Raw genomic sequence first — 57,671 nt, 5'->3', positions numbered from 1 at the left:
TGAGTGTACGTTCCATGGTTGACATCCTTCCGCTTATGGCGGGATTAGGTAGTGGTTTAACTGATGCCAATGATCCTCTCGTTTGGCTAGTCCCTGTAGATACAGTTCACCTGTATTGTGAGGTACCAGTTAACTGTTAATGGGTGGTGTACTGGTCGAAATTGAGGCAACTGTACTTGTCGGCACTAACATGGTGCGTTTTAGATGATTTCGCCGAAAAAGGTAGGCCATTTCGGTAGGAAATGACCGGTACAGCAGTACAGTTTTAAGCACATTTCTACTTGGCAACAGCAGGCTGACGAAACTGTGTTTGCGTCAGCCGCCATCTGTATCAATTACACCGTCAGCATTCGCCCGGTTTCTTCAAGGTTGATGTGCCAGCTCAGGGCATCACGCAGAATATGCGGCGTGTGTCCGCCGAGTGCACAAGCAGCTGTGAAGTAGTCATCCAGGGCTTGGCGATAGTCCGGGTGCACGCAGTTATCGATGATGACTCGCGCGCGCTCTCGCGGCGCCAGGCCACGCAAGTCCGCCAGACCGATCTCCGTGACAAGGATGTCAACGTCATGCTCGGTGTGATCGACGTGGCTGACCATCGGTACCACGCTGGAAATCGCGCCACCCTTGGCGATCGACTTGGTCACGAAGATCGCCAAATGCGCGTTGCGCGCAAAGTCGCCCGAACCGCCGATGCCGTTCATCATCCGCGTGCCGCAGACGTGGGTGGAGTTGACGTTGCCATACAGGTCGAATTCAAGCGCCGTGTTGATGCCGATGATGCCGAGCCGACGCACCACTTCCGGGTGGTTGGAAATTTCTTGCGGGCGCAGGACCAGTTTGTCCTTGTAGCGCTCAAGGTTGCCGAAAACATCGGTATTGCGACGGCTCGACAAGGTGATCGAACTGCCGGAAGCAAAACTCAGCTTGCCGGCGTCAATCAGATCGAACGTCGAATCCTGCAACACTTCGGAATACATGGTGAGGTCTTCGAACGGCGAGTCGATCAGGCCACACATCACCGAGTTGGCGATGTTGCCGATACCGGCTTGCAGCGGGCCGAGCTTGTTGGTCATGCGCCCGGCAGCCACTTCCTGCTTGAAGAAGTCGATAAGGTGGTCGGCAATGGCTTGGGTATCAACGTCAGGCGGCAGCACAGTGGACGGCGAGTCGGGCTGATTGGTGATCACGATAGCAACGATCTTTTCCGGCGGAATCGGGATGGCCGTGCTGCCAATGCGATCATCGACCTTGACCAGCGGAATCGGTGTGCGGGTCGGCCGATAGGTCGGGATATAGATGTCGTGCAGGCCTTCGAGATTCGGGTTGTGCGCCAGGTTGATCTCGACGATCACGTGCTTGGCGAAAATCGCGAAGCTGGCCGAGTTACCCACCGAAGTGGTCGGCACGATATGGCCTTGCTCGGTAATCGCCACGGCCTCAATCACCGCGATGTCCGGCAGTTTGAGCTGCTGGTTGCGCAGTTGCTCGACGGTTTCCGAGAGGTGCTGGTCAATGAACATCACTTCGCCGGCGTTAATGGCCTTGCGCAGCGTGCTGTCGACCTGGAACGGCATGCGTCGTGACAATACGCCGGCTTCGGTAAGCTGTTTATCGAGGTCGTTGCCCAGGCTGGCGCCGGTCATCAACGTGATTTTCAGAGGGGTGATTTTGGCGCGTTCGGCCAGTGCGTGGGGCACGGCTTTGGCTTCGCCGGCGCGAGTGAAACCACTCATGCCGACGGTCATGCCGTCTTGAATCAAAGCGGCAGCGTCAGCGGCGCTCATCACCTTATCCAACAACGAAGGCAAGCGGATACGATCACGGTACATGGATTGTTATCTCGGGCAACGGAAGCAAGAAGCGCAGTCTAGTGATTTCAAAAAAATTCGTCCCGCGACCATGGTCGAATGCCGACCCCTGATTTAGAGCCTTTGGTCGGGTTCGCTGGTAATTTCACGGGCAATAAAAAACCCCAGCCTACTAAAGGCTGAGGTTTTGGGTATTGCTGCTTCCGCAGGTTTTACTCGACGGCTTTAACCATGTCTTCGATGACTTTCTTGGCGTCGCCGAAGACCATCATGGTTTTGTCCAGGTAGAACAGTTCGTTGTCCAGGCCGGCATATCCGCTGGCCATCGAGCGCTTGTTGACGATCACGGTCTTGGCTTTATAGGCCTCGAGAATCGGCATACCGGCAATTGGCGATTTCGGATCGTTCTTCGCGGCCGGGTTGACCACGTCGTTGGCGCCGAGCACCAGCACCACGTCGGTCTGACCGAACTCGGAGTTAATGTCATCCATCTCGAACACTTGCTCGTAAGGCACTTCGGCCTCGGCCAGCAGGACGTTCATGTGCCCTGGCATCCGACCCGCCACCGGGTGGATCGCAAACTTCACGGTCACGCCGCGATGAGTCAGCTTCTCCGCCAGTTCCATCAGTGAGTGTTGGGCGCGCGCCACCGCCAGGCCATAACCCGGAACGATGATCACGGTATCGGCGTTGGTCAGCAGGAAGGTCGCATCGTCAGCCGAACCGGATTTCACCGGACGGGCCTCTTTCGAACCTGCCGGGCCAGCTGCATCTGCCGTGTTGCCGAAACCGCCGAGTAATACGTTGAAGAAAGAACGGTTCATCGCCTTGCACATGATGTACGAGAGGATCGCACCGGATGAACCCACCAGGGAGCCGGCAATGATCAGCATCGAGTTGTTCAGCGAGAAGCCGATACCTGCCGCTGCCCAACCGGAGTAGCTGTTGAGCATCGACACCACCACCGGCATATCGGCGCCGCCGATCGGGATGATGATCAGCACACCCATCACGAAGGCCAGGGCCAGCATGAGGGCGAAAGCACCGAGGTTGCCAGTCATCATGAAGGTGATGCCCAGGCCGAGCGTGGCCAAGCCCAACATCAGGTTCAACTTGTGCTGTCCGCCGAACTGTACCGGTGCGCCCTGGAACAGGCGGAACTTGTACTTGCCCGACAGCTTGCCGAACGCGATCACCGAACCGGAGAAGGTAATGGCACCAATGGCCGCACCCAGGAACAGCTCCAGGCGGTTACCGGCCGGAATCGAATCACCCAATTGCTTGACGATACCCAGCGATTGTGGCTCGACGACAGCAGCGATGGCGATGAACACGGCAGCCATACCGATCATGCTGTGCATGAAGGCGACCAGTTCCGGCATCTTGGTCATTTCAACGCGCTTGGCCATGATCGAGCCGGCGGTGCCGCCGACCAGCAGGCCGACGATGACGTAGCCGATGCCAGCGGTGGCCGGCTCAGCACCCAGTTTATAGATGAGGCCGACGGTGGTGAGGATCGCCAACGCCATGCCGAGCATGCCGTACACATTGCCGCGCCGCGAGGTGGTCGGGTGCGACAGGCCTTTCAGGGCCTGGATGAAGCAGATCGACGCGATCAAGTAGAGCGTCGTGACGAGATTCATGCTCATTACTTGGACGCCTCTTCTTTTACCGCTTTCGGGGCTTTTTTCTTGAACATCTCAAGCATCCTGCGGGTAACCAGGAAGCCACCAAACACGTTCACCGCCGCCAGCGCCACCGCCAGGGTGCCCATGGTCTTGCCCAGTGGTGTCACGGTTAATGCCGCCGCCAGCATGGCGCCGACGATTACGATCGCCGAGATTGCGTTGGTTACAGCCATCAAAGGCGTGTGCAGTGCAGGTGTAACGTTCCAGACCACGTGATAACCGACATAAATCGCCAGCACGAAGATGATCAGGTTGTAGATACCGGGGGAAATAAGCTCTTCCATCGTCTGAATCCCTGCTTAGGCGTTTTTGCGGATGACTTGGCCGTCGCGGCACATCAGGCACGCGGCGACGATGTCGTCTTCGAGGTTGATCTCGAACTGGCCTTCTTTGTTGAAGACCAGCTTCAGGAAGTCCAGCAGGTTGCGCGCGTACAGTGCCGAAGCGTCTGCCGCGACTGCGCCGGCCAGGTTGGTCGGGCCGCAAATGATTACGCCATTCTCGATGACGACCTGGTCAGCCACGGTCAGCGGGCAGTTACCACCCTGGGCTGCCGCGAGGTCGATGACCACCGAACCCGGCTTCATCTGCGCCACGGTCTCCGCGCTCAACAACGTTGGCGCCTTGCGGCCCGGGATCAGTGCGGTGGTGATGACAATGTCGGCCTGCTTGGCGCGTTCATGCACGGCCAGGGCCTGGCGTTGCATCCAGCTGGTGGGCATTGGTCGCGCGTAACCGCCGACACCGACGGCGCATTCGCGCTCTTCATCAGTCTCGTAAGGTACGTCGACGAACTTGGCGCCGAGGGATTCGATCTGCTCTTTTACCGCAGGACGCACGTCGGAGGCTTCGATCACTGCACCCAGACGTTTCGCTGTAGCGATCGCCTGCAAACCGGCCACCCCTGCGCCGAGAATCAGCACGCGCGCCGCTTTCACGGTGCCCGCAGCGGTCATCAGCATCGGCATGAAGCGTGGATAGTGGTGAGCGGCCAGCAACACGGCTTTATAGCCGGCGATGTTGGCTTGGGAGGACAGCACATCCAGGCTCTGAGCTCGGGAGGTGCGCGGTGCGGCCTCCAGTGCGAAAGCGGTAATGCCGCACTCAGCCAGCTTGGCAATGGTTTCATTGCTGAACGGATTGAGCATGCCCACCACAACGGTGCCGCTTTTTATCAGCGTCAGTTCGCTGTCGCTGGGGGCGACCACCTTGAGAATCAGCTCGGCACCAAACGCATCGTTGGCGCTGCCAATAATTGCGCCTGCCGCTTCATAGGCACTGTCGACAACGCTGGCGTTAATGCCGGCGCCGCTTTGTACAGTGACCTTATGACCCTGGCCGATCAGCTTCTTGATGGTTTCCGGGGTTGCAGCAACCCGTGTTTCACCTGTCTGGGTTTCGAGAGGAACACCAATGTGCACGTCAAATCTCCTGCGTGATCTTATTGAGTAAACCCAGGCACTTCGGATGGTGCGGCTGGGGCGGCCGATCAGCACGATCCCGCCAAATCAGGGCGGGGCGCGTCATTTTGCAGGCGAACTTAGTGCCCTTCAAGGGGTTATGGCGCGTGACGGAAAATTAACTACAAGTCACCCCGTGACCGAATGTCGCAACTAACTGGTTCAATCCCTTGTATACCGTGCCTTGTAAGGATTCTTGTAAAAATTGAAGAGTTTTCGCATCGGTCAGGTGAATGAGTCGTTATTGCTTCCCAATAGAGGCTCAAGGCCACGTACTCAGGCACTTTTAGGACGTTTGTACTGCTTGTCGGTACAGTCTTCGAATATGCGACAAATACTTATATCTGTAGTGCTTTTGTTTTACTGACTACGGGGTCAGCTAATAAGGCTAAGCCTTTATCCTTCTAGGCTGTAGCTCTGTGCCTGATTGACCAGCCAATCTCGAAATGCCCGTAAAGAGGCCGATTCTACCTTTCGCTCTGGAATCATCAGGTAGTAGGCCTTGATGCTCGACAGCGCTTGGGCGTTGGCTACCACCAGGCGCTTCTCTGCCAGTTCGCGTTGAATCAGAAATGGTGGAATCAGCGCGATCCCCATGTCATGCATCGCCGCTTGGGCAAGCATGGAGAATAGCTCGTAGCGCGGTCCTGTCATGTCGCGCGGCACATTAAGGTGCTGGGAGTTGAACCACTGTCGCCAGGCATAAGGGCGGGTGGTCTGCTGCAGCAGGGGCAATTCGGCGATTTCACCGGGAGACAGGTGTGTCCTTTTCCCCAATAGGTTGGGGCTACACACCGGCATCGGATTTTCGCCCATCAACCTGTGGGATTCGGTACCCGACCAGTCCGCATCGCCAAAATAGATTGCGGCATCGAAGTCGGTGTCGGCAAACAGGAAGGGGCGTGTTCGGTTGGTGAGGTTGACCGTCACTTCCGGGTGCTTTTGCTGGAAGTCCTTGAGTCGTGGCAGCAACCATTGAGTGCCGAAGGTCGGAACCACCGCCAGTTCGATCACGTTGGCGCCTTGCTGGCCCATCACTGACAAGGTGTCCCGCTCAACCGCATCCAGTTGAGTGGCTACCCGTCGGCTGTAGGAAAGGCCGGCCTCCGTCAGCTTGACCCCGCGTCGCGAGCGTCGGAACAGTTCTACGCTGAGGAACTCCTCAAGACTGGCGATCTGTCGGCAAATTGCGCCCTGAGTGAGCGAAAGCTCCTGGGCTGCCTTGGTAAAGCTTTCGTGGCGAGCTGCCGCTTCAAAGCTGATCAGGGCAGTTGTGCTGGGGATTTTCCTGCGCATGTACGTCAACCTCACTAATACATCGCATAAAAGCTATTTTGCGATGTTACGGAGTGAGAAATTAGCACAACAGTATGCAAAATCCTCGTTTGCCGTGACGCCGAACCCGGCCTAGGATCAGTCCACGTTATTTGACCCGATTCGAGAGGACACACTCATGGGCGGTAAAGCTAGCTTCAACTGGATCGATCCCCTGCTGTTGGATCAACAGCTCACCGAAGAAGAGCGCATGATCCGCGACACCGCTGAGCAATTCGCTCAGCAGAAGCTCGCGCCGCGTGTTCTCGAAGCTTTCCGCCATGAAAAGACCGACCCGGCGATCTTCCGCGAGATGGGTGAAGTTGGCCTGCTGGGCGCGACCATCCCCGAGCAGTATGGTGGCAGTGGCCTGAACTACGTCAGCTACGGCCTGATCGCCCGTGAAGTCGAACGTGTCGACTCCGGCTATCGCTCGATGATGAGTGTGCAGTCTTCGCTGGTCATGGTGCCGATCAATGAATTCGGTACCGAAGCCCAGAAACAGAAGTATCTGCCGAAACTGGCTTCAGGCGAATGGATTGGCTGCTTCGGTCTGACCGAGCCTGACCACGGTTCCGACCCGGGCGCGATGATTACTCGTGCACGCAAAGTGGAAGGCGGCTACAGCCTGACCGGCAACAAGATGTGGATCACCAACAGCCCGATTGCCGATGTGTTCGTGGTCTGGGGCAAAGACGACGCTGGCGACATCCGTGGATTCGTTCTGGAGAAGGGCTGGAAAGGCCTGAGTGCTCCTGCGATTCATGGCAAGGTTGGTCTGCGTGCATCCATCACCGGCGAGATCGTCATGGACAACGTGTTTGTCCCTGAAGAGAACATCTTCCCGGATGTCCGTGGTTTGAAAGGTCCTTTTACGTGCCTCAACTCGGCGCGTTATGGTATTTCCTGGGGTGCGCTGGGTGCTGCCGAGTTCTGCTGGCACACCGCTCGCCAGTACACCCTGGATCGTCAGCAGTTCGGGCGCCCACTGGCCGCCACTCAGCTGATCCAGAAGAAGCTGGCCGACATGCAAACCGAGATCACCATGGCGTTGCAAGGCTGCCTGCGTCTGGGTCGTATGAAAGATGAAGGTACTGCGGCGGTCGAAATCACTTCGATGATGAAGCGCAACTCCTGCGGCAAGTCCCTGGACATTGCTCGCATGGCGCGCGACATGCTGGGTGGTAACGGTATTTCCGATGAGTTCGGTGTTGCTCGCCATTTGGTCAACCTGGAAGTAGTGAATACCTATGAAGGTACGCATGACGTCCACGCACTGATCCTCGGTCGTGCGCAGACTGGCATCCAGGCGTTCTATTAATAGGAGAACGGCCATGGGCGCGCTTTCGCATCTACGGGTACTGGATTTATCGCGGGTGCTGGCCGGGCCCTGGGCTGGACAGATTCTTGCTGATCTCGGCGCCGAGGTGATCAAGGTCGAGCGGCCGGGCAATGGCGATGACACGCGCGCCTGGGGGCCTCCCTTCCTTAAAGACGCCTATGGCGAGAACACTAGCGAAGCCGCTTATTACTTGTCGGCCAATCGTAACAAGCAATCGGTCACCATCGACTTCACACGCCCGGAGGGGCAAAAGCTGGTGCGTGAGTTGGCGGCCAAGTCGGACATCCTCATCGAGAACTTTAAGGTGGGTGGTCTGGCGGCTTATGGGCTGGACTATAAGTCGCTAAAGGCGATCAATCCGAATCTGATTTATTGCTCAATTACCGGGTTTGGCCAGACGGGCCCTTACGCCAAGCGCGCGGGTTATGACTTCATGATCCAGGGGCTTGGCGGTCTGATGAGCCTGACTGGGCGTCCCGAAGGTGACGAAGGTGCTGGCCCGGTAAAAGTCGGCGTGGCGCTGACGGACATCTTGACCGGTCTCTACTCGACGGTGGCTATCCTGGCGGCACTGGCTCATCGCGATCATGACGGCGGCGGTCAGCATATTGATATGGCGCTGTTGGATGTTCAGGTGGCTTGTCTGGCTAACCAGGCAATGAATTACCTGACTACAGGTAATGCTCCGAAGCGCCTGGGTAATGCTCATCCGAATATTGTGCCTTATCAGGACTTTCCTACGGCGGATGGAGACTTCATCCTCACCGTGGGTAATGACGGGCAGTTTCGCAAGTTTGCTGAAGTGGCTGGTCAGCCGCAGTGGGCGGATGATCCACGCTTTGCGACCAACAAGTTGCGGGTGGCGAATCGTGCGGTGTTGATTCCGCTCATACGCCAGGCGACGGTGTTCAAGACTACTGCTGAGTGGGTACTGCAGCTTGAGCAGGCAGGCGTGCCGTGCGGCCCGATCAATGATCTGGCTCAGGTGTTTGCCGATCCTCAGGTTAAGGCGCGTGGGTTGGCGATTGAGTTGCCTCATGTGCTGGCAGGGATGGTGCCGCAGGTGGCGAGTCCGATTCGTCTGTCCGAAACGCCTGTGGAGTACCGCAATGCGCCTCCTTTATTGGGTGAGCACACATTGGAGGTTCTGCAGCGAGTGTTGGGTCTGGATGCTGGCGCCGTGGCGGCTTTCAAAGAGGCTGGGGTACTCTGAGAATCCCTTCTATATAGAGGGAGTGGTTTTGCCCTCCTATATAGAGGGAAATGGGCTGGTTTCCAGCTTTCTACAAGTGATTGATAGAAAAGCGCAATTAAGGGTTGACGGCAGATTCTGGAAGTCTATAATTCGCCCCACTTCCGGCGCAGTCGAAACGGAAAACTCCTTGGTAAACAATGAGTTACGCAGTTTTCGACAGCGGTTACGCTTCAGGTCATCGAAGCCAGAAGGAGTCGGTCAGGCAGTGTGTTTTCGCCTAATTGACGATTCGATCTTCTCGGTCGAAAGCGGTGTAAAAGAGGTGTTGACAGCAGCGAGTAACGCTGTAGAATTCGCCTCCCGCTAACGAGAGATCGAAAGCGCAAGTGGTTGAAGTTACAAAGGAAACTTTGAAAACTTCTGAAAATAACCGCTTGACAGCAACAGAGGCTGCTGTAGAATGCGCGCCTCGGTTGAGACGAAAGCTCTTAACCAACCGCTCTTTAACAACTGAATCAAGCAATTCGTGTGGGTGCTTGTGGGGTCAGACTGATAGTCAACAAGATTATCAGCATCACAAGTTACTCCGCGAGAAATCAAAGATGTAACCAACGATTGCTGAGCCAAGTTTAGGGTTTCTTAAAAACCCAAAGATGTTTGAACTGAAGAGTTTGATCATGGCTCAGATTGAACGCTGGCGGCAGGCCTAACACATGCAAGTCGAGCGGCAGCACGGGTACTTGTACCTGGTGGCGAGCGGCGGACGGGTGAGTAATGCCTAGGAATCTGCCTGGTAGTGGGGGATAACGCTCGGAAACGGACGCTAATACCGCATACGTCCTACGGGAGAAAGCAGGGGACCTTCGGGCCTTGCGCTATCAGATGAGCCTAGGTCGGATTAGCTAGTTGGTGAGGTAATGGCTCACCAAGGCGACGATCCGTAACTGGTCTGAGAGGATGATCAGTCACACTGGAACTGAGACACGGTCCAGACTCCTACGGGAGGCAGCAGTGGGGAATATTGGACAATGGGCGAAAGCCTGATCCAGCCATGCCGCGTGTGTGAAGAAGGTCTTCGGATTGTAAAGCACTTTAAGTTGGGAGGAAGGGCATTTACCTAATACGTAAGTGTTTTGACGTTACCGACAGAATAAGCACCGGCTAACTCTGTGCCAGCAGCCGCGGTAATACAGAGGGTGCAAGCGTTAATCGGAATTACTGGGCGTAAAGCGCGCGTAGGTGGTTCGTTAAGTTGGATGTGAAATCCCCGGGCTCAACCTGGGAACTGCATTCAAAACTGTCGAGCTAGAGTATGGTAGAGGGTGGTGGAATTTCCTGTGTAGCGGTGAAATGCGTAGATATAGGAAGGAACACCAGTGGCGAAGGCGACCACCTGGACTGATACTGACACTGAGGTGCGAAAGCGTGGGGAGCAAACAGGATTAGATACCCTGGTAGTCCACGCCGTAAACGATGTCAACTAGCCGTTGGGAGCCTTGAGCTCTTAGTGGCGCAGCTAACGCATTAAGTTGACCGCCTGGGGAGTACGGCCGCAAGGTTAAAACTCAAATGAATTGACGGGGGCCCGCACAAGCGGTGGAGCATGTGGTTTAATTCGAAGCAACGCGAAGAACCTTACCAGGCCTTGACATCCAATGAACTTTCCAGAGATGGATCGGTGCCTTCGGGAACATTGAGACAGGTGCTGCATGGCTGTCGTCAGCTCGTGTCGTGAGATGTTGGGTTAAGTCCCGTAACGAGCGCAACCCTTGTCCTTAGTTACCAGCACGTCATGGTGGGCACTCTAAGGAGACTGCCGGTGACAAACCGGAGGAAGGTGGGGATGACGTCAAGTCATCATGGCCCTTACGGCCTGGGCTACACACGTGCTACAATGGTCGGTACAGAGGGTTGCCAAGCCGCGAGGTGGAGCTAATCCCAGAAAACCGATCGTAGTCCGGATCGCAGTCTGCAACTCGACTGCGTGAAGTCGGAATCGCTAGTAATCGCGAATCAGAATGTCGCGGTGAATACGTTCCCGGGCCTTGTACACACCGCCCGTCACACCATGGGAGTGGGTTGCACCAGAAGTAGCTAGTCTAACCTTCGGGGGGACGGTTACCACGGTGTGATTCATGACTGGGGTGAAGTCGTAACAAGGTAGCCGTAGGGGAACCTGCGGCTGGATCACCTCCTTAATCGACGACATCAGCTGCTCCATAAGTTCCCACACGAATTGCTTGATTCATTGAAGAAGACGATAAGAAGCAGCCCGAAATTGGGTCTGTAGCTCAGTTGGTTAGAGCGCACCCCTGATAAGGGTGAGGTCGGCAGTTCGAATCTGCCCAGACCCACCAATTTTTGTGTGGGAACCTGTAGCAATACGGGGCCATAGCTCAGCTGGGAGAGCGCCTGCCTTGCACGCAGGAGGTCAACGGTTCGATCCCGTTTGGCTCCACCACTACTGCTTCTGTTGTTGAAAGCTTAGAAATGAGCATTCCATCGTGATGATGGTGAATGTTGATTTCTAGTCTTTGGCTAGATCGTTCTTTAAAAATTTGGGTATGTGATAGAAAGATAGACTGAACGTTACTTTCACTGGTAACGGATCAGGCTAAGGTAAAATTTGTGAGTTAAATTGCGAATTTTCGGCGAATGTCGTCTTCACAGTATAACCAGATTGCTTGGGGTTATATGGTCAAGTGAAGAAGCGCATACGGTGGATGCCTTGGCAGTCAGAGGCGATGAAAGACGTGGTAGCCTGCGAAAAGCTTCGGGGAGTCGGCAAACAGACTGTGATCCGGAGATGTCTGAATGGGGGAACCCAGCCATCATAAGATGGTTATCTTAAGCTGAATACATAGGCTTAAGAGGCGAACCAGGGGAACTGAAACATCTAAGTACCCTGAGGAAAAGAAATCAACCGAGATTCCCTTAGTAGTGGCGAGCGAACGGGGACTAGCCCTTAAGTGGCTTTGAGATTAGCGGAACGCTCTGGAAAGTGCGGCCATAGTGGGTGATAGCCCTGTACGCGAAAATCTCTTGGCCATGAAATCGAGTAGGACGGAGCACGAGAAACTTTGTCTGAATATGGGGGGACCATCCTCCAAGGCTAAATACTACTGACTGACCGATAGTGAACTAGTACCGTGAGGGAAAGGCGAAAAGAACCCCGGAGAGGGGAGTGAAATAGATCCTGAAACCGTATGCGTACAAGCAGTGGGAGCCCACTTTGTTGGGTGACTGCGTACCTTTTGTATAATGGGTCAGCGACTTATTTTCAGTGGCGAGCTTAACCGAATAGGGGAGGCGTAGCGAAAGCGAGTCTTAATAGGGCGTCTAGTCGCTGGGAATAGACCCGAAACCGGGCGATCTATCCATGGGCAGGTTGAAGGTTGGGTAACACTAACTGGAGGACCGAACCGACTACCGTTGAAAAGTTAGCGGATGACCTGTGGATCGGAGTGAAAGGCTAATCAAGCTCGGAGATAGCTGGTTCTCCTCGAAAGCTATTTAGGTAGCGCCTCATGTATCACTGTAGGGGGTAGAGCACTGTTTCGGCTAGGGGGTCATCCCGACTTACCAAACCGATGCAAACTCCGAATACCTACAAGTGCCGAGCATGGGAGACACACGGCGGGTGCTAACGTCCGTCGTGAAAAGGGAAACAACCCAGACCGTCAGCTAAGGTCCCAAAGTTATGGTTAAGTGGGAAACGATGTGGGAAGGCTTAGACAGCTAGGAGGTTGGCTTAGAAGCAGCCACCCTTTAAAGAAAGCGTAATAGCTCACTAGTCGAGTCGGCCTGCGCGGAAGATGTAACGGGGCTCAAACCATACACCGAAGCTACGGGTATCACTTAGGTGATGCGGTAGAGGAGCGTTCTGTAAGCCTGTGAAGGTGAGTTGAGAAGCTTGCTGGAGGTATCAGAAGTGCGAATGCTGACATGAGTAACGACAATGGGTGTGAAAAACACCCACGCCGAAAGACCAAGGTTTCCTGCGCAACGTTAATCGACGCAGGGTTAGTCGGTCCCTAAGGCGAGGCTGAAAAGCGTAGTCGATGGAAAACAGGTTAATATTCCTGTACTTCTGGTTATTGCGATGGAGGGACGGAGAAGGCTAGGCCAGCTTGGCGTTGGTTGTCCAAGTTTAAGGTGGTAGGCTGGAATCTTAGGTAAATCCGGGATTCCAAGGCCGAGAGCTGATGACGAGTTACCCTTTGGGTGACGAAGTGGTTGATGCCATGCTTCCAAGAAAAGCTTCTAAGCTTCAGGTAACCAGGAACCGTACCCCAAACCGACACAGGTGGTTGGGTAGAGAATACCAAGGCGCTTGAGAGAACTCGGGTGAAGGAACTAGGCAAAATGGCACCGTAACTTCGGGAGAAGGTGCGCCGGTGAGGGTGAAGCATTTACTGCGTAAGCCCATGCCGGTCGAAGATACCAGGCCGCTGCGACTGTTTATTAAAAACACAGCACTCTGCAAACACGAAAGTGGACGTATAGGGTGTGACGCCTGCCCGGTGCCGGAAGGTTAATTGATGGGGTTAGCTAACGCGAAGCTCTTGATCGAAGCCCCGGTAAACGGCGGCCGTAACTATAACGGTCCTAAGGTAGCGAAATTCCTTGTCGGGTAAGTTCCGACCTGCACGAATGGCGTAACGATGGCGGCGCTGTCTCCACCCGAGACTCAGTGAAATTGAAATCGCTGTGAAGATGCAGTGTATCCGCGGCTAGACGGAAAGACCCCGTGAACCTTTACTATAGCTTTGCACTGGACTTTGAATTTGCTTGTGTAGGATAGGTGGGAGGCTTTGAAGCGTGGACGCCAGTTCGCGTGGAGCCAACCTTGAAATACCACCCTGGCAACTTTGAGGTTCTAACTCAGGTCCGTTATCCGGATCGAGGACAGTGTATGGTGGGTAGTTTGACTGGGGCGGTCTCCTCCTAAAGAGTAACGGAGGAGTACGAAGGTGCGCTCAGACCGGTCGGAAATCGGTCGTAGAGTATAAAGGCAAAAGCGCGCTTGACTGCGAGACAGACACGTCGAGCAGGTACGAAAGTAGGTCTTAGTGATCCGGTGGTTCTGTATGGAAGGGCCATCGCTCAACGGATAAAAGGTACTCCGGGGATAACAGGCTGATACCGCCCAAGAGTTCATATCGACGGCGGTGTTTGGCACCTCGATGTCGGCTCATCACATCCTGGGGCTGAAGCCGGTCCCAAGGGTATGGCTGTTCGCCATTTAAAGTGGTACGCGAGCTGGGTTTAGAACGTCGTGAGACAGTTCGGTCCCTATCTGCCGTGGACGTTTGAGATTTGAGAGGGGCTGCTCCTAGTACGAGAGGACCGGAGTGGACGAACCTCTGGTGTTCCGGTTGTCACGCCAGTGGCATTGCCGGGTAGCTATGTTCGGAATAGATAACCGCTGAAAGCATCTAAGCGGGAAACTAGCCTCAAGATGAGATCTCACTGGGACCTTGAGTCCCCTGAAGGGCCGTCGAAGACTACGACGTTGATAGGTTGGGTGTGTAAGCGCTGTGAGGCGTTGAGCTAACCAATACTAATTGCCCGTGAGGCTTGACCATATAACACCCAAGCAATTTGCGTCGAAAGGCCAGATTGCGGTGTGTGAAGACGACACAAGTCGAAAATTCGCAACGCAACCCACAAATCTATCACTTGCCCATTCGCTGGAGCGTGAACCTGCAACGGCCCACGACCTGGCTACCGAATTTCTTGACGACCATAGAGCATTGGAACCACCTGATCCCATCCCGAACTCAGCAGTGAAACGATGCATCGCCGATGGTAGTGTGGGGTTTCCCCATGTGAGAGTAGGTCATCGTCAAGATTAAATTCCGAAACCCCTATCTGCGTATGCAGGTAGGGGTTTTGTTTTAGTAGAAGTCACCAATTTTTCTGGCACGTTACGCTGTAACGGGCTGGTCACAGAATTTCTTGACGACCATAGAGCATTGGAACCACCTGATCCCATCCCGAACTCAGCAGTGAAACGATGCATCGCCGATGGTAGTGTGGGGTTTCCCCATGTGAGAGTAGGTCATCGTCAAGATTGAATTTCAAAACCCCTGTCTGCTAACGCAGACAGGGGTTTTGTCGTTATGGGCTCGCTAAACGCTCAGTGACGCCATAGCCAAACCAGTGGATGTTCCCGCCTCGACATATCGCACGCCACCACCCAATCGCAGATCATCGAGTGCCGCGCTGTTGAACGTGTAGTCAGCCCAGATCGAGGCCATGTGCCGTGGCGCCTGGGTCGGCGAGTTGCCCTTGTTCTCGATCACGTTGGTGGCCGTACTCAAGGTGCTGATCATCGACTTCGTACTCGATGTCGGTGAAGGTGTAGCTGCCGAGTACTTTAAGGTTGTCGGTCAGCTGCATGTGCGCTTCCAGTTCCAGGCCCTGGGCGTCATTGAAACGGTGCTCAAACTGATAACCGAAGGACTGCTGATCACGCTGGAAGCCAACAATGTCCGGCTCCCCCTCGAAGAAGTGCGGGGAGATCCGATTACCATTGCGCTGATGGATTGTGCCGTCGGCCGGCACGCCGCCGTGATAACCGCTATCTGGATCGTGTTGCAAATAGGCTTGCAGGGTCCGCGAAGTATCTTCGGTGAAATCGATGCTCACCGTAGGCGCGAGACGAAACGCTTTTCCTTGTTGCGATCGAACTGTGTGTCGGACTGATCCGCCAGCCCTGTCAGGCGATAGTCTATGCGTTTGTCATTATCCACCGGGCCGCTGAAGTCGAAACCCATTCCGCGCTGACCCTGGGTGCCCACTGTGGCATGAACCTGGTGATAGGAGGCCTCATACAGCGCATCGGCGAAATCGACGGTATGAACCAGTCGGTGGCCGCGGCGACCGAAGAGCAGACGGCAGTAGTGGAAACCCTAAACGTCGACGTTAACCAGATCAACCTGCTGAACCAGCAGAGCGTGGCCAACCTCAATGAAACGTTGAAGGATTGCGATGCTTTGTCCCAGCAGGCGAACCGGCTGAAGCAGTTGGTCGACAGCTTCAAAATCTGATCGAGCGATGTAAAAAAGAGCCCGCTGTGGAGTGATCCGCAGCGGGCTTTCTTATGCCCTACGCAAACAGTTTCAGCACATTGTTCATCGCATCATCGGCAAAGCCCTGAACGAAATCCTTGAACCCCGGAAACGCCTCGGCACCGCCCTGTGCGGGTTCGGCGATGATGGTCCAGGTCGCCCGCGACTTACCCGCATCCAGCGGTTCAACACTCATCGCCGCCCACAAGTTGGCCACGCCCAGCGTGTTGTAGATCGTGGTCCACGTCATGTTCAGCGCCTGATCGTCTCGGGAGTTAAGTTGCTCGACCACCAGGTTGCCGTCCTTGAAGAATTTCTTGCGCAGGGACGACACGCCTTCGCCGGTCATTTCGATGTGCGACAGCGCCGGAATGAATTGATCGAAGCCGGCAAAGTTACCGACCACTGCCCAGACTTTCTCGGCATCGGCCGGCACTTCCACCGAGGACACCACGTGGCAGCCTTGAGGATTTTTGATCAGGGTATCGGGTTGCAGAGTGCTCATGGTCTTGCTCCATTCTTGGGGTTGGGTTGAATCAGATGAAATTGATTTCTTTGAGGTAGTCGCAGCCGCGACGCAGCAGTGCCGGGGACTTTTCCGGGTAGTGCGCGCCCATCTGCCGGACGCCGGCCTGGGCGTTGTCGTGGCCGATCATCGAAATGTCGCCGATGTCTTCCTCGAAGCCGTTGAGGTAGAAACCGAGTACGCCGAACAACGCGTTGTCGCTGTCGACCCGGCCCAATTGCTGCTGCCAGTCGGCGACGCTGACCATGGAAAACTCGCGACCCGCCTCACGAAATGATGCGACGTAGGCATCCCAGCTCAGGGGTTCGGGGTTGTGCAGGTTGAACACCGCTTTTTCGGATGAGTAACGGCTGGCATGGAAGGCGATGAACCGGGCCAGAAAGTCCACCGGCATCAGGTCGAAATTCAGTGCGAACTCCGGCACCTGGCCGAGCTGGATCGAACCTTTGAGCATCAGCATCAAGCGATTCTTGTGGGGCTGGCAGACACCCGTGAGGCTGTTGAAACTGATGTTGCCGGGGCGATAAAGATTGACCCGTACGCCACGCTCGCGAGCCCGTTCGAGGATTCGCTCACCGACCCATTTGGACAGGTTGTAGCCGTTCTTGATGTAGATCGGCGGCGTCTGTGCGGCGGGCATTTCCAGCACCCGGCCATCGGCGGCAATCGTGCTGGAGGCCGAGAGCGTGGAGACAAAATTGAAGATCTTTTTGCTGCGCCCTTCACACAACCGAAGGCACTCGAAAATCGGCTCGACGTTATCCCGCGCCAGCGACTCGTAGTCGAGTACGTGATTGACGTTGGCGGCGTTGTGCACCAATGCGCCGAACTGCCGATCCAGTCGCTCGTAAACATCCGCTTCGAGCCCCAATGACGGACGAGTAATGTCCGCCGCGTAAACCCGCACTCGGCTCAGGTCCAGATGGTCCAGACGATTTTCCCGCAACGCGTGAGCGAAGCGCTCGGCCGCCGATTGCCCACCGCCATCGCGCACCAGGCAGGCGACTTCGCTGGCGCCCCAGGCGAGCAATGCTTCGACGATGTGCACGCCGACAAAGCTGTTGGCGCCAGTAACGATCACCTTGTGCACGTCGCCCATACGGTTGACTGGCAACGGCTGGATATCCAGTTCGCGGAAGGCATCGGCCATGGCCTTTTCGCTCAATACCTCTTCGGTGCCGGAGCCGCGCACCAAGGTTGCTAACTTAGCGATAGTGGGTAATTCGATGAAGCGGTTGATCGAGATGCTGCGACCGAACTCTTCCCGCAAACGCAAAAGCATGCGCGACAACAGGATCGAGTGGCCACCCAAGTTGAAGAAACTTTCATCGGTGGAAATATCGCTGGCCGGCAGCTCCAGCAGCTCAGCCCAGATCTCCAGCAACAGCGCCTCATCAGCACTGGCGGGCAAGCGTCGCAACGTGTTTTCGGAGACATTCACGGGCATCGCCAGCAGCGCCTTGCGGTCGACTTTGCCGTTGCTGGCGAACGGCATATTCGCCAGTTCGGTCCATGCGACGGGCTGCATGTAGTCCGGCAGAAACTGCATGGAGTGAGCTTTCAGCGCTTCGCGAGCGGTGCCGGGTTGATCCTCCTGAGGCTGCGCGAGGAAGGCCAGAATCCGTCGATGGCTGTCGATGACGACTGCCACCTGGCGGTACAGCTGACTGTCGCGCAAGCAGCGTTCGATTTCTTCCGGCTCGACCCGAAAGCCACGAATCTTCACCTGATTGTCGCGCCGTCCGCAGAGCTCGATGCCGTCGCTGGTCCACTTCGCCATGTCGCCGGTGCGGTAGGCGCGCAGGCTCCGGCCATTCGGCAGGTTCAGGTTCAGATAACGTTCGGCAGTCTGCTGCGGGTTGTTCAGATACCCCAGGCACACACCCGGCCCGACGATGTATAACTCACCGACCGTCTGTTCGGTCACCGGTTGAAAATCCTCATCGAGAATCAGCACCTGACTGTTGGCGATTGGCGCACCGAGGGTGCGGTTGTTGTCGCCGGTGCGCAGTTGCCGCGCGGTAATCAACACTGTCGCTTCGGTAGGGCCGTAGAGGTTGTAGAGGTTGCCCTGGCGGGTGAGCTGCTCGATGACATAGGGTTCGCAGACATCGCCGCCAGTCATCACGTGATCGAGGCATTGCAATTGATCCAACGGCAGGATGCTCAACAACGCCGGCGGCAAAAAGGCGTGGCTCAGATGCTGATGGCGGATCAGTTCGACCAATTGCAACGGATCGCGACGTTGATCGTCGCCGGGCACGATCAGTTCGGCGCCCTGGAGCAGGGTCGGGAAAATATCGATCAGCGACGAGTCGAAACTCAATGACGAAAATTGCAGCACCCGACTCTGCTCGGTCAGCTGCACGTAGTCGGCGTACCACGCGGTGAAATGGGCGAGGTTGGCCTGGCTGAGCAACACGCCTTTGGGATGGCCGGTGGTGCCCGAGGTGTAGAGCGCCATGCACGGCGCCTCTAGATCGGGTCGTTGACGCATCAAGGGTTGATCGAGGTCCACGTCATCGATGTCGATACGGCTGATGTCGAGTCCCGGTATTTTGGCCGCGAGCGGATGCTCACCGTCATGCAGCAGCAACACGGCCCCGGCGTTTTCCAGGATGTACTGCTGGCGTTGCAGGGGATGGCTCGGCTCCAGCGGCAAATACACCGCGCCGCTGCCGAGAATCGCCAGAATTCCCGCATACAACGCACTGCATTTCGGCAGGCAGATCCCGACCACCAATGGCCCCTGATGCCGAGCGAGCAACGGCAGCAATCGCTGCTGGATCGCGCGGCTGTGGGCGTGCAATTGCCGATAGCTCAGGGACGTGCCGGCAATGTTCAGCGCGGGTCGTTCGGCACACCGGATGAAGCGCTGCTCAAGGCGCTCAATCATCGGGATTTGGCTGAGTTCCAGCAGCGCGGGTGCAGCCGTGATATTGAGCCGATGGAAAAACGCGAGGCTCTCCAAATAAAGCAGGTTTTCCACGTGCTCGAAGCGAGCGGGAGCCGCAGGGTCGGCCAGCCGAAAATAGTCGGCATCGCGAGAGTAACGGCTGACCAGCAGCGCCACGTGATTGACCAGTTCCGCCACTGCCCGCAGGCGCAATGCCTGGCCGTTGCCCGAAGGTTCGTCGGTGATCGGCACGCGAGTGAACAGCGTCGAACCGTACGAGCACAGCAAGTCCAGCGGCGGCAGGCCAGAAACTCCAGGCTCACCGATACCCAGCTGCAGCGTCAGTCGCGGCGCATCGCCGACGTCTTGAACAGGCAGGCTGGCGTCGTCGATCAGCAAATCAGCACTACCCAACGGCTGCTTGTCGACGGCAGTCAGGCGCACCAGGGAATGACCGTGTTGTTCAAGTTCCAGCGCCAGGTCGGTCAGGGCCTGGCTTTGTCCAATGAGCAGAATGTCGAGACGTCTCATGATGTGCTCCTCGTTAAACCAGGTAATCGCTGAGGGTGTCTTGCACGCACGGCGAATCGAGCAGCGAACTGCTGCGGAAAAACCGCACGATGTTGGCGACCAGCGGGTGATGGCGATTGATCGGGAAGGCCTGCCCCGACACTTCGCTCTTGAGGGCGTGGCGTGCGGCATCGCTGATCTTCAAGGACTCGATCAGCCGGAAGTCGAACGACTTCTGGATGTCGTTGGTCAGGTAATGGCCGATGAATATCGGCAGGATGTGCGCGATGCATCGGCGGTCGTCTTCGCTCGCGGTGTGCCAGTAGATGCGCACCAGCCGCGCCCAGAACCCGGAGTGGCGACCTTCGTCGAGCAAGTGGTCGGCCATCAGGCCCTTGATCGATTGCTTGACCGTGTCGTCCTTGGCGAACGCCGCGACATCGCCGGTCACGGTGTTCTCGGCGATGGCCACACAGATCAATTCCACGGCGCTGCGCAGGTGATCCGGGGCGAGCGCCACGGCTGCTGGAATGGCTCGGCTGAGTTCGATTTCATCCGGCAGTTCGATGGGCGTGATGCCGGTCATGGCGACGGTCTGTTGCATGAAATCCATCGCCACCAGCGCGTGGTAATCCTCGTCCACCACCACGGTCATGGCGTCGTAGCGGCAGGCGAACGGGAAGGCCACGGCGAAGCGATTCTTGGCGATGCTGCGGGCAGTCTTGTCGACGATTTCGGTTTCGAAAATCACCACGTCGTTGATGAATTTGTAGAGCGTCTGCACCAGTGCAAAGTCGCGCTGATCCGGGCATTCGCGCAGGAAGGTTTCGCTCAGCACCAACGGTTGGCGGCTCAACGGGTAGATCAATTTGTCGTCGTTCTCCAGCACGCGCCGGGGGCGGGTACGAATGGTCGCACGGCTTTCCCAGGCATCGGCGAAGGATTGATAGTCGGCGGCGTTCATGCGATCACCTCAGGCAGAGGTTCGCTCATGCTCAGGCGCAGGCCGTCCCACAGGGCGATGCGGCTTTCCACGGCGGCGATGGCGCTGGCGTAGACGTCTTCTTCGCGTTGCGGATTGCCATCGACCAGCCGGGCGAGAAGTCTTTCCGCCGCCGGGCCGTGGTCTTCGGAGTCGACTTCGATGTGGCGCTCAAGGTAGTAGCGAAAGGTCGGCGCTTGATCGAGGCCAATACCCCAATCATCGAGGATCCGCTGGAACATCTGCGGAATGACACTTTCCCGGCCATGCAGGAACACCGCCGCAACGCTATGGCCAGGCGCATGCAGCGCGGTGTGCAAGGTATGGCGCACGAACTGCGCGGCGGCTGGATCGACGTCCACACTTTGCAGCGCCACGTCGTAGCTCACCCCTTCTTTTTGCAGCGTCACGAAGCGCTCGACCGCAACCGTGCTTGCACCGACCTCTCGCATCGCATCCAGGTACAACTCGAAATGGCTGTAGTGACCGTGAGCCGGACGATCATCGGACTCTTCACCCAGCACGATCTCGTTGATCAAACGCGCTGCCTGCGGATCTCGCGGTGGCAGCCAGGGCAGCTGAACGCAGGTCAGTTCCTGCTGCAGGCGTTTGGTCAGTGACATGAAATCCCATACTGCAAATACATGGGTTTCCATGAAGCGTTGCAATACCGACAGTGAGTTGATTTCAGAAAAAATCGGATGAGCGCTAAGTTCTGCTTTCTTCTGGTTGAGACGGTCTTTAGTCGGTTTCATGGACGAGCCTATAAGTGAAATGGAAATACCGTAGGGTGTTTGATAAATAAGCGATTGTTAGTTAAAACTTTCTGTTGGCGAGCGGAGGCCTCAAGTGAATTGATAGAGGTGAGTTGCAATAAGTCGTTAAGTGACGGCCTGGCGTCAGTACTCAAGGCGGCGGAGAAAAACTAATACACGAATAAAGTGTCGAGCAAGTTATTTTTATATTATTTGAAAGTTTAACTTTCTTGCGCGCGACACGTTCCAATAAAACTTTTAATTTGAGTTTTATTTGGGTGTAGTTGCTCCTTCCGGCTTATATAAGTCAGAATTAAAATGAAGAGTGAATGCCTCACTCGAAACAACTTTCTAACTGGATCGTTGAAGTGGATTAGGGGGGCGGAAGTTGGCTGGGATCAACGCCGGTTCTTCCTTTCCCGTGGCAAGGCTCCTTCCGTAGGTTCTTGGTGCAGGGACTGCTCCGCTCGTGCGGTGCGTCGCCCGTTCATTGTTCGTTGGCAGGCCAAGAGTGAGCGTAATTCAAGGCAGCCGCTATCACCGAGGCGTCATCTGATCGGTGCAATGATGGGGCTGAGGATGGCAGGGTTTTGCAAGGGCGGGCGTGGCGTCGCTACACCGGTGCGGTGTGAGCGAAGGAGGATTTGTAAGCAGATTGTTCGCCGAGCAATCCCGGGTGAGGATCGCTCGATGTCACGGCAAGCGAGGGGAGCCGTTCGATCTGGTCGCCCAGGTCTGCCGCTGGGTTTATCTGGAGGTTTTTTTGCTCTGGGCCTCAGGGCTATTAAGGTAGCGTGTGATGACCTCGACGCCCCGGTTGAGGTGATGTTCGAGTATCTTCACTGAGCCTTCGACATCCCGGTCTTCGACGGCTCGCAAAAGCGCCCGGTGATCTTCCTGGGACAGTTTGCCCAAGCCCATGGCCTCAAGGTTGAAGCGCAGGAAGCGTTCCTCTTCGTTCAATCCGTCTTCCACCAGCCTCAGCAGCCGCCGGTTCGGCGCCTTGCAGTACAGCGACATGTGGAAGAGCCGATTGAGCCGGCCGATCTCGGTGTAGTCGTGTTCCGTTTCCAGGTTGTCGATATGACGGGCAGCCTGTTCGAAGTCTTCCTTCTCAAGCAGCGGAATCGATAGGCGCAGCGCTTCGGATTCCAGCAGGATCCGCAGTGCATAGGTTTCCACGGCATCGCCCTGGACCAGCGGTGCGACCACTGCACCTTTATGGGCGACTACGTTAAGCAGCGCCTGGGCTTCGAGCTGGCGCAACGCTTCGCGCACCGGCATGCGGCTGACACCGAAAAGATCGGCCAAATCTTGCTGACGCAGGGCGGTGCCGCAGGGAATGCGACCGTCGAGAATGGCCGAACGCAGGGTTTCTTCGATCACCGAGCGTGCCAGATGAGCCGGTATCGGCCCGTTGACCTTGATGCTGTTCAGAGGATTGGGCTTCTGTGTCACAACTACGCACCCTGATTGACTGAAATAAATTTGGATCCAAGAGGACACTAGTGACTGCCTGACAGGTTGTCAAACGTACACAAGGTCGCAGCCTGACGTGGCCACGATGTTTTTAGTGACACCTGTCATAAAGTTTAGCGCGCCAGCAGTGATCTCACCGTGCCATTGTTTTTTACCGGGGTAACCTGCACCATCAAACGCTTTCCACCCGCCTGACCTGGATGCCTCGCATTGTCGGTACGTTTCGCGATCCCTCGGACTTTGCGCTGGCTGTGCTGCGCGTTGCTGCTGGCCGGCGTTATGCTGGGCGGGCTGCATGCCGATTGGGATTTTTCGCTGATCAGCCGTCGCGCGCAGGCATTGTACGGGGCGTTGGGCGAAGGGCAGCAACGTATTGATGCCTGGCAGCACTTATTGGCTACGCAAAAGCAGGTCAACGAGCTCGAACAGCTTAAAGTGGTCAACCAATTCTTCAACAAGCAGATGCGCTATGAGGAAGACATCGACCTGTGGCACGAGGTCGATTATTGGGAAACGCCCATCGAGGCCCTGTGGAAGGGCGCCGGCGATTGCGAAGATTACGCGATCGCCAAGTATTTCAGCCTGCGCCATCTCGGCGTTTCCAGTGACAAGCTGCGCATCACGTACGTCAAGGCATTGCGCCTGAATCGGGCGCACATGGTGTTGACCTACTACTCAAGTGCCGAGGCCATGCCGCTGGTACTCGACAGCTTGATCGACGCGATCAAACCGGCCAGCCAACGAACCGATTTGCTGCCGGTCTACTCTTTTAATGCCGAAGGGTTGTGGTTGCCGGGCGCCAAGGGCAACAAGAAAGTCGGTGACACCAAACGCCTGTCTCGTTGGCAGGATGTGCTGAAAAAAATGCAGGCCGAAGGTTTCCCGGTCGAGACGACTAACTAGGAGCACGCGCTCAGATGTCTTTGTTCAAACAGCTGTTGATCGCTATCTGTCTGTTCCTGGTGATTGCCTTCACCGGAAGCTTCGTGGTCAGCCTGGAAAGCTCGCGCACTCAGTACGTCAACCAGTTGCGTTCCCACGCCCAGGACGCCGCGACTGCATTGGCATTGTCCCTGACGCCGAACATCGACGACCCGGCAATGGTCGAGTTGCTGGTCAGTTCGATCTTCGACAGTGGTTATTACGCGAGCATCCGCGTGGTCGACCTCAAGACCGATCAGACCATCGTTGAGCGCAGCGGCATTCCCGCGGTGAACAATGTGCCGGACTGGTTCGTCAAAATGATCGGGCTGGAAGCTGCCGGTGGTGATGCCCTCGTCAGCCGTGGCTGGGAGCAGGCGGCGCGGGTCGAGGTGGTCAGCCATCCGATGTTCGCGTTGGCCAAACTCTGGCAGAGCGCGCTGGGCAGTCTTGGCTGGTTGCTGATCTGCGGTGCGGTGAGCGCGGTGCTGGGCGCGCTGTTGTTGCGTCGGCAACTGAAGCCGCTGGATTACATGGTCAAGCAATCCCACGCCATCGCTCGCCGCGAATTCCTCAGCCTGCCCCAACTGCCGCGCACTCCGGAGCTGCGGCGTGTAGTGCAAGCCATGAACCAGATGGTCGAAAAGCTTAAAGCGCTGTTCCAGGAGCAGGCCGAACGCAGCGAAAAACTGCGGGCCGAGTCCTATCAGGACACCCTGACGGGGCTGGCCAACCGTCGCTATTTCGAAATGCAATTAAATGCCCGGGTGAGCAATCCAGAGCAGGCGAGTTCCGGTTATCTGCTGCTGTTGCGGGTCAAGGATCTGGCCGGGTTGAACCAGCGGTTGGGCGGCCAGCGCACTGACCAGTTGTTGAAAGCGGTTGGCGAGCAGCTGTCCCGAGAGTGCACCAAATACCCGGAAACCCTGAACCTCGTGACGCGGATTCGCGGCGGCGAGTTCGCCGTGCTGGCGCCGGGGCTGGTGCGCGAAGAAGCGCTGCAACTGGCGCAGAACCTCGACAGTGCCTTGGCGAGCCTACACGCGACGGGCGCCACCGACGTGGCCTCGGTGGCCTCGATCGGGCTGGCGCCGTTTGTTTATGGCGACACCCCGCAAGCGGTGCTCGGGCTGGGCGATCAGGCGTTGGCTCAGGCGGAAGGCCAGGGCGATTCGAGCTGGGTCTGCCTGGATCACAGCGCGTCGGCTAACATCGGCGACGACCATCATGCCTGGCACAACTTACTGGAACAGGCGTTGAATCAGCAGCGTTTCGAGCTGTATTTCCAGCCGGTGGTGGCCGCCCAGGACACGCAATTGGTGCTGCATTACAAAGTGCTGTCGCGTTTGATCGACGACGAGGGCCAGACCATTCCCGCCGGGCGCTTCCTGCCGTGGCTCGAGCGCTTTGGCTGGACCGCGCGGTTGGACCGGCTGATGTTGGAGCTGGTGCTTGAACAGATGGCCGACCATGAAGAATCGCTGGCGCTGAACCTGTCTTCAGCGACACTGACCGACCCGCAGGCGTTGAATAAAGTCTTTGAAATCCTGCGTCAGCATTCGAATCTCGGGGAGCGATTGACCTTGGAAATCGGCGAGGAGCAGCTGCCGGAGCAAGCCATGCTGGAAGAACTGACGCGCCGTCTGCACGAACTCGGGTTCTCCCTGAGCCTGCAACGCTTTGGCGGGCGCTTCAGCATGATCGGCAACCTGGCGCGGCTTGGGTTGGCGTACTTGAAGATCGACGGCAGTTACATCCGGGCGATTGATCAGGAGAGTGACAAGCGATTGTTCATCGAGGCGATTCAGCGGGCGGCGCACAGCATTGATCTGCCGTTGATTGCCGAGCGGGTCGAGACGGAAGGGGAGTTGATGGTGATTCGTGAAATGGGGCTTTATGGGGTTCAGGGGCAGTTGTTTGGTGAGCCGAAGCCTTGGGGCTAACCCACTGATCGTTCCCAGTCCAGAGCGTGGGAATGATCAGTGGGGGGCAGGTCCTAGTAGATTTCCTTCAAGTTGTAGCGGTGTTGGTGAACTTGTTCCGGCCAAAGCGCAGGCCTAGTCTGGCTTTGTCACCGAATAATCGGTGACACGGACGTGCAAGTCCGGGTAAAAGACGACGCGCAACGCCATTGGTTACTTGGCGAGCAGATTCATGCTCGCAGTGCCTCTTTTATGGCGGCTGTGCGCGGGAGATCTTTCTTTCGAGAATTATCTGCCGGGGTCCGTCTGCCCGGTCTTGCACACTCGCGCACAGCTGCCACCCTATTCGCGTGCAAGCGAACGGTAGTAGCTCCCAATACACAGATGGAGATACAACATGTTCAAAGTAACGCCAAATCCTCCGGAGCCCCGCAAAGGCCACCTCTTCACCGTCTCGCCCGACATCGGCACCGAAACCCTTCTCGCCAACGCCTCTGAAGACCTGCTCTCCATCAGCGCTATCGCCGCCGACCTGGCCGACGACGTCGAAGGTACACGCCGGTGCGTTGCGCTGGCGCTTAGCCGAATGGCCGACGGGGTTCATTTAATGGTGGAGCGGGTGCTGGATCACCTTGAATCGCCAGAGCTGGCGCCGGATCCGGTCAAGGTTTAGCGCGCATGATCGTTCCCACGCTCTGCGTGGGAATGCAGCCCGTGACGCTCTGCGTCACATCGGTGTCAGGCGCAACATCAGCGGTGAGGCCGGAACGCGGAGCGTCCCTAGAGGCATTCCTTTGCTGCGCGTGGGAACGATCAGCGTGTGGCCTTAGATCAACCCCGTCTCATCATCATCGATCAAATGGCTCAACCCGCCCAACGCTTCACGGGCATGGGACCGGTCCATGAGTTTGGCCTGGGCGGCGGCCGGCAGGTCGGTGACGCGGATCACGCCTTTGCTGGTCAACACCTGGATCAAGTCGTCGAGTACCCGGATCATTTCCAGGTCGCTCTGCTTGAGCTGTTTGAGGCTGGTTTCCATTACTTCGTTGGCATACCAGGACTGGATTTCATGGTGGTCGGCCGGCAGTGTTTCCGTGGCCTCGGCATAGGCCGCGGCTTCCACGCGCACTAACTGACCTTGCGCATCGCGTTGCACGTAGAACATTGAGCATCCCTCGGAAATGGACCAGCGTCATGCTGTCAGCAGCATAGGCCAACTGGACGCGAGTATGCGGTGCGGCGACGAAATCGTCATCGGGTTGATGGGTGCAAACGTGACGGCCGCCCCATAAGGGCGGCCGTTTTTCGTTGGATCAGCTGTTGTTGTGATCGATCTTGATGGTTGGGTCACTGCCGGCAATCAACGAGTGAATGTTGGCGGTGGACCAGTTGTTGCCTTCCAGTTTGATCGTCACATCCGGTGCAGCGGCTGCGGCGTCGGCGCCATTGAACTTGCCGGCGGAGCTGACTTGAAGGGATGACACGCCGTCCACGGTGGTGATCTTCAGGAAGTTGTCGATGGTGCTGCCGGTTTCGCCTTGCAGCAGATCGCGCAAGTCGATGCGGTCACCCTCGCTGGCCTTGAAGTCCTTGATCACGTCGCTGCCGGTGTCGCCAGCCTTCCAGACGAAGGTGTCGGCACCTGAACCGCCGATCAGAATATCGTTGCCCTGCCCGCCCATCAGCGAGTCGTTACCTGAGCCACCGAGCAGGATGTCATTGCCCTTGCCGGCGTCGAGGAGGTCGTTGCCACCCTGGCCGAAGAGAATGTCATTGCCGGCACCGCCCAGCAGCGAGTCATTACCGTCATGCGCCCCGGACACATCGAACGCGGTGTAGTGCTCGGTGATGAACTGGTGCACGTTGCTGGTGGTGACTTTGCTGACGTCCACGCCAGTTTCTTTTGCGACGAACGCCTGCATCGCCTGATAACCCTCACCGGCGATGCCGTTGAAGCTCACCAAGTCGCCAAACAGGAGGTCGTTGCCGTCGCCGCCATTGACCGTGTCCGCGCCCGGCATCGTCGCTTCGGTGTGACCGATGATTGAGTTGGCCAGGTCTTTCGGGTCGATGTTGGTTTGCGGCGTTTTATCCGAGTCGTACGGCTTCAGATCGGCAAGGGTGACGTCCTTGTTTATGCCGATGGCTTCTACCGTCGACACCTTGCCCAGCAGCGCGAAGCTGTCGGTGGAGTTGTCGGTGGTGGTCCAGCTGGTGCTGTTACCGCTGCCCGCCAGGCTGGACAACTCGTACGTGCCATCGCCTTGAGCATGAATGGTGCCCAGGTTGCTGGAACTCCAGCCGCCCCACCACGAATTATTGGGGGTTTGCAGTGTCACGGTTCCCGAACTGTTGATGTTCAGGATGTGTGTGCTGTCGATGTTCACAGAGAACTGGTCGCCCGGCTTGTAGTTGCTGGCTTTCACTACATCATCGAGTTTCACATTGCCGTACAGCGTCGGGTTGGTCTGCTCGCCGTTCTGGTAGTACGTCGGCTGGCCGTCGGTGATGAAGTAGGTCAGGTTCTTCGCCCCGGTGTTGGCAACGGCATCGGCGCTCTGGAACCAGTTGGCCGTGGTTTTGAACACGTCCTCGTAGTTGGTACCGCCGCCGGAAGCCATCGAATCCAGTACCGATTTGAGCAGGATCAGGGCATTTGGATCGTTCAGGTTGACCGACACCGACTTGTTGACCTGGGTATCGAAGTCCACCAGGAAGATGTTCACCGTCCCCGAGTTGCCGCCCATGCTCTGTTTGAGAGTGTTGAACACCGACGTTAGCGAGTCCTTGGCTGAGCTGACCGACGACGCGCTCATACTGCCCGAGCTGTCGACCATGAACGCGATGTTGTAGTTGGTGCCCGGCACCACGGTCAGCCCGCCGATGTCGGCGACCATGATGTCGTTGCCGTCGGTGCCGGTGATGGTGTCGTCAGCCGCCGTGGCGGTGGCGGCGTTGTAGACCGCCGGGTAAACCGTGACCGGGATCGTCGCGGTGCTTTGCGCCGAACCGCCGAGCGATTCGGTGGAGGTCGAGGTCACAGTCAGGTTGAACTGGCCGTTGTAGTACGGCGGCGGAGTGACGGTCAGGGACCCGAGGTTCCAGCCGGTGACGTTGGCTTCGCCGGACGTCGCGCTGGCGGTGAAGGTGTGCCCCGCACCATCGGTGAGCACCGAGCCTGCCGGAATGCCGCTGATTTTCACGCTCAGGCTTTCGGAGCCATCGATATCCGTCAGGGCCGTCTTGATGGCAGACAGGTGAACGCTGGTGCCTTCCGCGGCTTCATTGAGTTTGTAGCCTTCGTAGTAGCCTTCGCCGCTGGTGCCGTGCAAATCGGACACCGTCACGCCGGAAGCGGCAAGGTCCGCCACGCCGGTATACAGCGGCACGCCGGCGCTGCTCAAGTCGACCGGCGTACCGCCGTTGACCGACAGGTTGACGTCATAGTTGCCCGGGCCGCTCTGGTTGTGATGGTAGATGTCCAGGGTGTAGTAACCGCTGGTGGTCGGGGTGAACGAACCGTTCAGGCTGCCGCCCGCGCCCCACGTCGTGGCCGCCACGTTTTTACCGCCGATAGTCACCAACAGGCTGTCATCGCCGGTGCCGCTGAAGGTGTAAGTCTTGCCGGCTTCGAGGTAGATCAGACCGGAGGTTTTCGAAGCCGTGCCAGCTGCGACGCTGCCGTCGGATTGCACGTTGGTCACCGTACTACTGGAGTTTGGTCTGCCCGCGCCGTCGATGACGCTTTTCAGGGTGCCGGTGGTCGCGCCGCTGCCACCGGTGCCAAGCGGCAGGCCGGTCCAGACTTCCTTGATCAAGCCTGTGGATTTGACACTGTTGTCTGCAACGCTCAGGGACGGAGCGTCGGCCACTGGCGTGATGTCGATTTTGATCGTGCCGGTGTTGCCCAGCAGCGAGCCGTCGGTTGGCTGGAATTTGATCTGTGCGTAGTCGGCCAGATTATTACCCAGGCCTGTGTTGTAGCCGTTGGTGCCGGATTCGTTTGCATCCGGCAGGAAGCGCAACTTGCCAGCGTCGATGTCAGCCTTGGTGAACGTCTGGTTGTTCGCGACATCGGTCCAGGTCTTGCCGTCAGTGGCCAGGAACTGCAATTTTCCTTCGCCCAGCAGCTGGGTGATTTTCACGCCCAGATTGGCGGCGGCGCTGTCGACATCACTGACGCCGAAGGTCGACCAGCCAAGGATCAGCGGGGTGTCTTCGGTACCGGTAACGTTAATTGGTGCGGCGGTCGGTGCATCGTTCACGCCGACCACGTTGACGGTGGTGGTCGCGGTGTTGGAGTAGTTGCTGCCATCAGTCACGGTCACGGTGATGATCCGCGGCACGGTGCTCGGGTCCTCACTGTTGTTGGTGAAGCTGATGTTTTTGATCTGTTGCATGTAGTCGGCCAGCGTCGCGTTGCCCGTCAGGGTCAAGGTGACGGTGCCAGCCGTGCTGCTTGGAGTGATGTTGATGCCGTTGACGCTGTTGACCAGATTCAGCGCGTCACCCGGCTGAAGGTTAGTCAGCACGATGGTCGCGCCGGTCAGCAGGGTGCTGTCCGGGTCGGTGATTCCCAGATCGGTGTCGCCGATCGATACGCCCTGGCCGGTGGTGCCTTCGGTGAAGGTCACGTTGTAGTTGGCACCGGTGGCGCCGCTGGAGTTGTTGGCATCCAGGTCGAGCACCGGCGGCGCATCGTTATCGATGATTGAGGTGCTGACGCTGCCGTTGGAAGCGCTGATCGCCAGGTTTTCGAAGTTGCCACCGGTGGCCGAGTCGATCTTGACCACGACGTTTTCAGTGCGTTCGGTGATCCTGTCGTCCAGGGTCGCGACGTTGAAACTCGCCGTGCTGCCGCCCGCCGGGATTTTCACGGTGTACACGCCGGTGAAGTCCGAACCGTCGGCGGCGGTGCCGCTGTAGACGATTTTCAGGGTGACTTCGGTCTGCGCCGGGTTAGTCAGGCTGACGGTGTAGCTGGCGGTCTGGCCTTCGGTCACCGAGGTGCTGCCGCTGATGCTGACTTCGGTCTTGTCGACGGTGTCGGTGACGTTGGTCACGACCGCCGTTTTGTTGGGGACCAGGTTCTCGAAGTTGCCACCGGTAGCCGTGCTGATCGTGGCGCTGACCTTGCCGGCGTCGATGTAGACGTCGTCTTTCGGCGCATCGACGGTCGCGGTGCCGGTGGTTTTGCCGGCATCGATGGTGATCACGGCGCCGTTGCTCAACGTCACGGTCACGGGTGTGCCGGCAGCGTTGGTCAAAGTCGCGGTGTAGACGATCGAGCCGCCTTCAGCGATCGAGTTGGTGGCGCTGAGCGACAGGTTGGTGGTGTCGGTGGTGTCAGTCATGGTGGTGCTGACCGGCGTTTTGTCGGCGACCAGGTTTTCGTAGTTGCCGCCGCTGACGCCTGTGATTGAGTTGGTCAGCGGAGTGTGACCGTTCAACGCATCGTTGGGTGCGAGGGTGGTCACGGTACCGGTGGTTTTGCCGACTTCGATGGTGATCGTCTGACCGTTGGCCAACGACACGGTGACCGGGCTGCCAGTTACTGCTGTGCCAACAGTGGCGGTGTAAGTGACGGTGCCACCTTCAGCCGCGCTGCCGGTAGCGGTGAGTTTGACGGTCGAGGTGTCGATGGTGTCAGTGACGCTGGTCACTGCTGGAACCGTACTCGGCACCAGATGCTCGAAGTTGCCACCGGTGGCGGTGCTGATCGTGGCGCTGACCTTGCCGGCGTCGATGTAGGCGTCGTCTTTCGGCGCATCGACGGTCGCGGTGCCGGTGGTTTTGCCGGCATCGATGGTGATCACGGCGCCGTTGCTCAATGTCACGGTCACGGGTGTGCCGGCAGCGTTGGTCAAAGTCGCGGTGTAGACGATCGAACCACCTTCAGCGACCGAGTTGGTGGCGCTGAGCGACAGGTTGGTCGTGTCGGTGGTGTCAGTCACAGTGGTGCTGACCGGCGTTTTATCAGCGACCAGGTGTTCGTAGTTGCCGCCGCTGACGTTGGTGATCGAGTTGGTCAGCGGAGTGTGGCCGTTCAACGCATCGTTGGGTGCGAGGGTGGTCACGGTACCGGTGGTTTTGCCGACTTCGATGGTGATCGTCTGACCGTTGGCCAACGATACAGTCACTGGCGAACCGGTTACCGGCGCGCCGACTGTCGCGGTGTAGGTGACAGTGCCACCTTCAGCGGCCGACTCGGTGGCTTTCAGGGTCACGGTCGAAGTATCGATGGTATCAGTGACCTTGGTCACCGCCGGAACAGTGCTCGGTACCAGGTTCTCGAAGTTGCCGCCGGTAGCCGTGCTGATCGTGGCGCTGACCTTGCCGGCGTCGATGTAGGCGTCGTCTTTCGGCGCATCGACGGTCGCGGTGCCGGTGGTTTTGCCGGCATCGATGGTGATCACGGCGCCGTTGCTCAACGTCACGGTCACGGGTGTGCCGGCAGCATTGGTCAAAGTCGCGGTGTAGACGATCGAACCGCCTTCAGCGATCGAGTTGGTGGCGCTGAGCGACAGGTTGGTGGTGTCGGTGGTGTCAGTCACGGTGGTGCTGACCAGCGTTTTGTTGGCGACCAGATTTTCGTAGTTGCCGCCGCTGACGCCTGTGATCGAGTTGGACAGCGGAGTGTGACCGTTCAACGCATCGTTGGGTGCGAGGGTGGTAGTGGTGCCGGTGGTTTTGCCGACTTCGATGGTGATCGTCTGACCGTTGGCCAACGATACAGTCACTGGCGAACCGGTTACCGGCGCGCCAACTGTCGCGGTGTAGGTGACGGTGCCGCCTTCAGCGGCCGACTCGGTGGCTTTCAGGGTCACAGTCGAAGTATCGATGGTGTCAGTGACCATGGTCACTGCTAGAACCGTGCTCGGGACCAGATTCTCGAAGTTGCCGCCGGTGGCCGTGCTGATCGTGGCGCTGACTTTGCCAGCATCGATATAGGCGTCGTCTTTCGGCGCCGCGACGGTGACGGAGCCACTGGTGGCGTTGGCGGCGATGGTGATCACCGCGCCGTTGCTCAACGTCACGGTCACGGGTGTGCCGGCGGCGTTGGTCAGGGTGGCGGTGTAAACGATCGAACCACCTTCGGCGACCGAGTTGGTGGCGCTGAGCGACAGGTTGGTCGTGTCGGTGGTGTCAGTCACAGTGGTGCTGACTGGCGTTTTGTCGGCGACCAGGTGTTCGTAGTTGCCGCCGCTGACACCTGTGATTGAGTTGGTCAGCGGAGTGTGACCATTCAACGCATCGTTGGGTGCGAGAGTGGTTACGGTGCCGGTGGTTTTACCGACTTCGATGGTGATCGTTTGGCCGTTGGCCAAAGACACGGTGACCGGGCTGCCAGTCACTGCCGAACCAATGGTGGCGGTGTAGGTGACGGTGCCACCTTCAGCGGCCGACTCGGTGGCTTTCAGGGTCACGGTCGAGGTGTCGATGGTGTCAGTGACGCTGGTCACTGCCGGAACGGTGCTCGGCACCAGGTTCTCGAAGTTGCCGCCGGTGGCGTCCTTGATGGTGACTTCGATTTTGCCGGCATCTTTGTAGACGTCATCGGCAGGTGCCTTGACGGTCACGGAACCGCTGGTAGCGTTGGCGGCGATGGTGATCACGGCACCGTTGCTCAATGTCACGGTCACCGGAGTCCCCGCCGCGTGGGTCAGGTTCGCGGTGTAAACGATCGAACCGCCTTCAGCCACCGACTCAGTCGCGCGGAGGCTAACAGTTGTGGTGTCGACCGTGTCAGTCACGGTGGTGCTGACCGGCGTTTTGTCGGCGACCAGGTTCTCGTAGTTGCCGCCGCTGACGCCTGTGATTGAGTTGGTCAGAGGTGCATGACCGTTCAACGCATCGTTGGGTGCGAGAGTGGTTACGGTGCCGGTGGTTTTACCGACTTCGATGGTGATCGTCTGACCGTTGGCCAACGACACGGTGACCGGGCTGCCAGTTACTGCTGTGCCAACAGTGGCGGTGTAAGTGACGGTGCCACCTTCAGCCGCGCTGCCGGTAGCGGTGAGTTTGACGGTCGAGGTGTCGATGGTGTCAGTGACGCTGGTCACTGCCGGAACAGTGCTCGGTACCAGGTTCTCGAAGTTGCCACCGGTAGCCGTGCTGATCGTGGCGCTGACCTTGCCGGCGTCGATGTAGGCGTCGTCTTTCGGCGCATCGACGGTCGCGGTGCCGGTGGTTTTGCCGGCATCGATGGTGATCACGGCGCCGTTGCTCAACGTCACGGTCACGGGTGTGCCGGCAGCGTTGGTCAAAGTCGCGGTGTAGACGATCGAACCGCCTTCGGCGACCGAGTTGGTGGCGCTGAGCGACAGGTTGGTCGTGTCGGTGGTGTCAGTCACAGTGGTGCTGACCGGCGTTTTGTCGGCGACCAGGTTTTCGTAGTTGCCGCCGCTGACGTTGGTGATCGAGTTGGTCAGCGGAGTGTGGCCGTTCAACGCATCGTTGGGTGCGAGGGTGGTTACGGTGCCGGTGGTTTTGCCGACTTCGATGGTAATCGTCTGACCGTTGGCCAACGACACAGTCACTGGCGAACCGGTTACCGGCGTGCCGATTGTCGCGGTGTAGGTGACGGTGCCACCTTCAGCCGCGCTGCCGGTAGCGGTGAGTTTGACGGTCGAGGTATCGATGGTGTCAGTGACACTGGTCACCGCCGGAACAGTGCTCGGTACCAGGTTCTCGAAGTTGCCACCGGTAGCCGTGCTGATCGTGGCGCTGACCTTGCCGGCGTCGATGTAGGCGTCGTCTTTCGGCGCATCGACGGTCGCGGTGCCGGTGGTTTTGCCAGCGTCGATGGTGATCACGGCGCCGTTGCTCAATGTCACGGTCACGGGTGTGCCGGCAGCGTTGGTCAAAGTCGCGGTGTAGACGATCGAACCGCCTTCGGCGACCGAGTTGGTGGCGCTCAAGGCCAGATTGGTCGTGTCGACTGTGTCAGTCACAGTGGTGCTGACCGGCGTTTTATCAGCGACCAGGTTTTCGTAGTTGCCGCCGCTGACGTTGGTGATCGAGTTGGTCAGCGGAGTGTGGCCGTTCAACGCATCGTTGGGTGCGAGGGTGGTTACGGTGCCGGTGGTTTTGCCGACTTCGATGGTAATCGTCTGACCGTTGGCCAACGACACAGTCACTGGCGAACCGGTTACCGGCGTGCCGATTGTCGCGGTGTAGGTGACGGTGCCACCTTCAGCCGCGCTGCCGGTAGCGGTGAGTTTGACGGTCGAGGTATCGATGGTATCAGTGACCTTGGTCACCGCCGGAACAGCGCTCGGTACCAGGTTCTCGAAGTTGCCACCGGTAGCCGTGCTGATCGTGGCGCTGACCTTGCCGGCGTCGATGTAGGCATCGTCCTTCGGCGCATCGACGGTGGCGGTGCCGGTGGTTTTGCCGGCATCGATGGTGATGACGGCGCCGTTGCTCAACGTGACGGTCACGGGTGTGCCGGCAGCGTTGGTCAAAGTCGCGGTGTAGACGATCGAGCCGCCTTCGGCGACCGAATCAGTCGCGCTGAGGCTAACAGCCGTGGTGTCGGCAGTGTCCGTCACCGCGGTATTTGCAGGCTTACCGTCGACTTCCAGCTTCTCGTAATTGCCGCCCTGGGCGTCGTTGATTTTGACGCTCAGCGAACCGCCGCCAGCCAGAGCATCGTTCGGCGCGGTGAAGTTCACGCTGGCGCTGCTCGAACCCACCGGAATGGTGATGGTTTGACCGTTGGACAGGGTCACAACGACCGGCGAACCGGTGACTTCAGCCGACACGGTCGCGGTGTAAACCACGGTGCCGCCTTCAGCTACAGTGCCGTTGGCCGTCAGACTAACCGTCGAAGTATTGATCGTGTCAGTCACTTCCGTGACCGCAGCTGCCGGGTTGGTGACCAGGTTTTCGAAGTTGCCGCCACTGGCGTCCTTGATGGTCGCTTCGACTTTGCCGGCGTCTTTGTAGACGTCGTCTTTCGGCGCCGCGACAGTGACGGAACCACTGGTGGCGTTGGCGGCGATGGTGATCACTGCGCCGTTGCTCAACGTCACGGTGACCGGAGTCCCGGCAGCGTGGGTCAGGTTCGCGGTGTAAACGATCGAACCGCCTTCAGCGACCGACTCAGTCGCGCTGAGGCTAACAGTCGTGGTGTCGGCAGTGTCCGTCACCGCGGTATTCGCAGGCTTACCGTCGACTTCCAGCTTCTCGTAATTGCCGCCCTGGGCGTCGTTGATTTTGACGCTCAGCGAACCGCCGCCAGCCAGAGCATCGTTCGGCGCGGTGAAGTTCACGCTGGCGCTGCTCGAACCCACCGGAATGGTGATGGTCTGGCCGTTGGACAGGGTCACAACAACTGGCGAGCCGGTGACTTCAGCAGATACGGACGCGGTGTAAACCACGGTGCCGCCTTCGGCCACAGTGCCGTTGGCCGTCAGGCTGACTGTCGACGTATTGAGGGTGTCAGTCACTTCCGTGACCGCCGCCGCAGGGCTGGTCACCAGGTTCTCAAAGTTGCCGCCCGTGGCATCCTTGATGGTCGCTTCAACTTTGCCGGCGTCTTTATAGACGTCGTCTTTCGGTGCGGCCACGCTGACATGGCCGGACACTGCATCCTTGAGGATGGTGATGGTCGCGCCGTTGCTCAGCTTCACAGTCATGTTGCTGCCGGCGGCCTGGGACAGGGTCGCGGTGTAGACAATCTGGCCGCCTTCCTGCACCGAGCCGCTAGCGCTCAAGGTCAGGCTGGTAGTGTCAGCAGTGTCGGTGACCTTGGTGACGACGGCCGAGTGATCAGTGTCCAGTTTTTCGAAGTTGCCGCCGATGGTTTCCTTGATCGAGGTAAGGACGTCCGCTGCGCCGGTGTAGACGTTATTCGGTACGGTGAAAGGCGCAGAGCCGCTGGACTCGCCCGCCTTGATGTTGATCACCAGACCATTGTTCAGGGTCACGGTCATCGCCGTGTCTGCTGGGTGGTTCAGGGTCGCGGTGTAGGTAATCTGACCACCTTCGCCGACGGTGCTCACGTCTGCACTGAGCTTCAGCGTGGTGGTGTCGATCGTGTCTTTGACAGTAGTGGTATGCGCGGTTTTGTTGACGTCGAGCTTCTCGAAGTCGCCGCCACTGGTGCTGTCGATGCGGACAGTGATTTTGCTGCCGTCCTTGTAGACATCATCGGCCGGTGCAGGAACGGTAATGGAGCCCGACTTGTCGCCGGCCTTGATCACGATGCTTTCGCCGTTGCTCAACTTGACTGTCATGTCGGTGCCGGCCGCATTCGTCAGGCTGGCGGTGTAGGTGATGTTGCCGCCTTCAAGCACCTGACCGCTGGCGGTCATGGTCACTTTGGTGGTGTCCAGGGTGTCGCTGATGGCGGTCGAGGTCGGGGTCTTGTCGGCGACCAGATTCTCGTAGTTGCCGCCGGTCACATCCTTGATGGCGTTGGTCAGCGGCTCGTGGCCAACCAATGCATCATTCGGGGCTTTAACGGTGATCGAGGCCGTGCTTTCACCGACAGGGATGGTGATTTTTTCACCGTTGGACAGGGTGACGACCACATCCTTGCCGGTGACCTTCGAGGTCACGGAAGCGGTGTACACCACGTTGCCGCCTTCGGCTGCGGTGGGCGTTGCCGTCAGGCTGACCGTCGACGTATTGAGGGTGTCAGTCACTTCAGTGACCGCTGTTGCCGGGCTGGTGACCAGGTTTTCGAAGCTGCCGCCGCTGGCGGATTTGATGGTCGCTTCGACTTTGCCCGCGTCTTTGTAGACGTCATCTTTCGGTGCATCGACGGTCACAAACCCGGAGGTTTTGCCCGCTTCGATGGTGATGACGGCGCCGTTGCTCAGCGTCACGGTGACCGGAGTGCCGCCTGCGTTGGTCAGTGTCGCGGTGTAGGTAATGTGGCCGCCTTCGGCCACGGAACCTGTAGCGGTCAGGCTAACGGTGGTGGTGTCTGCGGTGTCAGTAATCGAGGTGTTCGCCGACTTGCCATCGACGTCCAGCTTCTCGTAATTACCACCCTTGGCGTCGTTGATTTTGACGCTCAGGGAACCGCCGCCAGCCAAGGCGTCGTTCGGTGCGGTGAAATTCACGCTGCCACTGCTGGCGCCAACCGGAATGGTGATGGTCTGGCCGTTCGAGAGGGTCACGACGACCGGCGAATCAGTCACCGGCGCGCTGACGGACGCGGTGTAAACCACGGTGCCGCCTTCGGCGACAGTACCGTTGGCCGTCAGGCTGACCGTCGACGTATTGATCGTGTCAGTCACTTCTGTGACCGCAGCTGCGGGGCTGGTGACCAGGTTTTCGAAGTTGCCGCCGCTGGCATCCTTGATGGTCGCTTCGACTTTGCCCGCATCTTTATAGACGTCGTCTTTCGGCGCCGCGACGGTGATGGATCCGCTGGTGGCGTTGGCGGCGATGGTGATCACCGCGCCGTTGCTCAACGTCACGGTCACGGGCGTGCCGGCAGCGTGGGTCAGATTCGCGGTGTAAACGATCGAACCGCCTTCAGCGACCGACTCAGTCGCGCTGAGGCTAACAGTCGTGGTGTCGGCAGTGTCCGTCACCGCAGTATTCGCAGGCTTACCGTCGACTTCCAGCTTCTCGTAATTGCCGCCCTTGGCGTCGTCAATCTTCACGCTCAAGGAACCGCCGCCAGCCAGGGCATCGTTCGGTGCGGTGAAATTCACGCTAGCGCTGCTGGCGCCGACCGGAATGGTGATGGTCTGGCCGTTCGATAGGGTCACAACAACCGGCGAACCGGTGACTTCAGCAGACACGGTCGCGGTGTAAACCACGGTACCGCCTTCAGCCACAGTGCTGTTGGCCGTCAGACTGACCGTCGAAGTATTGAGGGTGTCAGTCACCTCAGTGACCGCAGCTGCCGGGCTGGTGATCAGGTTCTCGAAGTTGCCGCCGCTGGCGTCCTTGATGGTCGCTTCGACTTTACCGGCATCTTTGTAGACGTCATCGGCAGGTGCCTTGACGGTCACGGAGCCGACCGTCGCGCCCGCCGCGATGGTGATCACTGCGCCGTTCGACAGGTTCACGGTGACCGGTGTGCCGGCCGCGTGAGTCAGCGTCGCGCTGTAGACAATCGAACCGCCTTCAGCGACCGAATCCGTAGCGCTCAGGTTCAGGGTGGTGGTGTCTTTAACGTCGGTTACCGACGTGACTGCCGGGGTTTTATTCGCCACCAGGTTTTCGTAGTTGCCACCGGTGGTGCCGTCGATTTTCACGCTCAGAGAACCGCCGCCAGCCAGTGCGTCGTTCGGTGCGGTGAATTTCACGCTGGCGCTGCTGGCGCCGACCGGAATGGTAATGGTCTGGCCGTTGGACAAGGTCAAGACAACCGGCGAACCGGTCACTGGTGCGTTGACCGAAGCGGTGTACACCACGGTGCCGCCTTCAGCCACAGTGCTGTTGGCCGTCAGACTGACTGTCGATGTATTGAGGGTGTCGGTCACGTCGGTAACCGCTGGCGTCTTGTCGGCCACCAGGTTTTCGAAGTTGCCGCCGGTGGTCTTGGTGATGCTGGCTTCAACTTTGCCGGCGTCTTTGTAGACGTCATCCTTCGGTGCGGCGAAGTTCACCGAACCGGTGGTGGCGCCTTTGGCAATGTGGATCACCGCGCCGTTGTTCAACGTCACGGTCATCGCGGTGCCGGCGGCATTGGTCAGGATCGCGGTGTAGACGATCGAACCGCCCTCGGCGACCGAACCGGTTGCGCTCAGGCTCAGGCCAGTGGTGTCGGCAGAATCGGTGACCGTGGTGACCGCCGACGAATGATCGACGACGACTTTTTCGAAGTTGCCGCCGCTCTGGCTGGCGATCGTAGCCTGAACTTTTCCGCCGTCGATGTACGGGCTGTTGGCCGGTGCGGCGAAGTTGACCGAACCGGTGGTGGCGCCAGCGGCGATGTTGATCACTGCGCCATTGCTCAACTTCACGGTCATGGCCGTGTCTGTCGGGTTGTTCAGGGTGGCGGTGTAGGTGATCTGGCCACCTTCGCTGACGGTATGGCTGGCCGACAGGGACAGGGACGTCGTGTCGACCGTGTCTTTGACGGTGGTGCTCACTGACGCCTTGCTGATGTCGAGTTTTTCGAAGTTGCCACCGCTGGCATCCGTCATCGTCACGGTGAGCTTGCCGGCATCTTTGTAGACGTCATCGCTTGGCGCCGCGATGGTCACCGAACCGCTGGTTTTGCCGGCTTCGATGGTGATGGTCTCGCCGTTGCTCAGCTTGACGGTCACCGGCGTTTGCGCGGCGTTGGTGAGGGTCGCGGTGTAGGTGATGTGCGAGCCTTCGAGTACCGACTTTTCAGCGCTGAGCGTCAGGTGCGTCGTATTGATTGTGTCGGCGACGTTGGTCACGGCCGGGGTCGGGCTGGTGACCAGGTTTTCAAAGTTGCCGCCAGCGGCGTCCTTGATGGTGACTTCCAGTTTGCCGGCGTCCTTGTAGACGTCGTCTTTCGGTGCGTCGACTTTCACGGTACCGGTGGTTTTACCGGCATCGATGGTGATGGTCGCGCCATTGCTCAACGTCACGGTCACTGGTGTGCCGGCCGCATGGGTCAGGGTGGCGGTGTAGGTGATCTGGCCGCCCTCTTTGACGTTGCCGGTGGCGCTCAGCGACAGGGTGGTGGTGTCGACGGTGTCGGTCACGATGGTGCTGACCGGGGTTTTATCGGCGATCAGGTTTTCGTAGTTGCCGCCGCTGACTTTGGTGATCGAGTTGGTCAACGGCGCATGGCCGCTGAGCACATCGTTCGAGACCACGGCATTGACCGTGCCGCTGCTTTTGCCAATACCAATGGTGATGGTCTGACCGTTGGCCAGCGTCACGACGACCGGCGAACCGGTGACCGGTGCGCCGACAGAGGCGGTGTAAACCACAGTGCCGCCTTCGGCCACGCTGCTGGTGGCGGTCAGGGTGACCGCTGAGGTGTCGAGGGTATCGGTGACACTGGTGACGGCCGCAGCCGGGTCTTTGACCAGGTTCTCAAAGTTGCCGCCGCTGGCGTCCTTGATGGTTGCCTGGACTTTGCCGGCGTCTTTGTAGACGTCGTCTTTCGGTGCATCGACGGTGACAGAGCCGCTGGTAGCGTTGGCGGCGATGGTGATGACCGCACCGTTGCTCAGCGTGACGGTGACCGGAGTGCCGGCAGCGTGGGTCAGGTTCGCGGTGTAAACGATCGAACCACCTTCGGCGACCGAGTGGGTAGCGCTCAGGCTCAGGGTGGTGGTGTCAGCTTTATCAGAAACCGAGGTGTCCGCCGACTTGCTGTCGACTTCCAGTTTTTCGAAGTTGCCGCCCTTGGCGTCGTCGATTTTGACGCTCAGAGAGCTGCCGCCAGCCAGAGCATCGTTCGGCGCGGTGAAGTTCACGCTGCCGGAGCTCGCGCCCACCGGAATGGTGATGGTCTGGCCGTTGGACAAGGTCACGACGACCGGCGAACCGGTCACTGGTGCGGTGACGGACGCGGTGTAAACCACGGTGCCGCCTTCAGCCACAGTGCCATTGGCCGTCAGACTGACTGTCGAAGTGTTGATCGTGTCAGTCACTTCGGTGACCGCAGCTGCGGGGCTGGTGACCAGGTTCTCGAAGTTGCCGCCGTTGGCGTCCTTGATGGTGGCTTCGACTTTGCCGGCATCTTTGTAGACGTCATCGGCTGGCGCCTTGACGGTCACGGAACCGCTGGTAGCGTTGGCCGCGATGGTGATCACTGCGCCGTTGCTCAACGTCACGGTGACCGGAGTCCCGGCAGCGTTGGTCAGGGTGGCGGTGTAAACGATCGAACCGCCTTCAGCGACCGATTCAGTCGCGCTGAGGCTAACAGTCGTGGTGTCCGCAGAATCAGTCACCGAGGTGTCCGCCGGCTTGCCGTCGACTTCCAGCTTCTCGTAATTGCCGCCCTTGGCGTCGTCGATTTTGACGCTCAGAGAGCCGCCGCCGGCGAGGGCATCGTTCGGCGCAACAAAGTTCACGCTACCGCTGCTGGCGCCGGCCGGAATGGTGATGGTCTGGCCGTTGGACAAGGTCACGACGACCGGCGAACCGGTCACTGGTGCGGTGACGGACGCGGTGTAAACCACGGTGCCGCCTTCGGCCACAATGCCATTGGCCGTCAGGCTGACTGTCGACGTGTTGATCGTGTCAGTCACTTCCGTGACCGCCGCTGCCGGGTTGGTGACCAGGCTCTCGAAGTTGCCGCCGCTGGCGTCCTTGATCGTCGCTTCTACTTTGCCGGCATCTTTGTAGACGTCATCGGCTGGCGCCTTGACGGTCACGGAACCGCTGGTAGCGTTGGCCGCGATGGTGATCACTGCGCCGTTGCTCAACGTCACGGTGACCGGAGTCCCGGCAGCGTTGGTCAGGGTGGCGGTGTAAACGATCGAACCGCCTTCAGCGACCGATTCAGTCGCGCTGAGGCTAACAGTCGTGGTGTCCGCAGAATCAGTCACCGAGGTATTCGCAGGCTTGCCGTCGACTTCCAGCTTCTCGTAATTGCCGCCCTTGGCGTCGTCGATTTTGACGCTCAGAGAGCCGCCGCCGGCGAGGGCATCGTTCGGCGCAACAAAGTTCACGCTACCGCTGCTGGCGCCGACCGGAATGGTGATGGTCTGGCCGTTGGACAAGGTCACGACGACCGGCGAACCGGTCACTGGCGCGGTGACGGACGCGGTGTAAACCACGGTGCCGCCTTCAGCCACAGTGCCATTGGCCGTCAGACTGACTGTCGAAGTGTTGATCGTGTCAGTCACTTCCGTGACCGCTGCTGCGGGGCTGGTGACCAGGTTTTCGAAGTTGCCGCCGCTGGCGTCCTTGATCGTCGCTTCTACTTTGCCGGCATCTTTGTAGACGTCATCGGCTGGCGCCTTGACGGTCACGGAACCGCTGGTAGCGTTGGCCGCGATGGTGATCACTGCGCCGTTGCTCAACGTCACGGTGACCGGAGTCCCGGCAGCGTGGGTCAGGGTGGCGGTGTAAACGATCGAACCGCCTTCAGCGACCGAATCAGTCGCACTCAGGCTCAGAGTCGTAGTGTCCGCAGAATCCGTCACCGAGGTGTCCGCCGACTTGCCGTCGACTTCCAGCTTCTCGTAATTGCCGCCCTTGGCGTCGTTGATTTTGACGCTCAGCGAACCGCCGCCGGCGAGGGCATCGTTCGGCGCAACAAAGTTCACGCTACCGCTGCTCGATCCAACCGGAATGGTGATGGTCTGGCCATTGGACAGGGTCACCACCACCGGCGAACCGGTCACTGGTGCGGTGACGGACGCGGTGTAAACCACGGTGCCGCCTTCGGCCACAGTGCCGTTGGCCGTCAGGCTGACTGTCGACGTATTGATCGTGTCAGTCACTTCGGTGACCGCAGCCGCCGGGTTGGTGACCAAGTTCTCAAAGTTGCCGCCCGTGGCGTCCTTGATAGTGACTTCAACTTTGCCGGCATCTTTATAGACGTCATCAGCCGGTGCCGGGACGCTCACGCTGCCAGTGGTCGCGTCGGCAGCAATGGTGATGACCGCGCCATTCGAAAGGGTCACGGTGACTGGCGTGCCGGCCGGATTGGTCAGGGTCGCGGTGTATACAATCTGACCGCCCTCGGCCACTTCGGTGGACGCCGACAGGCTCAGGCCGGTGTCATCCTTGGAGTCGGTAATGGTGGTCAGCGCCGGCTCGGTGCTCGGGGTCAGCTGCTCGAAATTGCCGCCGGTGGTTGCGGTGATGGTGGTGCTGACGATGCTGCCATTGTTGTAGACGTCATTGGCAGCGGTGTCGACGGTCACGCTTCCAGTGGTCGCGTCGGCAGCAATGGTGATGACCGCGCCGTTCGAAAGGGTCACGGTGACTGGCGTGCCGGCCGGGTTGGTCAGGGTGGCGGTGTAGGTGATCTGGCCGCCTTCGACGACGGTACCGGTGGCGGTGAGGCTCAGGCCAGTGTTGTCTTTCGAGTCGGTGATAGTGGTCAGCGCCGGCTCGGTGCTCGGGGTCAGCTGCTCGAAATTGCCGCCGGTGGTTCCGGTGATGGTGGTGCTGACGGTGCTGCCATTGTTGTAGACGTCATTGGCCGCGGTGTCGACGGTCACACTGCCGGTGGTCTTGCCCGCTTCGATGGTGATGACCGAGCCATTGCTCAAGGTCACGGTCATCGGCGTGCCGGCCGGGTTAGTCAGTGTCGCGGTATAGGTGATCTGGCCGCCTTCGACGACGGTGCCCGTGGCGGTGAGGCTCAAGCCGGTGTTGTCGACCGAGTCGGCAATGGTGGTGACCGCTGGCGCGGTGCTCGGCACCAGGTTCTCGAAGTTGCCGCCAGTGGCGCCAGTGATCGTGGTGCTAACGGTGCTGCCGTTCTGATAAACGTCATTAGCCGGGGTGTCGACGTTCACGGTGCCGGTGGTTTTTCCGGCTTCGATGGTGATGGTCGAGCCGTTGGACAGGGTGACAGTGACCGGCGTTTGAGCCGGGTTGGTCAAGGTGGCAGTGTAAGTGATCTGGCCGCCTTCGGTGACCGTCGAACCCGCCGTCAGCGTGACAGTGGTGGTGTCCGGCGAGTCGGTAATGGTGGTTACGACCGGGGCCGGGTTTGGCACCAGGTTTTCAAAGTTGCCGCCGGTGGCACCGGTAATGGTGGTGGTGGCCGTGCTGCCGTTGTTATAGACATCGTTGGCCGGTGTCGGCACGTTCACGCTGCCGGTCGTGTTGCCGGCGTCGATGGTGATGATCGAGCCGTTGGACAACGTGATGGTGACCGGTGTCTGGGCCGGGTTGGTCAATGTCGCGGTGTAGGTGATCTGGTCGCCTTCGGTAACGTTGGCGCCGGCGGTCAAGGTGACCGTGGTGGTATCAACGGTGTCAGTGACCTGGGTCACGGCCGGGGTTGTCGGCGGGGTGACGATGATGCCGCTGCCACCCGTGGTGCCAGTGACGGTCACGTCGATCTGGGTCGGGTCGTTATAGACAGTGTCGTTCGGCGCGAGCGGGACGTTGACCGTACCGGTCAACTGGCCGGCCTGGATCACGATCACCGAGCCGTTGGATAACGTGATGATCAGGTCGGTCAGCGGAGCCTGGCTCAGCGTCGCGGTGTAAACCAGCACGCCACCGGCCTCGGTGATGGTCGGCGTGGCGCCCAAGGTCAGAGTCGATTCGCGCTGCACGTTGGCGTTGGTATCGGCAGCCTGGCCGCCGATGGTGTTCTGGGCAGCCAAAGCGGCAGTGCCGATGCCTGCAGTCGGGAAACCAATGGTCGGGTCGACCCGGCCAGCGGTTGCATCCAGCATCACGAAGCTGTGACCGCCACCTGCCGCGCCGCCCGTGCCGGCAGCTGTTGGGCCGGCTGCGGTGGCTTCAAGATCGGTGGTCGGGTCGGCACCGGCAGCGATGGCTTGCTGCAGCTCTTCAACCGATGGCGCGGCTTGTGCTGTGGCTTGTGCAAGGTCAGTGCTGGAATCCGGGTCGCTGCCGCTCCATTGAGTGTCGCGGCCCAGGTCCAGGGTCCGGCCGTCAGCCAGTTCGAGCGTGACAGCACCTGCTGCACCGGTGTCTACCTGATCGCCGACAAACAACCGATCGCCTTCAACGAGTACGCGACGCACGCCCTCTGGGGACACAGCGAAAACCTGACCGACAATGCTTTTGACGATGGCCACAACACTGCTCATTGAAGACTCTCCGGGTGTCACATTCAGTAGACGTCCATGGACCTGAGAGCGATTGATCGCGTTCAGTCTGGATGTACTTTCAAGGTATAAAAGGCGCAATTTTGACGCGGTTATTCGTCAACAAATTGGCTATATTTTTTCGTTATAAACTTTATGCCAAACTATTGACCTTGTGCACGCCATCCTAAACACTCGCCCCCGTAATGTCACATTGATATTTCGGCGCCGACCGCTCTCACAGAGTGTGATTCAGTTTCAATATTCAACTTTCCGACAAGCGGTCATTCCGGTTGTCATCATCCGATGCAGCGGCACGTTCTGCAGTGATTCAAGACAAGCAATTCCGGGAAACTCCAATAATGCGTTTGCACCTGCTCAAGGCTTTACCCTTCGCTGTAGCCGCCAGTTTTGTTCAGGCGCAGACCCTTCCGGAGGCCATGCAACAGGCACTGGATGTCCATCCGGAAATCCAGGCAGGGGTTAACAGTCGATTGGCCGCGGATTATCAGTTAAAGGCAGCAAAAGGTGGATACCTCCCACGGGTCGATCTGCTCGGCGGTTATGGTCGCGAAGGCACTGACAACGTCACCACGCGTGCCGCCGGCAACAACAATCACTGGGAAACCCTGAATCGCAGCGAGTCGAGTGTGCGGTTGTCACAAATGATTTTTGACGGTTTTGCGACGTCGAGTGAAGTGGGGCGTCAACAAGCCACTGTTAACTCCCGCGCCTATTCTTTGCTGGGCACGTCCGAACGCACCGCGCTCACCGTCGCTCAGGTGTATCTCGATGTACTGACCCGCCGTGAGTTCGTGCGCCTGGCGACCGACAACCTGAAGAGCCACGAACGAATTTTCGACCAGATCAAACTGCGCACCCAGCGCGGCGTGGGCAGCGGCGCCGACCTCGATCAGGCCGAAGCGCGTATGGCCCAGGCCCGCAACAACCTGATCACCGAGCAGACCAACCTGGCCGACGCTGAGACCAACTTCCTCAGCGCCGTCGGCCAGATGCCCGATCAGCTGGAGCGTCCTGCCGATTTCATGGCGCTGTTGCCGGCCAACCTGAATGAAGCCCGGGCGCAGATGCTGGAAAACAGCCCGATCCTGCGTTCCGCCGAGTCTGACATTGCCGCTGCCGAGAAACAGTACGAAGCCGCCAAGTCGAGCTTCTACCCGCGCTTCGATGCCGAATTGGGTCGCACCGCCGACAACGATCTCGACGGCCAGAACGGTCACAGCAATGAATGGCAGGCCATGTTGCGCATGCGCTTCAATCTGTATGCCGGTGGCAGCAACAAGGCTGATCTGGAATCCAAGTCCTACCTGTCCAACCAGGCACTGGATATTCGCAACAACGCCTTGCGCGTGTTGAACGAAGAGCTGGGCCTGGCCTGGAACGCCTTGAACAACGCCAATGCCCAAGTGCCGATCGCCCAGCAATATGTCGATCACAGCACCAGCGTGCGCACCGCCTATCAGAAGCAGTTCAGCCTCGGCGAGCGCACGTTGCTCGACCTGCTCGACAGCGAAAACGAGCTGTTCTCGGCTTCTCGTCGCCTGGCGGAGATCAAGAACATTCAGTTATTTACTCAGTACCGAATCAAGGCGACCATGGGCGAGTTGCTCAAGAGCCAGGGAGTGGTCGCACCGTTGGCATCCGTTGTGCAAAACGACGTCAAGCCCAAGGTTCAACTGCCCGGTATGAATTGAGCCGAACCTTCATTGTTCAATTGTTAGCCAAGAGTGTCGAGCGTGGAATCAGAAGTCAGTCGAGTTCAACTCATTCATGATCCACGCGCGCTGCATGACGATCCGTTACTGGACGGCTTGCTGGCTCTCTGCACCCTGCATCAGAAACCGGCCAGTGCCGCGATGTTGACCACCGGCCTGCCGTTGCCCAAGCAGCGTCTGAGCGTTGAACTGCTACCCCGCGCGGCAGCTCGCGCCGGTCTGCAAGGGCGGGTTCTGGTACGCAAACTGGAGCAGATCCCGGCGATTGCCATGCCGGCACTGTTGCTGCTCAAGGATGGTCGCAGTGCCGTCCTGCTCGGTTGGCTAGGTGACGACCAGGCGCGCCTGCTGATCAGCGAAAGCGATGGCGGCGAAAGCGTTGTCAGCCGTGAACTGCTGGCCGATGACTACATTGGCAAAGTGTTCTTCGCTCAACCCCAGCACAAATTCGACGTCAATCATGGCACGCTGATCCCGCGCGCGCGCTCGTGGTTTCGCGACACCCTCAAGCGTTCGCGCTGGCTGTACGCCGACGCCATCGCCGCCAGTTTCCTGATCAACATCATTGCCATGGCCGCGCCGCTGTTCGTGATGAACGTTTACGACCGCGTCGTGCCGAACCAGGCCGAATCGACCCTGTGGGTGTTGGCCATCGGCATTACCGGGGCTTACCTGTTCGACCTGATCCTCAAGAGCCTGCGCAGCCTCTGTCTGGACCTGGCCGGGAAGAAAACCGACCTGATCATCTCGGCCACGTTGTTCGAGCGCATCGTCGGCATGGCCATGAAGTACCGTCCCGCGCGAGTCGGCAGCTTCGCCCAGAACATCCATGAGTTTCAGAGCCTGCGGGACTTTCTCGCCTCGCTGACCCTCACCAGCCTGATCGACCTTCCGTTTACGTTGCTGATCTTCATGGTCATCGCGATTCTCGGCGGGCATCTGGTGTGGATTCCGGTGCTGGCGTTCCCGATTGCCTTGCTGATTGGCTATGCGCTGCAGAAACCGCTGGTGGCGACGATGGAACGGACCATGGCCCTGGGCGCCGAGCGTCAGTCGAGCCTGATCGAAACCCTCGCCGGCCTTGATGCAGTGAAGGTCAACAACGCCGAAAGCGAACGCCAATATCAGTGGGAGCAGACCATCGGCACCCTCAGCCGCCTCGAGTTGCGGGTGAAAATGCTCTCCGGTCTGGCGATGAACATCACCTTGCTGATCCAGCAACTGGCCGGGGTGATCATGATCGTCTTCGGCGTGTACCAGATCATCGACGGTCACCTGAGCATGGGCGGTTTGATCGCCTGCTACATGCTCAGTGGTCGCGCCCTCAGCCCACTGGCCTCGCTGTCTGGCCTGCTGACCCGTTACCAGCAAGCGCGGGTGACCATGACCTCGGTCGATCAGATGATGGAGCTGCCGCAAGAGCGCAACTTCGAGGAACGCCCACTGAGCCGCAAGGTCCTGCAAGGCGCCATCGAGTGCCGGCAGATGAACTTCACTTACCCGAACCAACAGAACGCGGCGCTGAAGGACATCAACCTGATCATCAAGCCCGGCGAGAAGATCGGCATTATCGGTCGCAGCGGCTCGGGTAAAAGTTCCCTGGCCAAACTGCTCGTAGGTCTCTACCAGCCGGACGATGGCGCGCTGTTGGTGGATGGCGTCGATATCCGTCAGATCGACGTCAGCGAATTGCGCCACAACATCGGCTATGTAGCTCAGGACATCCAGCTGCTGGCCGGGACCCTGCGCGACAACCTCGTGTCGGGCGCACGCTATGTAGAAGACGAAATGGTGCTGCAAGCTGCCGAGTTGGCCGGCGTCCACGAATTCGCCCGCCTGCACCCGCAAGGTTATGAGCTGCAAGTTGGCGAGCGTGGGCAGAACCTGTCTGGCGGTCAGCGTCAGAACGTTGCCCTGGCCCGTGCGTTGCTGCTCAACCCGCCGATCCTGCTGCTCGACGAGCCGACCAGCGCCATGGACAACACCGGTGAAGAAAGGCTCAAGCAACGCCTCGCGGCGGTGGTTGAAAACAAGACTGTGGTGCTGGTGACGCACCGGGCTTCGCTGTTGTCGCTGGTGGATCGTCTGATCGTCATCGACCGCGGGCAGATTCTCGCCGACGGCCCGAAAGCCTCTGTGATGGAAGCGTTGAAGAAGGGGCAGATCAGTGTTGCTTAAGTCGGGTTTCAAGAATTCGATCGGCCGTTATTTCAAAGGCTCCGAGTCGCTGCATGACCAGCCACTTCCCGAGGTCAACAAAGCGCTGATCGAAGACGCCCCACGCGTGGTGCGGCTGACAATCTGGGCGATCATCGGCTTCTTTGTGTTCCTGATGGTCTGGGCCAACTTCGCTGTGATCGACGAAGTCACCAAGGGCGACGGCAAGGCGATTCCGTCGTCGAAGATCCAGAAAATCCAGAACCTTGAGGGCGGTATCGTCTCCGAGTTGTTCGTGACCGAAGGGCAGATCGTCGAGGCCGGCGCGCCGCTGATTCGCCTGGACGACACGCGATTCGCCTCCAATGTCGGCGAAACCGAAGCCGATCGGCTGTCGATGCTGCTGCGAGTAGAGCGCTTGAGTGCGGAAGTCGACGACCGACCGCTGAACTTCCCCGCTGACGTGCTGAAGGCCGTACCTGGTCAGGCGGCCAGCGAAGAGTCGCTGTACATCAGTCGCCGTCAGCAGCTGCACGATGAAATTGGTGGTTTGGAGGAGCAGTTGATCCAGCGTCAGCAAGAGCTGCGCGAGTTCACCTCCAAACAGGCGCAGTACCGTAACGGTCTCGCGTTGCAGCGTCAGGAAATCAACATGTCCGAGCCGTTGGTGGCCCAGGGCGCGGTATCGCCGGTGGAGGTTTTGCGACTCAAGCGCGCCGAGGTTGAAACCCGCGGGCAATTGGACGCGACCACCCTGGCCATTCCTCGCGCTCAATCGGCGATCAAGGAAGTGCAACGCAAGATCGACGAGACTCGCGGCAAATTCCGCAGCGAAGCACTGACTCAACTCAACGAAGCACGCACTGATCTGAACAAGGCCCAGGCCACCGGCAAGGCGCTGGAAGACCGAGTCAGCCGGACGCTGGTGACTTCGCCGGTGCGCGGTATTGTCAATAAATTGCTGGTGAACACCATCGGTGGCGTGATCCAGCCGGGCAGCGACCTGGTGGAAATCGTGCCGCTGGACGACACTTTGCTGGTTGAGGCGAAAGTTCGCCCGCAAGACATCGCCTTCCTGCATCCGGGGCAAGAGGCGACGGTGAAGTTCACGGCCTATGACTACACCATTTATGGTGGGCTCAAAGCCAAGCTTGAGCAGATCGGTGCGGACACCATCACCGACGAAGACAAGAAAACCACCTACTACATCATCAAACTGCGTACCGATCGCAGCCACTTGGGGACGGATGAAAAGCCGTTGCTGATCATCCCGGGGATGGTGGCTTCGGTGGATATCATTACCGGCAAGAAGACCGTTCTCAGTTACCTGCTCAAGCCGATTATTCGGGCGCGGGCTGAAGCGCTGCACGAGCGGTGAGCCTGACTGATCGTTCCCACGCTCTGCGTGGGAATGCCGCATGGACGCTCCGCGTCCTCTGTGACGCAGAGCGTCACGGGATGTATTCCCACGCAGGAGCGTGGGAACAATCGGTGCTAGGGAAAAGCCATATCGTTATTCGCTAACGGTATTTAAATTTCAGTTCTTATATCTATAAAGTCATCCTCCTGCGTACCTGCCGACCAATCGGCGCGCCGCACGACACGAACCAACACGGGACCTCCGTGAGTTTCTTGATCGACGCGCGCGCCCTTGAGCGTGCCGTGCGTGGGAGTGATTTATGTCTGCAGCAACGGCTTCCCCAAGCGCCGCGAACATCGCGCCGCAAACCTTCGACATCCGCCCGTTCAGTGGCGCCGTCGGTGCCGAAATCATCGGCCTCGACCTGTCCCGCCCGATCAATGATCAGGACTTCGCCCGCATCCACCGCGCGCACCTGGATCATCACGTCGTGGTGTTCCGCGACCAGCGTATTACCCCCGAGCAGCACATCGCCTTCAGCCGTCGTTTTGGCGTGTTGCAGATCCATGTGCTCAAGCAATTCCTGCTGGCCGGGCATCCGGAAATTCTCATCGTTTCCAACATCATCGAAAACGGCCAATCCATCGGCCTCGGCGACGCCGGGAAGTTCTGGCATTCCGACCTTTCCTATAAAGAACTGCCAAGCCTGGGCTCGATGTTGCACGCCCAGGAACTGCCGTCCGAAGGCGGCGACACGCTCTTTGCCGACATGCACAAAGCTTGGGACAACCTGCCCGAAGCGCTGCGCAAAGCCGTCGAAGGTCGCTCGGCGGCGCATTCCTACACCGCGCGCTACAGCGAGACCAAATTCGAAGGCAACTGGCGCCCGACGCTGACGCCGGAACAACTGGCGCAGGTCGCTGAAGTGGTTCACCCGATTGTTCGTACGCATCCGGAAAACGGTCGCAAAGCGTTGTTCGTCAGTGAGGGTTTCACCACGCGCATCGTCGGTCTGCCGGAAGACGAGAGCAAACAACTGCTCGACGAGCTCTACGCCCACAGCGTGCTGCCGCAAAACATCTACCGCCATCAATGGCAGGCCCACGACCTGGTGTTCTGGGACAACCGTTCGCTGATTCATCTTGCCGCCGGATGCCCGAGCTATCTGCGCCGCAAGTTGTATCGCACCACCATCCAGGGCGACGCGCCTTTCTGATTTGCCGGAGAAACTCCCATGTCCAAACGTCTTCCATTTGCACCGCTGGCCGCTGCCATTGGCCTGGGTTTCAGCCTGATCGCCGGGAGCCTGGTGGCGCCGACCGTGGCCCACGCCGAAGGTGAAATTCGCATCGCCGAGCAGTTCGGTATCGTCTACCTGCTGCTCAACGTCGTGCGCGATCAGAACCTGATCGAGAAGTACGGCAAGCAGGAAGGCATCGACATCAAGGTCGACTGGACCCAGCTCTCCGGAGGTGCGGCAGTCAACGATGCGCTGCTCTCCGGTTCCATCGACATTGCCGGTGCCGGCGTCGGTCCACTGCTGACCATCTGGGACCGCACTCACGGTAAGCAGAACGTCAAAGCCGTGGCTTCCCTCGGCAACTTCCCTTACTACCTGGTGAGCAACAATCCCAAGGTCAAAACCATCGCTGACTTCACCGAGAAGGACCGCATCGCGGTGCCGGCGGTGGGGGTGTCGGTGCAGTCGCGCATCCTGCAATACGCGGCCGCCAAGCAGTGGGGCGACAAGGAATTCAATCGCCTCGACAAGTACACCATCGCCGTTCCGCACCCCGACGCCACAGCGGCGTTGATTGCTGGCGGCACCGAGTTGACCGGGCACTTTTCCAACCCGCCGTACCAGGATCAAGAGCTGGCCAACCCTAACGTCCACGTTGTGCTGAATTCCAATGACGTGCTCGGCCCGAACTCGCCGACGGTGCTGTTCGCCACCGAGAAATTCCGCGACGAGAACCCGAAAACCTATAAGGCGTTTGTCGAGGCGCTGACGGAAGCCGCCGAGTTTGCTCAGAACGATAAGGGTGCGGCGGCTGACACTTACATCCGCGTCACCAAGGCCAAAATCGACCGTGCCGCGTTGCTGAAAATCATCGATGACCCGCAGTTCGAATTCAGCGTCACGCCGAAAAATACTTACCCGCTGGCCGAGTTCCTCTACCGCGTCGGCGCGATCAAAAACAAACCGGATTCGTGGAAGGACTACTTCTTCCAGGACGCCAAACCGCTGCAAGGGAGCTAACCGAGATGAACGCCCCTTTGCAAGGCCACACGGTCAGCAAACCGATCGCGGCAGCCCAAGCGCTGCTGTCGGTCGACAACGTCAGCCTAGAATACCGCACGCCTCAGCGGGTGGTTCGGGCGACCCATCAGGTCAGTTTCGAGATCGATCCGGCGGACCGCTTTGTGCTGCTCGGTCCGTCCGGTTGTGGCAAATCAACGTTGCTCAAGGCTGTCGCCGGGTTCATCCAGCCGTGTGAAGGCGAGATTCGTCTTCAGGGGCAAACCGTTAATGCCCCGGGGCCGGACCGGATCGTGGTGTTTCAGGAGTTCGATCAACTGCCGCCGTGGAAAACCGTCAAACAGAACGTGATGTTTCCGCTGCTGGCGTCCAGGACGCTCAAGCGCAAAGAGGCCGAGGAGCGAGCGCTGCACTATCTGGATAAGGTCGGTCTGGCGGCGTTCGCCGATGCCTACCCGCATACCTTGTCCGGCGGTATGAAAGCGCGTGTGGCGATCGCTCGTGCACTGGCCATGCAGCCGAAAATCCTCTTGATGGACGAACCCTTCGCCGCCCTCGACGCGCTGACTCGCCGCAAGATGCAGGAAGAATTGCTGCTGCTCTGGGAAGAAGTGCGTTTCACGCTGCTGTTCGTCACTCACTCCATTGAAGAAGCGTTGGTGGTGGGCAACCGGATTCTGTTGCTGTCGCCGCATCCGGGGCGGGTGCGGGCGGAAGTCCACAGCCATCAATACGATTTGCACAGCCTCGGTGGCGCGGCGTTCCAGGAATCGGCGCGACGCATTCATCGGTTGTTGTTCGATGAAGGTCAGTCCCCGGAAACCGAGCGTGAGCTGGATTTCTCTGACATCCGCATCGCTTATTGAGCCATTGAGAGGAGTGCCCGATGAGCCTTTTATCATCCCCGCGTGAAGAGTTTGAAACGGTATTGCAGCCGCTGACGAGTGTGCCGCTGGAGCGTGAATTACCGCTCGGTCAGCGCCTCTGGCAACAGGGCTGGGTGCGCAAAAGCCTGATCCTGATTTTGCTCGCGGTCCTGTGGGAAGTGGTTGCCCGTGTTCAGAACAACGACCTGCTGCTGCCGAGTTTTCTGCAAACCGGCAGCGCGCTGTATGACGGTCTGCTCAGTGGCGAGTTGCTGGGCAAAGTGTGGATTTCCCTGGTGGTGTTGCTCAAGGGCTACTTGATCGGCATTGTCCTGGCGTTTGCCCTGACCACCCTGGCGGTGTCGACGCAGTTCGGTCGCGATCTGCTGAGTACGTTGACCTCGATGTTCAACCCGCTGCCGGCGATTGCGCTGTTGCCATTGGCGCTGCTGTGGTTCGGCCTGGGGCAGAACAGCCTGATTTTCGTGTTGGTGCATTCGGTGCTCTGGGCATTGGCGTTGAACACCTATGCCGGGTTTCTCGGTGTCTCGGAAACCCTGCGCATGGCCGGGCGCAATTACGGCCTCAAGGGCATGCGATTCGTGCTGTTCATTCTGATTCCGGCAGCGCTGCCATCGATTCTCGCCGGACTGAAAATCGGCTGGGCCTTTGCCTGGCGCACGCTGATCGCCGCCGAACTGGTGTTCGGCGCCACCAGCGGCAAGGGTGGTTTGGGTTGGTACATCTTCCAAAACCGTAACGAGCTGTACACCGACAAGGTGTTTGCCGGGTTGGCGGTCGTGATCCTGATCGGGTTGTTGGTGGAAAATCTGGTGTTCGACACGCTGGAACGGGTCACGGTGAAGCGTTGGGGGATGCAGCGGTAAGTTTTGCGGTGTCTGATCTGGCCCCTTCGCGAGCAGGCTCGCTCCCACAGTGGATCTTCACTGAATGCAGATTTTGTATTCGACAAAGCACCCCTGTGGGAGCGAGCCTGCTCGCGAAGAGCCCGGCCCAGTCACCACCCACCTCAAGGATGTTTGTTAGCATTGCGTCTAAATCAATCCAGATCAGACACGAGTGCTCAGCATGCAACTCCCGGACATGAACCTGTTGGTCGCCCTCGATGCCTTGCTCGACGAGGGCAGTGTGGTGGGCGCCGCGCGGCGCATGAACCTCAGCCCGGCGGCCATGAGCCGGACGCTGACGCGGATTCGCGAGGCCATCGGCGATCCGATCCTGGTGCGCGCCGGTCGTGGTTTGGTGCCGACGCCCAAGGCGCTGGCGTTGCGCGAACAGGTGCGTGACGTGGTTGAGCAGGCCGCGCTGTTGTTTCGCTCGGCCGATGCGGTGGAACTGGGTTCGTTGCGCCGTCGGTTCAACATCCGCGCCAATGACTTTTTCGTCGGGGTATACGGCGGCAAGTTGTTCGACACTCTGGATCGTCAGGCACCGCACTGCGAACTGCGCTTTGTGCCGGAAGGCGATGGCGATGATGAGGCGCTGCGCGAAGGGCGGATTGATCTGAGCGTCAGCAACACCCGGCCGTTGACTCCGGAAGTAAAGATTCAGAATCTGTTCTCTACTCATTTCGTCGGCCTGGTTCGCGAGGACCATCCGCTGTTCGACGAAGAGATCACGGCCGAGCGTTTCGCCGGGTTTTCCCATATCAGCATGTCCCGTCGCGGCATCGCCCGTGGCCCGATCGATACCGCGCTCAATGCTTTGGGGCTGGAGCGGCGGGTGGCAGTGATTGCGCCGAGTTTCCACGCGGCGATGTTTGCCTTGCCTGACTCCGATTTGATTCTGCCGGTGCCTAAGGAGGCATTGCTGAGCGTCCAGCGCCTGGGCCTGAAGCTGCGTTCCTTCACCCTGCCGATTCCGCTGCCGACCCTTATGCTGACCCAGTCCTGGCACCCACGTTTCGACAAAGACCCGGCGCACCGCTGGCTGCGTGAAACCCTCAAGAGTTGCTGCGACGAAACGTGGTTGGCAGCACAGCCATCCATAGTTTGATCACTCGCGGATCGTTCCCACGCTCCGCGTGGGAATGCCTCAACGGACGCTCTGCGTCCGCTCTTGGGACGCGGAGCGTCCCGGGCTGCATTCCCACGCAGAGCGTGGGAACGATCAATCATTGCGTCTGATGCACTTATAAGCTTCGGATAAGTCAATTTTCGTAACGTCTAGCGCTTCTTAAAATGCCTCGGTATTCAAACCCCGGAGCGTGCAGTCATGACTTCCCTCACGGTCACGGCACCTCTCGCCGCAGCCAGCCCGGCCGCCGTTACGCCACCGGTCTTCGGCCCGCGGATCATCATCGGCCTGGTGGGCGTGTTGCTGGCGGTGCTGGTGTCGGGCCTGAACGAAATGGTGACCAAGGTTGCCTTGGCCGACATCCGCGGCGCGTTGGCCATCGGCTACGACGAAGGCACCTGGCTGGTTGCCAGTTACACCGCGACCTCGGTGGCCGCCATGGCCTTCGCACCGTGGTGCTCGGTGACGTTTTCGTTGCGGCGGTTCACCCTCTGCGCCATCAGCGCATTCACCCTGCTGGGTGTGTTGTGCCCGTTCGCGCCAAGTTACGAAAGTCTGCTGGTCATGCGCACCTTGCAAGGCCTGGCCGGCGGCGCGTTGCCGCCGATGCTGATGACCGTCGCGCTGCGCTTTTTACCGGCCAACGTGAAGCTTTATGGTCTGGCCGGTTATGCCCTGACCGCGACGTTCGGTCCAGGGCTCGGCACTCCGCTGGCCGGGTTATGGACGGAATACGTCGGCTGGCAATGGACCTTCTGGCAAATCATCGCACCGTGCCTCATCGCTATGGCCGCGGTGGCTTACGGCTTGCCCCAGGACCCGCTGCGCCTGGAGCGCTTCAAACAATTCAACTGGCGCGGCTTGCTGCTGGGTTTTCCAGCCATCTGCATGCTGGTGATTGGCATCCTGCAAGGCAATCGGCTGGACTGGTTCGGGTCGAACCTGATCTGTGGATTGCTCGGGGGTGGGTTGCTGCTGTTGGTGCTGTTCCTGATCAACGAATGGTCGCAGCCGATACCGTTTTTCAAGATGCAGATGCTCGGCATACGGAACCTGTCGTTCGCCCTTCTGACCCTGGCCGGGGTGCTGGTGGTGTTGCTGGCGGTGATCATCATTCCGTCCAGCTACCTGGCGCAGGTGCAGGGTTATCGCCCGGTTCAGACCGCGCCGATCATGCTGCTGGCGGCGTTGCCGCAGTTGATCGCGCTGCCGCTGGTGGCGGCGCTGTGCAACCTGCGCTGGGTCGATTGTCGCTGGGTGTTGGGGATCGGCCTGAGCATGCTGATGCTGTCCTGCATCGGTGGGTCGCAGCTGACGTCGGTGTGGATACGCGACGATTTCTACGTGCTGCAACTGCTGCAAATCTTCGGTCAGCCAATGGCGGTGCTGCCACTGTTGATACTGGCTACCGGCAGCATCAGTCCGATGGAAGGGCCGTTCGCTTCGGCCTGGTTCAACACCGTAAAAGGCTTGTCGGCGGTGATCGCCACCGGCGTGCTGGAGGCGTTGACCACCTCAAGGCTGCATTTCCACTCAATGATGCTGGTTGACAACCTCGGCAATTCACCCCTGGTCGACAGCGACGGCGCGGGCCTTGCCCACCGGCTGCATGAGCAGGCGGTAGTGCTGACGGCATCGGATCTTTATCTGTGCATGGCCGGCGTCGCATTGGCGCTGATCCTGCTGATTTTCTGGCTGCCGACGCGGGTCTATCCGCCGCGCGCGCCGA

General features: G+C 58.9%; 27 protein-coding genes, 2 tRNA genes, 4 rRNA genes and 2 pseudogenes (2 of these 35 cut by a window edge). 21 read left to right on the top strand and 14 right to left on the bottom strand.

All coding sequences use genetic code 11. From position 1 onward, the window contains the following. The 6 genes from ACYZT5_RS23960 to ACYZT5_RS23935 form a co-directional block, all read right to left on the bottom strand. Window positions 1-16, bottom strand: the 5' portion of a protein-coding gene (locus ACYZT5_RS23960; protein ID WP_008154465.1) for a DUF1127 domain-containing protein. Its footprint begins 200 nt before the window's first position; 16 of the gene's 216 nt are visible here — the first part of the coding sequence; it begins with the start codon at window positions 14-16; its stop codon lies beyond the left edge, outside the window. Between the two features lie 319 nt (window positions 17-335). After that, the gene (locus ACYZT5_RS23955; RefSeq protein ID WP_462047683.1) at window positions 336-1,829 is read right to left on the bottom strand and encodes an acetyl-CoA hydrolase/transferase family protein; all 1,494 of its coding nucleotides are present in this window, start codon (window positions 1,827-1,829) and stop codon (window positions 336-338) included. A gap of 191 nt (window positions 1,830-2,020) precedes the next feature. Next, a complete protein-coding gene (locus ACYZT5_RS23950; RefSeq protein ID WP_462047682.1) occupies window positions 2,021-3,457 on the bottom strand; it encodes an NAD(P)(+) transhydrogenase (Re/Si-specific) subunit beta in 1,437 nt (478 codons plus the stop codon). Beyond that, window positions 3,457-3,780 (bottom strand): NAD(P) transhydrogenase subunit alpha part 2, encoded by a 324-nt coding sequence (locus tag ACYZT5_RS23945; RefSeq protein ID WP_017335806.1) that lies wholly within the window; start codon window positions 3,778-3,780, stop codon window positions 3,457-3,459. Before ACYZT5_RS23945 ends, ACYZT5_RS23950 begins: the two co-directional genes overlap by 1 nt. Before the next feature lie 15 nt (window positions 3,781-3,795). Next, entirely contained in the window at window positions 3,796-4,917 is a 1,122-nt protein-coding gene (locus ACYZT5_RS23940) for a Re/Si-specific NAD(P)(+) transhydrogenase subunit alpha (protein WP_462047681.1), read from the bottom strand. Window positions 4,918-5,352: 435 nt separating this feature from the next. Continuing rightward, complete coding sequence (locus ACYZT5_RS23935) at window positions 5,353-6,252, bottom strand: LysR family transcriptional regulator (protein WP_462047680.1); 900 nt, start codon at window positions 6,250-6,252, stop codon at window positions 5,353-5,355. 157 nt (window positions 6,253-6,409) lie between these two features. Between ACYZT5_RS23935 and ACYZT5_RS23930 the strand changes: the two genes are divergently transcribed. The 8 genes from ACYZT5_RS23930 to rrf (ACYZT5_RS23895) all read left to right on the top strand — a co-directional run bounded on the left by ACYZT5_RS23930 (window position 6,410) and on the right by rrf (ACYZT5_RS23895) (window position 14,883). Continuing rightward, entirely contained in the window at window positions 6,410-7,591 is a 1,182-nt protein-coding gene (locus ACYZT5_RS23930) for an acyl-CoA dehydrogenase (protein WP_462047679.1), read from the top strand. 13 nt (window positions 7,592-7,604) lie between these two features. Next, window positions 7,605-8,825 (top strand): CaiB/BaiF CoA transferase family protein, encoded by a 1,221-nt coding sequence (locus tag ACYZT5_RS23925; protein WP_462047678.1) that lies wholly within the window; start codon window positions 7,605-7,607, stop codon window positions 8,823-8,825. A gap of 641 nt (window positions 8,826-9,466) precedes the next feature. Then, window positions 9,467-11,005: ribosomal RNA gene (locus tag ACYZT5_RS23920) — 16S ribosomal RNA — on the top strand. An 82-nt stretch (window positions 11,006-11,087) separates the two neighbouring features. Further along, window positions 11,088-11,164: transfer RNA gene (locus ACYZT5_RS23915), tRNA-Ile, on the top strand. Between the two features lie 28 nt (window positions 11,165-11,192). Next, a tRNA-Ala gene (locus ACYZT5_RS23910) sits at window positions 11,193-11,268 on the top strand. 235 nt (window positions 11,269-11,503) lie between these two features. After that, window positions 11,504-14,395 (top strand): 23S ribosomal RNA (locus ACYZT5_RS23905). 150 nt (window positions 14,396-14,545) lie between these two features. Continuing rightward, window positions 14,546-14,661: ribosomal RNA gene (rrf, locus tag ACYZT5_RS23900) — 5S ribosomal RNA — on the top strand. Between the two features lie 106 nt (window positions 14,662-14,767). Further along, window positions 14,768-14,883, top strand: a 5S ribosomal RNA gene (rrf, locus tag ACYZT5_RS23895). The 16S, 23S and 5S rRNA genes sit together here with 2 tRNA genes alongside, the layout of an rRNA operon. A gap of 106 nt (window positions 14,884-14,989) precedes the next feature. Here the strand turns inward: rrf (ACYZT5_RS23895) and ACYZT5_RS23890 are convergent. Then, window positions 14,990-15,706, bottom strand: a pseudogene (locus ACYZT5_RS23890) (TonB-dependent receptor domain-containing protein); the annotation flags it as partial. On the opposite strand from ACYZT5_RS23890, the pseudogene ACYZT5_RS23885 reads away from it, so the two are divergent. Next, window positions 15,644-15,862, top strand: a pseudogene (locus ACYZT5_RS23885) (chemotaxis protein); the annotation flags it as partial. The pseudogenes ACYZT5_RS23890 and ACYZT5_RS23885 overlap by 63 nt on opposite strands. Before the next feature lie 58 nt (window positions 15,863-15,920). On the opposite strand, the gene ACYZT5_RS23880 reads toward ACYZT5_RS23885, so the two are convergent. From ACYZT5_RS23880 to ACYZT5_RS23860, 5 genes are all read right to left on the bottom strand, one after another. After that, window positions 15,921-16,388 (bottom strand): SRPBCC family protein, encoded by a 468-nt coding sequence (locus ACYZT5_RS23880; RefSeq protein WP_462047677.1) that lies wholly within the window; start codon window positions 16,386-16,388, stop codon window positions 15,921-15,923. Between the two features lie 31 nt (window positions 16,389-16,419). Further along, on the bottom strand, window positions 16,420-19,836 hold the full coding sequence (locus tag ACYZT5_RS23875) for an amino acid adenylation domain-containing protein (protein ID WP_462047676.1): 3,417 nt from the start codon (window positions 19,834-19,836) through the stop codon (window positions 16,420-16,422). Window positions 19,837-19,849: 13 nt separating this feature from the next. Further along, on the bottom strand, window positions 19,850-20,779 hold the full coding sequence (locus ACYZT5_RS23870) for a diiron oxygenase (RefSeq protein WP_462047675.1): 930 nt from the start codon (window positions 20,777-20,779) through the stop codon (window positions 19,850-19,852). After that, window positions 20,776-21,552, bottom strand: a complete 777-nt coding sequence (locus ACYZT5_RS23865) for a DUF3050 domain-containing protein (RefSeq protein WP_462047674.1) — start codon at window positions 21,550-21,552, stop codon at window positions 20,776-20,778. Before ACYZT5_RS23865 ends, ACYZT5_RS23870 begins: the two co-directional genes overlap by 4 nt. A 747-nt stretch (window positions 21,553-22,299) precedes the next feature. Further along, window positions 22,300-23,010 carry a GntR family transcriptional regulator gene (locus tag ACYZT5_RS23860; RefSeq protein WP_462047673.1) on the bottom strand — a complete coding sequence of 237 codons (711 nt, stop codon included), beginning with the start codon at window positions 23,008-23,010 and terminating at the stop codon, window positions 22,300-22,302. Window positions 23,011-23,241: 231 nt separating this feature from the next. Here ACYZT5_RS23860 and lapG point away from each other — a divergent pair, with 231 nt between their 5' ends. The 3 genes from lapG to ACYZT5_RS23845 all read left to right on the top strand — a co-directional run bounded on the left by lapG (window position 23,242) and on the right by ACYZT5_RS23845 (window position 26,547). Further along, window positions 23,242-23,934, top strand: a complete 693-nt coding sequence (lapG, locus tag ACYZT5_RS23855) for a cysteine protease LapG (RefSeq protein WP_462047672.1) — start codon at window positions 23,242-23,244, stop codon at window positions 23,932-23,934. Window positions 23,935-23,948: 14 nt separating this feature from the next. Beyond that, entirely contained in the window at window positions 23,949-25,895 is a 1,947-nt protein-coding gene (gene lapD, locus ACYZT5_RS23850; RefSeq protein ID WP_462047671.1) for a cyclic di-GMP receptor LapD, read from the top strand. Window positions 25,896-26,271: 376 nt separating this feature from the next. Continuing rightward, entirely contained in the window at window positions 26,272-26,547 is a 276-nt protein-coding gene (locus ACYZT5_RS23845; protein WP_462047670.1) for a DUF6124 family protein, read from the top strand. Between the two features lie 153 nt (window positions 26,548-26,700). On the opposite strand, the gene ACYZT5_RS23840 is transcribed toward ACYZT5_RS23845, so the two are convergent. Both ACYZT5_RS23840 and ACYZT5_RS23835 read right to left on the bottom strand, forming a co-directional pair. Beyond that, window positions 26,701-27,039 carry a tryptophan synthase subunit beta gene (locus tag ACYZT5_RS23840; protein WP_462047669.1) on the bottom strand — a complete coding sequence of 113 codons (339 nt, stop codon included), beginning with the start codon at window positions 27,037-27,039 and terminating at the stop codon, window positions 26,701-26,703. A gap of 148 nt (window positions 27,040-27,187) precedes the next feature. Beyond that, complete coding sequence (locus ACYZT5_RS23835) at window positions 27,188-45,529, bottom strand: LapA family giant adhesin (RefSeq protein WP_462047668.1); 18,342 nt, start codon at window positions 45,527-45,529, stop codon at window positions 27,188-27,190. Between the two features lie 359 nt (window positions 45,530-45,888). Here ACYZT5_RS23835 and ACYZT5_RS23830 point away from each other — a divergent pair, with 359 nt between their 5' ends. The 9 genes from ACYZT5_RS23830 to ACYZT5_RS23790 form a co-directional block, all read left to right on the top strand. Further along, a complete protein-coding gene (locus tag ACYZT5_RS23830) occupies window positions 45,889-47,241 on the top strand; it encodes a TolC family outer membrane protein (protein WP_462047667.1) in 1,353 nt (450 codons plus the stop codon). Window positions 47,242-47,283: 42 nt separating this feature from the next. Then, a complete protein-coding gene (locus ACYZT5_RS23825) occupies window positions 47,284-49,440 on the top strand; it encodes a type I secretion system permease/ATPase (RefSeq protein ID WP_462047666.1) in 2,157 nt (718 codons plus the stop codon). Then, complete coding sequence (locus ACYZT5_RS23820) at window positions 49,430-50,797, top strand: HlyD family type I secretion periplasmic adaptor subunit (protein WP_462047665.1); 1,368 nt, start codon at window positions 49,430-49,432, stop codon at window positions 50,795-50,797. Before ACYZT5_RS23825 ends, ACYZT5_RS23820 begins: the two co-directional genes overlap by 11 nt. Window positions 50,798-51,098: 301 nt before the next feature. Continuing rightward, window positions 51,099-51,995 (top strand): TauD/TfdA dioxygenase family protein, encoded by an 897-nt coding sequence (locus ACYZT5_RS23815; protein ID WP_192409757.1) that lies wholly within the window; start codon window positions 51,099-51,101, stop codon window positions 51,993-51,995. A gap of 18 nt (window positions 51,996-52,013) precedes the next feature. Continuing rightward, the gene (locus ACYZT5_RS23810; RefSeq protein WP_462047664.1) at window positions 52,014-53,039 is read left to right on the top strand and encodes an ABC transporter substrate-binding protein; all 1,026 of its coding nucleotides are present in this window, start codon (window positions 52,014-52,016) and stop codon (window positions 53,037-53,039) included. A 5-nt stretch (window positions 53,040-53,044) separates the two neighbouring features. Next, complete coding sequence (locus ACYZT5_RS23805; RefSeq protein ID WP_462047663.1) at window positions 53,045-53,905, top strand: ABC transporter ATP-binding protein; 861 nt, start codon at window positions 53,045-53,047, stop codon at window positions 53,903-53,905. Window positions 53,906-53,925: 20 nt separating this feature from the next. Beyond that, window positions 53,926-54,792: an ABC transporter permease gene (locus ACYZT5_RS23800; RefSeq protein WP_462039696.1), complete on the top strand. Its 867-nt coding sequence runs from the start codon at window positions 53,926-53,928 to the stop codon at window positions 54,790-54,792. A gap of 202 nt (window positions 54,793-54,994) precedes the next feature. Then, a complete protein-coding gene (locus ACYZT5_RS23795; RefSeq protein ID WP_462047662.1) occupies window positions 54,995-55,921 on the top strand; it encodes a LysR family transcriptional regulator in 927 nt (308 codons plus the stop codon). 219 nt (window positions 55,922-56,140) lie between these two features. Next, window positions 56,141-57,671, top strand: partial view of an MFS transporter gene (locus ACYZT5_RS23790; protein WP_462047661.1) — the 5' portion only. Its footprint extends 5 nt past the window's final position; the window shows 1,531 of its 1,536 coding nt (coding positions 1-1,531); it begins with the start codon at window positions 56,141-56,143; the stop codon falls past the right edge of the window.

This window comes from Pseudomonas sp. LB3P14 (genome assembly GCF_054898045.1).
The sequence above is the reverse complement of the archived record's forward strand: the minus strand, read 5'-3'. Positions and strand labels throughout refer to the sequence as shown.

What these genes read in the sequence shown, in the direction of transcription:
- ACYZT5_RS23955 (WP_462047683.1), bottom strand. Translation starts at nt 1,829, where the DNA reads ATGTACCGTGATCGTATCCGCTTGCCTTCGTTGTTGGATAAGGTGATG.
- ACYZT5_RS23950 (WP_462047682.1), bottom strand. Translation starts at nt 3,457, where the DNA reads ATGAGCATGAATCTCGTCACGACGCTCTACTTGATCGCGTCGATCTGC.
- ACYZT5_RS23945 (WP_017335806.1), bottom strand. Translation starts at nt 3,780, where the DNA reads ATGGAAGAGCTTATTTCCCCCGGTATCTACAACCTGATCATCTTCGTG.
- ACYZT5_RS23935 (WP_462047680.1), bottom strand. Translation starts at nt 6,252, where the DNA reads ATGCGCAGGAAAATCCCCAGCACAACTGCCCTGATCAGCTTTGAAGCG.
- ACYZT5_RS23930 (WP_462047679.1), top strand. Translation starts at nt 6,410, where the DNA reads ATGGGCGGTAAAGCTAGCTTCAACTGGATCGATCCCCTGCTGTTGGAT.
- ACYZT5_RS23925 (WP_462047678.1), top strand. Translation starts at nt 7,605, where the DNA reads ATGGGCGCGCTTTCGCATCTACGGGTACTGGATTTATCGCGGGTGCTG.
- ACYZT5_RS23880 (WP_462047677.1), bottom strand. Translation starts at nt 16,388, where the DNA reads ATGAGCACTCTGCAACCCGATACCCTGATCAAAAATCCTCAAGGCTGC.
- ACYZT5_RS23875 (WP_462047676.1), bottom strand. Translation starts at nt 19,836, where the DNA reads ATGAGACGTCTCGACATTCTGCTCATTGGACAAAGCCAGGCCCTGACC.
- ACYZT5_RS23870 (WP_462047675.1), bottom strand. Translation starts at nt 20,779, where the DNA reads ATGAACGCCGCCGACTATCAATCCTTCGCCGATGCCTGGGAAAGCCGT.
- ACYZT5_RS23865 (WP_462047674.1), bottom strand. Translation starts at nt 21,552, where the DNA reads ATGAAACCGACTAAAGACCGTCTCAACCAGAAGAAAGCAGAACTTAGC.
- lapD (WP_462047671.1), top strand. Translation starts at nt 23,949, where the DNA reads ATGTCTTTGTTCAAACAGCTGTTGATCGCTATCTGTCTGTTCCTGGTG.
- ACYZT5_RS23845 (WP_462047670.1), top strand. Translation starts at nt 26,272, where the DNA reads ATGTTCAAAGTAACGCCAAATCCTCCGGAGCCCCGCAAAGGCCACCTC.
- ACYZT5_RS23840 (WP_462047669.1), bottom strand. Translation starts at nt 27,039, where the DNA reads ATGTTCTACGTGCAACGCGATGCGCAAGGTCAGTTAGTGCGCGTGGAA.
- ACYZT5_RS23835 (WP_462047668.1), bottom strand. Translation starts at nt 45,529, where the DNA reads ATGAGCAGTGTTGTGGCCATCGTCAAAAGCATTGTCGGTCAGGTTTTC.
- ACYZT5_RS23830 (WP_462047667.1), top strand. Translation starts at nt 45,889, where the DNA reads ATGCGTTTGCACCTGCTCAAGGCTTTACCCTTCGCTGTAGCCGCCAGT.
- ACYZT5_RS23815 (WP_192409757.1), top strand. Translation starts at nt 51,099, where the DNA reads ATGTCTGCAGCAACGGCTTCCCCAAGCGCCGCGAACATCGCGCCGCAA.
- ACYZT5_RS23810 (WP_462047664.1), top strand. Translation starts at nt 52,014, where the DNA reads ATGTCCAAACGTCTTCCATTTGCACCGCTGGCCGCTGCCATTGGCCTG.
- ACYZT5_RS23805 (WP_462047663.1), top strand. Translation starts at nt 53,045, where the DNA reads ATGAACGCCCCTTTGCAAGGCCACACGGTCAGCAAACCGATCGCGGCA.
- ACYZT5_RS23800 (WP_462039696.1), top strand. Translation starts at nt 53,926, where the DNA reads ATGAGCCTTTTATCATCCCCGCGTGAAGAGTTTGAAACGGTATTGCAG.
- ACYZT5_RS23795 (WP_462047662.1), top strand. Translation starts at nt 54,995, where the DNA reads ATGCAACTCCCGGACATGAACCTGTTGGTCGCCCTCGATGCCTTGCTC.